We start from the raw sequence: 54470 nt of genomic DNA, 5'->3' as shown, positions 1-54470 counted from the left end.
TCGGGCCTGGTTTGGGAGGAAAATCAATGAGACGCTTGGTGACCTGCGCCTTGGCGCTGGTGGGTTCCGCATGCCTGACGACTGGCGGCGCATTTGCCGCTGACGACAATTATCCGAGCCGGCAGGTGACCATCATCACCGGCTTTGCCGCCGGCAGCGGCGCCGATATTTATTCCCGTTATTTCGCAAAGCAGCTCGAGGACTCGACCAAACAGACGGTCGTGGTGGAGAACAAGCCCGGCGGTTTCGGCAGCATTGCGGCGGTTGCCGCTGCGCGTGCCACGCCCGACGGCTATACGCTGTTCATCGGCGGCGCCGATACGTTCAGCGCCACGCCCTATGTCTTCAAGCAGTCGCCCTTCGATCCTCACAAGGATTTCATTTATGTCGCGCCGATCTTCGGCCAGGGCTTCACCATGCTCGTCAGCGCGAAATCGCCTTACAAGTCGCTTGCCGACTTGACCGCGGCTATGAAGCAGAAGGGGGCGAAGTCTTCCTACGCAACCTCAAACAACGTCTCGACCATTTTGGCCGAGGTCTACAAGCAGAGCGCCGGGCTGGAAACCGTCCAGGTCCGCTACAAGGCGACCGCCGATGTCCTGAACGACCTCGACAGCGGTTCAATTGACTTCGTCGTGTCGGACCCGGTCTTCGGACTGGCCCGCGCTCGAGACGGCAGCGGCAGGCTGCTGGCGATCAGCACGGCAAAGCCGATCTCCAGCATGGCAGATGTAAAGCCGTTCAAGGAACAAGGCGTCGATGTGGATCTGAATATCTGGTGGCTGGTCGCAGCGCCCGCAAAGACGCCGCAGCCGGTCGTCGACAAGCTGAACGCGCTTCTCACCAAAATCGCCAAGTCCGATGCGACCCGCGAGTTCGTCGGCAAGAATGGCGGCGAACCGCTGACGGCCGATTCTTCCGATGCGACCTACAAGATGGTCGAGCGCGAGATCAACGACTGGGCGCGTTACGTGAAGGTCGGCAATATCGAGCCGCAATGATGCTTTCCGACACGGGCCGGCGAATGGCCGGCCCTTGCCGTATCACGCGAATTGCCGAAGGTCGGCTTTCAAAATGTCGGCGGCCTTTTCGCCGATCATCAGCGTGGTGGCGTTGATATTGCCGCTGATATGGTCGGGAAACACCGAGGCGTCGGCCACCCACAGGCCATCGAAGCCGCGTACCTTCAAGTCCGGCGTGACGACCGCATTCTCATCCGTTCCCATGCGGCAGGTGCTGATCGGGTGCATGTAGCTGCGGGAGTTGGCGCGCACGAAATCCCTGTCCGCCTGTTCACTTGCCTCGTTCGAAGGGTAAAGCGATCGATCGACGATATGTTTGCCGAACGGTTCTTCATCGACCAGCGAACGGATGATCTTCAATCCGCGCACCAGCGTTACCAGATCGTCCTCGTTCTCGAACAGCCGGTAATGGATCTCGACCGGATCGGCGGGGTTTGCCGACCGGATCGTCACATGGCTGCGGCTCCTCGGATAGTTCATGTTGACGCCGACCGAGATCAGCGATTTCGGCTTCAGGAGGGCCCTCCCGGTCGCCGGTGCGAACTCGCTGGCATAGGGGAAGAACGTCACCTGAAGATCAGGCGTCGCGACGCTTGCTTCTGAGCGGAAGAAGCCGACCGCCTCGGCCGAAGCCGCACCGACCGGCCCGCGTCCACCCAAAAGCCATTGGGCAAGATGATAGGGCGCCCGCAGGCCGCGCGACTGATTGTTGGCGGTCGGCGTATCGACCTCCATGATCATCCGGAAGCCGGTATGGTCGAGCATGTCCTGCCCAACGCGGGGCAGGTTTTGGCGCACGCCGATACCGTAATGTTGCAGTCGTTCCGCGGGGCCAAGGCCGGATAGCATCAGAAGTTGCGGGCTGTTGAACGTCCCGAGCGAGACAACGACACCGCGCCGCGCCTTGAGCTGCAGCAACCTGTCGCCCCGCCTTGCGATCAGTCCATCCGCGCGATTGCCTTCAAAAGTCAGTTGCTCGGCCCGGCATCCGGCAAATATCTGCAGGTTCGATCGGCTCAGATTGGGCGCAACATAACCGTCATAGGCCGATACGCGAACGCCGCGGCGGATCGTGCCCTGTACATAACCGATGCCCTCCTGCGTTTCGCCATTATAATCTGGGTTGAAGGGAATGCCGTGCCGTCCGGCCGCGGCAATGAAAGGGTCCGTCAGGGGATGGCGATAGGTCGGTAACGTCACATCCTGCGGGCCTAACCCGCCGCGCAAACTGTTTTCTGCAAGATCGGACGTTTCCAGACGCCGGAACAGCGGCAGGACGCTCTGCCAGTCCCAACCTGGATTGCCCATCGCCGACCAGCGGTCGAAATCCACCGGCGCGCCGCGTGCGAAGATCAGGCCGTTGATCGCCGAGGAGCCGCCGAGCACCTTGCCGCGGGCGATTTGGTCGACGCGGCCGTTGCGGGTCGGGTCCGGCGCGGTCTTGAAGCGGTAATCGTAGCGCGGATGGCCGAGCGTCTTCAGCACCGCGGCCGGTATCTTTGTCAGGCGCAGGTTATCCCTCGTACCCGCATCGACGAGCGCGACCCTCAGCCCGCTGACCTCGCTCAGCCGCCCGGCGACTGCACAGCCGGCGCTGCCGGCTCCGACGACGACGATGTCGAACTCATGCGTCTCATCGGCCATGGTCCTCTCCCACCTCGGATGCCCAGAAGGCATAGGCCTTGGTGTGGTCGCCATAACCGCCAATCGCATCGCGCGCCTCGACCATGCGGTCATGCACGGCGTGGGTCAGCGTCGCCTTCACAGCCTTGGCATCGGCGAGATCGGCGGCGATCTTGATATCCTTGGTGAAGAGGTCGAGCGCGAAATTACGGCTCTCGTTGCCGGCGATAATTCGGCGAATGGAGGTCTCGGTCGCGAAGCTCCGGGCCGTCGAGACGTTGAAGACGTCCACCATCATGGCAGGGTCGAGGCCGTATTGCCTGCCGATGATCAGCGCTTCGCAGGCGCCGACATAGGCCGCGGCGGAGACATAGTTGTTCATCGATTTCATCACATGGCCGGAGCCGAGCTTGCCGAGCCGGAATATCTTGTTGCCGAGATGCGAGAGAACCGCCGCGGCGCGTTCGACCGCCTCCTCGCTGTCGCCGCCCATCATGAAGACCAGATTGGCATCCCGTGCGCCCATCCACCCGCCGGACACCGGCGCGTCGATCAGCAGCACGCCGTGGCGGGCGAGATCGGCGCCCAGTTCGCGGGTGCTTTCTGGTGGTGAGGATGTCGTGTCGATGACGAGACTGCCGGGCTTGAGGCCGGCGAGGAGGCTCTTTTCACCGCCCTCGTTCAGGGCTGCACGCACGACTGCACCCGTCGGCACCATGGTCAGGATGACCGACGCTGGGGCGAGATCTGCCGGCGTTTCAGGAGCCACCGTCCCGTGCTCCCGAGCGAAGACGGTCCGTTTTTCCGGGTCTATATCGTAGGCCAGAACCTCATATCCGCCCTTCACCAGATGCGCCGCCATGTGCGAGCCCATGTTGCCGAGCCCGATAAACCCTATAATGCGATCCGTCACGTTTTCCTCCCGTCGTGATGATCTTTTATCTGCCTCAAATTTTTACGATGATGGATTGTGTTTGTCCATAATGAATAATAAGGTTGCCTTATACTCGCAGAGGAGCGGTTCAAGGAGCGGCGAGAAGGAGGAAGCATGAGCGTCAACGTTTCGATGGCGGCGATCCCTGTTGCCGTGAGCGAATTCATTCGTGGCCCCCACAAGTTGCTGATTGACGGCAAGTGGGTGGCGGCAGCATCGAACAAGACCTTTTCAACCCACAATCCGGCCAACGGCAGTCTGCTCGCCGAAATCGCAGCTGCGGACGCGGCCGATGTCGATCTCGCAGTCGATGCCGCCCGCCGCGCCTTCGACGACGGCCCTTGGTCGAGGATGACGCCGGCGGCCCGCGCCAAGCTTATCTGGCGATTGGCAGATGCGCTGGAAACGCATGCCGACGAATTTGCCTTCATCGAAACGCTCGACAACGGCAAGCCGCTGAACGATGCGAAGATCGTCGACCTGCCGCATTCGATCGAAGTTCTGCGTTATTTCGCCGGCTGGTGCACCAAGCTGAACGGCGAGTCCATCTCTATCTCCAATCCCGGTACCTGGCATGCCTATACGATGCGCGAACCGGTCGGCGTCGTCGGATCGATCACTCCGTGGAACGCGCCGCTGATGATGGCGGTGTCCAAGATTGCTCCGGCGCTCGCTGCCGGATGTACCGTAGTGCTGAAACCGGCCGAACAGACGCCGCTGACGACGCTGCGGCTCGGCCAGCTCATCCTCGATGTCGGCTTTCCCGAAGGCGTAGTCAACATCCTGACCGGCTTCGGCGACACTGCGGGTGCGGCGATGACTGCGCATCCGGGGATCGACAAGGTGACGTTCACCGGCTCGACGGATGTCGGCCGCATCATCATCCGGGCTGCCGCCAACGACTTCAAGCGCGTCACGCTGGAACTCGGTGGCAAGACCCCGGTCATCGTCTTTCCGGATGCCGATATCGACCGGGCGATCGAGGGGGCGGCCCGCTCGATCTTTTCCAATGCCGGCCAGATCTGCAACGCGGGTTCAAGGCTCTATGCCCATCGCGACGTATTCGAAAAACTGGTGGACGGCGTTTCGCGGCGGGCGAGCGAGTTTAGGGTTGGCCCCGGTCTGGCGGCCTCAACCCAGATGGGGCCGGTCGTATCACAGGAGCAACTCGACCGGATTTCCGGTTTTATCGCTTCGGGCCAGAACCAGGGCGCGGAGCTTCGCGTCGGCGGCGGCCGCATCGGCAGCGAAGGCTATTTCATCCAGCCCACGGTTCTGACCGGAACGCGACCGGACATGGATGTGGTGCAGCAGGAGATATTCGGGCCGGTGCTCTGCGCCATGTCCTATGAGGAGGCCGATCTCGATCGCATCGCCCGCGAGGCCAATGCCACGAGTTACGGGCTCGGCGCGGTGCTCTGGACGCAGAACCTTTCGACGGCGCACAAGATGGCGAAGAAGCTGAAGGCCGGCACGGTTCGGGTCAATGGCGGCGGTCTCGATCCGGCTCTGCCTTTCGGGGGCTTCAAGCAGTCAGGCTGGGGCCGGGAACTCGGCCGCGAAGGTATCGAGGCCTATACCGAGCTGAAATCGGTGGCGATGGCGCTCTGAGCCTTTGGGCTCAAGTGCATCGGGGGCATGACGCCCCCGCTCTCAAGGATCGGTATGGCGGAGGAGGCCGTGCTGGTGAACTGCAATAAGACTGCAGTCAGTGTGTCATGCCGGTCTTCTTCCGGCCGGCAAAAGGGAGGAGAGGACACGATGTTTCGCAGAACTTTCATGGCGCTGGCGCTCGCCGCGGCAATGCCGCTTGGCGTCCAGGCGCAGGACTATCCGAGCAAAGACATTCGCATCATCTGCACCTTCCCGGCGGGAAGCGGCGCGGACATTCTCGTCCGTTTCATGACGGAGAAGATCAAGGCGCAGGTTCCCGGTGCCACGATCATCGTTGAAAACAAGCCGGGCGCAGCCGGCAGTATCGGTACGCAATATGTGGCGCGTTCGGCGGCAGATGGTCATACCATCCTCATGGATGCCGGCACGACGATCGCCTCGATCATGTCGCGCTTCAAGCAGCCGCCGATCGATGTCGCCAAGGACCTGCAGATGGTCGCGACCATCAACCGGCAGGCCTTCATGATCGTGGTCGATGCCAAGAGCGATATCAAGACCCTCGAACAGCTGACGGAGAGACTGAAAGCGGAAGGCGACAAAGCTTCCTATGCTGCTGCGGCCAATTCCGGCATGGTTCTGGGCGAACTCTACAAACAGGCGGCCAAGCTGGAAACCGTTCAGGTGAAATACGAGTCGGCGCCCGCGTCGCTGAATGATCTCCTGTCTGGCCGGCTTCTGTTCGGCGCGCTGGACCCGGTCTTTTCCCTGGCGCAGCAGCGCGAAGGGCGGCTCCGCGTGCTTGCCGTTGCCAGCAGCGAACGGCTCGCCTCGATACCGGACATCCCGACGCTGAAGGAAAAGGGATTTCCGATCGACGTGACCACCTGGTTCTCGGCGGCGGTTCCGGCAGCTACGCCGAAACCGGTCGTCGACAAGATCAACAGCTGGTTCACCACGGCGCTCAAACAGCCGGAGACGATCAAGTTCCTCAACGATTCCGGAGGCGATCCCTGGGCGAATTCGCCCGCAACTACCCAGCAGATGCTGATCAAGGCGATCGACGACTGGCGCGAGTTCATTCGTATCGCCAACATCCCGCCAGCCGGTTGACGGGCCGCATTCGGGCTTCCGCCATTCCGGCGGGAGTCTGTCTTCCCAGAAGGCATGAAGAAGCATGACTGCCACATACCACTATATCATTGTTGGTGCGGGCTCGGCTGGCTGCGTGCTTGCCAATCGGCTAACCGAAGACGGAACGACGCGCGTGCTGCTTCTCGAAGCGGGAAAGCGTGCCCGCCATCCGTGGCTGCAGATGCCGATCGCCTTTTACATGATGTCGTTCAACAAGCGATATACGTGGCAGTTCGATACCGAGCCGGAGCCGGGACTGAACGGCCGCCGCATTCTCCTGCGTCGGGGCCGCGCGCTGGGTGGAACATCGATGATCAACGGGATGATCTTTGCCCGCGGCAATCCTCGCGACTACGACACATGGCGGCAGCTCGGTCTTGAGGGCTGGAGCTATCAGGATGTGCTACCCTATTTCCGGAAGCTGGAAAACAGCTGGCGCGGCGAGGGCGAGTTTCACGGCGGAAGCGGTCCGATCAAGGTCTCCCAGACGCGGCATCCGCAAATGCTCTACGAAGCCTTGCAGGATGGTGCGGCCGCAGTCGGCCTTACCAATCGCGACGACTATAATGGTGCCGACACGGAAGGCGTCAGCAAGATCGAACTTGCCGTGGGCGACGGCGTGCGCCAGAGCACGGCCCGCTCTTACCTCGATCCCGCACTCTCGCGGCCCAATCTGACGGTCGAGACCGGCGCCGTTTTGCGCCGCGTGGTGATCGAGAAAGACCGCGCCCGAGGCGTCGAATACAGGCAGGATGGCCAGTTACGGACGGCATTTGCGGAAAGCGAAGTCATCCTGTCGGCGGGACCCTACAAATCGCCCCAGATGCTGATGCTGTCCGGCGTCGGGCCTGCAGATCATCTGCGCGAGTTCGGGATAAATGTCGTGCACGACCTGCCGGGTGTCGGGCAGAACCTGTCCGAACATCCCAATATGCTGGCGATCTTCAAGGCGAAGAACAAGGGCACATTTCTGGAACAGCTTCGGCTGGATCGCGCGGTCGTTTCCGGCGCCCGCTGGCACCTGTTCCGCAAAGGCCCGTTTACGAACAATGGTGCTGCGGCGGTGATCTTTGCCAGGACCGAACCGCATCTTGACCGGCCGGACGTGCAGCTCGTTTGTTCCTCGGTCGCGAACGATGCGAAGTTATGGTTCCCCGGCCAGACGCCGCCACCCATCCATTCCTTCACCGCCCGCGTCGGGACACTTTATCCCCGCTCGCGCGGATGGGTGAAGCTCGGCTCGGCGGATCCGGACGCATCCCCGCGTATCCAGTTCAATCTCTTCACCGAGCGTCCCGACATGGACGACATGATCAAGGCGATCCGGCTGACGCGGGAAATCTACAATTCCGGCCGCCAGAAAGACCTGATCGAAGACGAGATTTTTCCCGGCAAGGAGGTGCAGACCAATGCCGATCTGGAAGCGGTCATCCGCAAGACCGTGCTGGTCCGACAACATGCATTGGGCACATGCGCCATGGGCGTGACCTCAAGTGCCGTCGTCGATCCGGAACTCAAGGTTCGTGGCATCGAAGGCCTGCGTGTCGTTGATGCTTCCGTCATGCCGGAAGAGCCGGGCGGCAATACAAACATCCCGACGATCATGATTGCCGAAAAAGCGTCCGTAATGATCCGCGGGCGCGGCGCCGCCACGCCGGTTGGCTGACGGTCGGCCAGTCGCTTCTGGTGGATACGTCGAAGAGACTCAGGTTGCCGCCGCGTCCGCGGACATGCATCGTTTCGGGCTCGTCGCAAACCGTTGAGAGAGCAAAGCTGACGGGTGATTTTCAGCGTTTCCGCACTTTGTTGATCTTTTGAAGTCCGAAGAGGCGTGTGAGCAGATCGTTCTGATCGTTTAGCGGCACGTCAAATCCCTAAGGCGTGCCGGTCGGCGCTAAAGCTGGGAGCCGCCGCCTTCGACGGCGAGTTCGCTGCCGGTGGTATACGTTGCCTCAAAGCCCAGAAACGCGACAGCTTCTGCGATCTCTTCCGGTCGACCGAAGCGCTGCATCGGGTTTTACCGGAAGCACACCGCCCCTCGCCACCCACATTCGTCGTATCCGCGCGATGGCGGTGGAGGCCGTAACCGGCGCAGCTGCCTAAGTTTAACGGCAAGCCCTTCGCCCAGCTTCAGTCAAACAACGTGACATCACCGCTTTTGAGATTGATCTGCTGTCATCGGCATGGTTTGGCCTCCAGAGAGTTTTCTAGCGACCTCACTCTGCCACGGAGCAGGCCGCTACTCACCCCTGATGCGATCTCAAATAGCCGTTTGCAAAGTCAGTCGGCGGCAATGGCGCTTGAATATCTAATCATTTGAGCTATATTCATGCTCAAAGGAGCACGGCAAGCGATGTCGTGATATTCATATGGAACCTGCAACAGCACGAGTTACATCGAAGCGCGAAGTCAAGCCTGATCTCGATCAGATGACACCGGAGGAAAAGCTTCTGCGGGCGATTTTCGGCGAGCCATCGGAAACCGAGCGTGGCGGTAAGCGGAAGAAGACTGTTTCTGTTTCCGACTTCGAGGAAATCTTCCGAGCACCGCCTTGGCAGCGGATTGAGATGATTCGAGAAGGGATTAGCGCACGAGACGTGAAGCATCTGCAGGAGCGGCTTGGCATACCTCAGAGTGTGCTTCTAGAAAGCCTCAGGATGTCAATCGCCACGTTGAACCGCAAGGTGAGTAGGCACGAAAACCTATCCCCGGAAGATAGCGAGCGCGTGTTGGGCGTTTCCAAGCTCGTGGGCCAAGTTACCGAGATGGTAAAGCAATCTGGCGATACGCAAGGGTTTGACGCAGCAAGCTGGCTGGCCGGCTGGCTACAGCAATCCGTGCCGGCTCTTGGGGGTGCCCGTCCACTTGATTTCATCGATACGCTCGAAGGGCAGGCAATGGTGTCGCAATTACTTGCCCGGATGCAAAGTGGGGCCTACTCCTGATGCCCGCAGCTTGGCGGATCGCGACGGACACTCCAGATTATGAAGCGGATGACCTCACAGGAACGGGTGCGAAAGTTACGGGGGGGAGGTGGAATGCTCCGGGCTTTGCCGTGCTCTATTGCGCGGAAAACATCTCGCTCGCGGCCATGGAAACGCTCGTGCATTTTGCTGCATCTAGCTTACCTTTAAACCGCTACCTCGTCAGAATCGACATCCCTCAAGACCTCTGGGACGCAAGCGAGCGGCTGGATGCAAAAACAGCGCCGGTAGGATGGGATGCGCTACCAGCGGGGCGCGCCAGTTTGGTTTATGGCTCGACTTGGCTGGCCGAACGTCGGTCGGCCTGTCTGTTCGTTCCTTCGGTCATTGTGCCCGACGAGTCGAATATGCTTGTCAATCCGCTGCACCCAGATGCTGGTAAAATTTCAGCGACAAAGGTTCGCAGGTGGCTCTACGATTCGCGTCTGAAATCGAATACCTAAATCACTTCGGAGCCCATCTTGAGATTGCCGCTGGCGTAAATACCTCGAGTCGGAGTCCCCGACCTGGACCATCGAGATGGAAGAAGACACCCTTCGCCTCTTCGCAGACGCCGAGATTGAAATCCTGCTGCCGGAGACCTCTTCGGCTGATCCGGGGACGTCCCCATACCGCTGTTGCGGACGGCCCGCGTCATCCGACGAAGACTGTTACGGGATCTGTGAGGAATGTCTCTCGCCGTGTTAGGCTCGGCGCGAGCCTCACGCAGCCGCATGGTTTTACGCGGACGTAACCGTCTCGTTCTCTGGAACAAGAGCGTCTACCAACGCCTTGCCTCAAAGGCAGACAAGCGGCCGCTCATATGCCAATTGCGGGCAAACTGGGCCCTATTCATTTAAGGTGAGCTATCAGTCACCCAATTCAATCCAAACCGGAGCGTGGTCACTCGTGTGCTCCCATGCACGGGTGAACCTATCTACGCCGCAGGTCTGCAGTCGTGCGTACTGACGGACTGAGCAGAAAATGGTCGATGCGAAGGCATGCGTCTCTAGCGAAAGAGTTGCGGAAATACTTCCAGAACGTATAGATCCGCTGTTCGGGATGCAGCAGCCGAAGGGCGTCCGTCCAGCCCATGGCAATGAGGTCGGCATAAGCTGCGCGAACCTCGGGCCGAAACAGGGCATTGTCTCGCCAGCGCTCCGGCTTGTGGACGTCGAGGTCGGTCGGCATGATGTTGAAATCTCCGACCAATGCGCAGGGCACATCAAGCTCGAAAAATTCTGCCGCATAGGAATGCAGCCGCTCGAACCAGCAAAGTTTGTAGTCAACCTTCGGCCCAGGTGCCGGATTGCCATTCGGAAGATAAAGGCAGCCGACCATCATGCCATCAATGGCCGCCTCTATATATCGGCCGTGACTATCGTCGGGGTCGCCCGGAAGCCCACGGCGGGTCTCTCGCGGCTCCTGATCGCGGGCGAGGACGGCCACGCCGTTCCAGGATTTCTGACCATGCCAGATGGCGCCATAGCCGGCACGCTCGATCTCCCGGCGTGGAAACCTCGTCAGACGACTATAACTCCTGCAGGCAACGACGTTAGGTTCCGCTCACTCAGAGCAAATATCTGCCGCTCGGCGCCACTTGGGGATTTCACAAAAACTCCTTGCAGGCGGGTGCAAGGGAGATGTTATACGCACCGGCAGCGAAGGTCGATGGTACAATCGAGGTTCAGAGATCGCGATGGGATGGAGAAACCCCACAAAAACAGAGTTTTAAGTTAACCTTTTGATGGGCCGGCGGTTCCAATCCTTTCAAGAGCTTTGATCCGCGACCTTTATTTTCCAAATATTCCGAGGGGTTCGCCCTCCCACATAAAACCGAGCTATCCTATGGACTTCTTTATTTGCCCGATTGCGAAACATCCGGCGGCTGAACGTGGTATAGCAGCTTGTGGCACGATGAGGTGCCAATGGAGATGGTCATGACCAAATTCGCACTCTACGTTCCTCTTGAAGCAAAACCCGGCAAGGAACAGGAGGTCGCCGATTTTCTGAGATCAGCCATACCTCTCGTCAACGCGGAGCCGGGCACGATTTCCTGGTACGCAATCCAGGAAGGTCCAACTTCGTTTGCGATCTTCGATACGTTTGACGATGAGGGCGGAAGAGATGCCCACTTAAATGGCCAAGTCGCGGCGGCCTTGATGGCCAAGGCAGAGGCAGGGGACCTGTTTGCCAAGCCGCCGCAGATTCATAAGTTGGCTATCCTCGCTGACAAACGGCCATGAGCGCCAGAAATTCCAAGTCCTGACGGAAATGAGCCGCAGCGCTAAATCGACCAAAGGGCTCGGCTTCCGTGTGTGCGGATCGTCGCTTTAGGGACGGAGCCCGGCGTTTGCATGAGCTTGATGGCGAGACGCCAGACAGTATGACCTGCTTGAAACGCAGCGGCCTTGGTGCCGACGGTGCGACTGAATTGATCGTTAGTCGTGCGGGAGAGCGCGCTTGAGATAAGGTGCTGTCCGGCTATTTCCTGCAAGGGCAACCTGTTCCGGTGTTCCGCTTGCGACTATCCGGCCGCCTTCATCTCCGGCACCTGCCCGATATCGATGAGCCAGTCGGTTGCTGCAGCGACGGTCATGTCGTGATCAATCACGATCACTGTGTTGCCGGTCTCGACCAGCGCGTTGAGCTGTACGATCAGCCTTTCGAAGTCCGACCGATGCAAACCCGTCGTCGGTTCGTCCAACACGTAGAGTGCGCCACCCTTCTGGGCCCGCTGTAGCTCCGTTGCCAGCTTGATGCGCTGCGCTTCGCCTCCGGAGAACTCGGTCGCGGGCGGCCAAGCCGAAGGTAGCTTAGGCCTACCTCGCGCAGAACCTTCAGCGACGCACGAACGCTCGGGGCGTCTTCGAAGAAGTCCCAGGCGTCCGCGACAGTCAGCCCGAGAACCTGCGAGGGCGATGTCAGATTAACTTTCCTTGAAGGCGTTCGCTGTTAGCTCGCCGCCATGAACCTGAATCCTGGCAGCTACAAACGGCATCGCTTTCCGCCCTCTTTGATCGTCCATGCGGTCTGGCTCTACACCCGATTTCCGGTGAGCCTGCGACTGGTCGAAGAAATGATGCTGGAGCGCGGCATTGTAGTTTCCTATGAGACGATCCGGTGTTGGGCGAGGAAGTTCGGCCCGGATTATGCGCGCCGCTTGCGGCGGAAGGCGCCAAGCCCAGATGATGTGTGGCATCTGGACGAGGTGGTCGTGACGATCGGCGGACGCAAACACTGGCTCTGGCGCGCCGTCGATCAGGACGGCTACGTTCTCGGCGAGATCGTCCAGACCCGCCGCAACACCAAGGCTGCCAAGCGTCTGCTAACGCGGTTGATGAAGAAGCAGGGATGTCTGCCGAAGCGGATCGTCACCGACAAGCTTCGCTCGTATGGCGCAGCACGGCGGCATGTGATGCCAACCGTCGAGCATCGATCAAACAAGGGGCTGAACAACCGCGCCGAAAACTCGCATCTTCCTCTGCGGAAACGGGAGCGGATCATGCAGCGATTTCGCTCGCCGGGTTCGCTGCAACGTTTCGTCAGTGTGTTCTCCGCGATCCGAAATCTCTTCGTCCCCGCACGCTCTGACCACTCTGCCATCGCTGTTCATCTGCATCGCCTCACGGCGATGGCACATTGGAAGGCGGTCACCGCGACAGCGGCCTGATCCAAGTAGCATGCCGAATCTTACTTGATCGAGTTAACCTGACATCACCTGATGGCGAGCTCAAAAGCCGACTAGGGGACGAGCAGCAACTTGCCGGTCGTGCGTCGGCTTGCCATGTCCAAGTGCGCCGAAGCGGCGTCTTCAAGACGATAGCTTCCTCCGATGTTGATCTTCAGGGAGCCATCCCGGATCCAGTCGAAAAGCTGCGTGGCGCGGGCGCGAAGGCGTTCCGGTGCGTAAACATGATCGGAAAAGACCGCGTAGCCGATCTTGATGCTTTTCGGCAGGCTCATGATGTCGATGAGACCCGGACCGCCCAGAACGGGACCATACCAGCAAAAGGTCCCCGAACGGCGCAGGCTCTCGATCGATCCTTGAAACGTCGTAGGTCCAGAACCATCGTAGACAACGTCTACACCCCTGTCGTTCGTCAAATTCAGGACCTGCTGCGCGAAGTCTCCTTGACGATCCACAATAACATGCTCGGCGCCTGCCTGTTCGGCGATGGTGACTTTGTCCTCGGAAGAAACACGCCCGATGACGTGGCCGCCTCGCAGTCTGATTATCTGTGTCAGGAGCAGGCCGACGCCTCCGGCGGCGGCGTGGACCAGGGCGATGTCGCGCGGCTGAACCGGGTAGAAATCGGTGGCGAAGTGGCTCGCCGTCAATCCCTGCATCATGATTGCTGCCGCCGTCCGGTCATCGATGAAATTAGGCAGGCGAACCAGCGAACTGACGGGTATCGAGATCCGCTTCGCGTAGCTTCCTGGAGCGTAGACCCAGGCGACGCGGTCGCCCGCGGAGAAATCCGCTACGCCTTCACCGACAGCGAGAACGCGCCCTGCACCTTCGACACCAAGTATTTTGGGATTTGCGATGTCGGTCCAGGCCATGCCTTGCCGAACGCCAATGTCCATGAAATTCACCCCTGCCGCGGCAATCTCGACGAGAACATGTCCCGGTGCTGCAACGGGCTCAGGATGTTCGACGACTTCCATGACATCGGTGTCCCCGATGCGATTCATGACGACTGCCTTCATATCCAAGCCTTTCTTGACTGTTCGTTCCAGAATTGAGTAAATTTTTTACCTTGGCATGAGCGCGCGGAGCGCCAGCCGTTCGAGAGACTGCAGCGCTTCCTGCCCGGCACCCCCGCGTGCCGCAATCCGAATGCCGGCAATGCTGGCGATGAGAAAGTCTATCACCGCATCTGCCGATGCCGAACGGTCCAGGTCCCCGGCGTCCTGAGCCTGCCTGATGCAATCCCTTGCTGCATGTCTCAACCGATGATCGGCCGCAAGATGCACCTCTGTCAGGTCCGGGCGGCTCTGGCCGAATTCGCAGATCGAGTTGACACCGAGGCACGCCCGATCCGCTTCTGCCACGACCCGATCCATCATTGCAGAAACACCATCGATCGCGCGCTCCTTGCCGCGCAATTCGCGAATGTGCGCTTCGGTTTCCGCGCACGCATAGCGCTCCACCGCGAGGCGATAGAGGGCCCACTTGTCGCCGAACGTGTCGTACAGGCTCTGCCGGCCGATCTTCATGGCGTTAACCAGCATCTCCGTCGATGTCCCGTCGAAGCCGTGCTCCCGGAATACGCCAACTGCTGCGTCCAGCGCCTTATCCCTGTCGAATTCCTTGATCCTTGCCATAAGGGTTGAGATAACGATTCTGGAACGAACAGTCAAGAAGAGTTGTCAACAAGGCAGCGGGCCGTCTTCGTTAAAATAGCCCCCGCTGGGGCCGCTGTCGGAAAGTGTCGCCAGGTCCACGACGATTTTCGCACTCTGTTTCACCGTACGCGTGCCGGCATAGCCGTTGACATCGGTTGCGATGTGGCCCGGCGTCGCCGCATCGATCTTAATATGGGAATGCGAGGGGTGACGCCGGAAGGCATTGGCATATTGCAGGCTAATCATCGTCACGGCGGCTTTGGACGAGGCGTAGGCAACGATGGTGTCCGACTCGCCGAACGGCGTTGCCGGATCGCTGGTGAGCGTCATGGCGGCGCTGGTGCTGGTGATATTGACGATCCTTGGGTCGGCGATCTTTGTAGAAGCGGCAAGAATGCGCGGATGATGCGTACGGTGCCAAAGACATCGACGTCATAGCGTGCAAGCATGTTGGCCGCGTCCGTCTCCAACGCAGGCACACGATAGAGGACGCCTGCATTGTTGACGAGGACGTCGAGCAGTCCTTCCCGGTCCTCAATGTGTCGTGCCGCGGCCACGATGCTCGCTTCATCGGTGACGTCGAGCGCAATCGCCATCACATCCGCCCCTTCTCTCGTTAGCTCGTCCGCTGCGGCCTGTCCGCGCTCGACATCACGGCTGCCAAGATAGACCTGCATCCGAGCCCGCCGAGCTGGCGGGCAACCTCTTTGCCACGTCCCTTGTTGGCGCCGGCAATCAGCGCAATCGGCTTCTTCGTCATGGGTTCGCTCCTCAGCCAAGGATTGCGCGGGGTTCAAGAAAGGCCTCGAGTCCGAAGACGCCGAATTCCCGTCCGAAACCGGATTGCTTGAAGCCGCCAAACGGTGCCATTGGTTCGTGCGGGGCGCCATTGAGGATGACGCGGCCGGCCTCGATCCGGTCCCCCACACGCCGTGCCCGGGTGATGTCCGATGAGAAGACCTGGGCGTGCAGGCCGTAGTCGGTGTCGTTTGCGATCGTGATGGCCTCTTCCTCATCGCGGTACGGAATGAGGGAGAGGACCGGTCCGAAGATCTCTTCGCGGGCGATGCGCATGCTGTTGTTCACGCTGGTAAAGATGGTGGGACGAACAAACCAGCCGCGTGACAGCCCTTCCGGCCGGCCCTCGCCACCGGCGAGCAGGCTGGCACCGTCTTCCTGGCCCAGCCTGATATAGGACTGCACGCGCTCCCATTGTTTCTGGCTGACCAACGGGCCGACGCGGACGCTTTTGTCCTTGGGGTCTCCCACCTTGAAATCCTTGACCGCCTCCCGGAGGCGGGCTTCGATTTCCTTGAACTTGCTCTCGGGCGCAAGAATGCGGGTTCCGGCTATGCAGGCCTGCCCGCTGTTGAGGAAGCCGGCTGCCAACACTTGAGGGACTGCGACGTCAAGATCGGCATCGTCTAAAATGATGCTGGGGCTCTTGCCGCCAAGTTCCATCGTCACGCGCTTCATGGTTTCCGCGGCTGTGCGGACAATCGTCCGGCCTGTGGCCGTGGACCCCGTGAAGGTGATTTTTGACACATCGCGGTGCGCGGTCAGCGCGGACCCGACCACGGCGCCATAGCCGGTGACGATATTGAAGACCCCTTTGGGCAGACCGGCCGCATGCAGGCATTCCGTGATCACCTGGGTCTGGACGGCGCTCATCTCCGAAGGTTTGATCACCATGGTGGCGCCCGCAGCAATGGCAGCGGACAGCTTTCCGCAGATAAAGCCGTAGTTGCTGTTCCAAGGGGTAATGGCCACCGTGACACCGGAGGGCCGCATCTCAACCTCGGCAGTCCCGATACGGCGTCTGAATTCATAGCCTTCAAGTGTCTTTGCCATTTCCAGGAAGACGTTGCCCGCTCTGGGCGCTGAGAAGTCGATGAAGTCGGACGGTGCGCCATATTCCTCGCGCACGGCGTCAATGAGATCGTTTCCACGGGCGGCCACGGCGGCATGCAGCCGGTGCAGCATATCGATTCGTTCTTCCTTGGTGGTGTTGGAAAAGGCCAGAAATGCGCGCTTGGCTGCCGCAACTGCGCGATCGGCATCGTGCGCATCGGCGAGACGCACGGTGCCGATCTGTTCCTCGGTTGCCGGATTGAAGAGTGGCGCCCATTGGTCGCCATGGGGTTCGACGAACGCGCCGTCAATGTAAATGCGATCGATGATATGCATGTCGTTTCTCCTGCAATGACTTAACGGGGAAAATGGCATGCGTTATGTGTTGCGAATAGTAGGACAAAATTGGACGAGCTGATGAACTGGATCGCGCAATGAGGGCGAGTCTCATCGAACTGGAGGCGGTTGCTGCGGTGGCTCGCCATGGCGGATTCCGAGCTGCCGCGCGGGAGCTCGGCATGTCCTCATCGGCTTTGAGCCATGCGATCGCCGCATTGGAAGAGCGCATTGCCGTAAGGCTGTTCAACCGCACTACGCGTAGCGTAACCCTTTCCGTGGCAGGGGCGCAGTTCCTGTCCGAAATCGTGCCGGCCTTGCAGGCGCTGGAAAAAGCTATCGATAATGTCGGGGAACATGCGGATCGGCCCTCGGGAAGGTTGAGGCTGAACATGGCGCCGGGTGCGGCGCGCATCCTGCTCCAACCGCTTCTGCTGGAATATGCCCGCCGTTATCCGGAAGTGGAGCTTGAAGTCGTCACCGAGAATGCGTTGGTCGATGTGATCGGCAAGGGGTTCGATGCCGGCATTCGTCTCACCGAGGCGATTTCCCCCGACATGGTCGCGGTGCCCATCATATTGAAAATGCGCTCCTTCGTCGTTGGGTCGCCGCGCTACTTCGAAGGTCGCGACCAACCTGTTGTGCCCAGTGACCTGTCCCGGCATCGGTGCATTCAGATGCGCATGCCAGGCGGAAGGCTTTATCGCTGGGAATTCGAAAAGCGCGGAGAGACCTTTCTGATCGATGTCCCGGGTCACCTGATATTCGATGCGTCGGACCTGGTACTCGAGGCAACCTTAGCCGGCTTCGGCCTCGCCTATCTGGGGGAACATGCACTCGGCACACACATCGCTTCGGGCGACCTCATTCCAGTTCTCAAAGATTGGTCTCCGTCGTATCCGGGTCTCAGTCTCTACTTCTCACAGCGGCGGCACATGCCCTCCAAACTGCGGGCATTCATAGACCTGATCCGTGAGCATGCTGTGCGAGATAGCTGATAGCCACTAAGAATAGCCGTGTGGGGGACAGGGTCGCAGGTTCAGATCCCTTCAAGGCGATCAACCATCGCAATGATGGCGGTCACGTAAAGCCGTTCTGCATACGCTCATCGAATGCGTCTGACTGCCTTGCGCCGATATGGGAAAGCTGGTCACCGTCGCGACTGCACCGGTGAACCAGCTATGTTTTACCGCAAAACCTCTCTTGAACCTTGCGTTTCCGCAAGGGCTCAGAACTTTTCCCACTCGTCCGAAGACTGAGCGACTGCGGCATTGCCGCGCGAGATGGGGGCGCGGGACGGCATTGGCCGGCTCGGTGCCGATGCCAACGGTCGGCTTGGCGAGGAGGCCGGCGGCGGGCTTGGAGCGGCGGGCTGCGAGCGCGGAGCAGGTGCACGTCCTGCCGGAGCGCGCATGTGGGCGACCGTCTCGCGAAGTTGGCCGGAGGAACCGTTGCCGCCGAGCTGGAAATGCGAGAGAAGGTCGTTAAGCTTGGCGCTTTCCTGCGCCAGACCGGCGCCGGCCGGTTCATTTCCTCGACCATCGCGCGTTCTGCTGGGTCGACTGATCCATGTGGTTGACGGCGGTGTTGACCTGCGCCAGACCGACCGACTGTTCTTGGGCAGCGGTTGCGATCGCTAGGAGATGGCGCGATAGACTTCGAAACGCGGCTTGACGAAAATCAGCTGCGGACACTTGCGAGCCGCCGTTACCGAAGGCATTGCCGACCGGACACCGAATTCGCGGGCTTCGTAGCTTGCTGCAGCAACCACACCTGAGCCGCCGCTCCGCCGACAGCGAGAGGCTTGCCGCGCAGCTCCTGATTATCCCGCTGTTCCACCGACGCATAGAAGGCATCCATGTCCACATGGATAATCTTGCGAGCGGGTGTTGCAGCCGTGACGTTCAGTGGGATCGTTCAAAGCGGATGAAAACAAAGAGAGAACATAGCAGCCGGCCGGCACGAATCCAACCCGATAAGGTTGAGTTTTCCCTCAAGACCCGAAACCACATGACCCGGGCGACGTTAGGTAGTCGGCGACCAAAATCCATGGAGAAACCTATGTCTGATGATAGCACCACGACAATCCGCGCGACATTCAGGACCCGTGAGGCCGCGGACCTTGCGATAGAACATCTGGTCCAGCAGCATGGAATCTCCCGGTCAGACATTTTCGTGCAGCCGGTCGCTTCTGAAAACTCGGCGGGATCTGCGCCCTCGGGAGGGGACGTCCGGCGCGATGGCAATGTGCGGACCGATGCGCCGCTCAAGGGAGAGATCGAAGTGTCGGCCGACATTGCAGCCTCGAAGATCGCCGCCGTGCAGCGCAGTTTCGGTGATCTGGACGCAATCTGGGTATCGGGACGTTGATCAATCAGGAGCCGGTCAGACCAGCTCCGTTAGTATCGTGTCGCGGAGTTACGAGATCATGGCTGGCAGTCTTTCGACATATCGGTCGAAGCGGGATTTCAAGAAGACCAGGGAGCCTAGCGGCGAGCGGGGCGTCAAACCGTCCAACCGCCTGCGAACTATTGTGACGGCCAGCGACCATTCGAGCCGGCCATCAAGCGGCTTGCGAAATCCCGAAAGGTCGCAGCGTAAAAAGACGTTACAGCCGATCCTCGTCGAATTGCTCCGCACCCTCGATCGGCGCGAGCCAGGGTTCTCGACGTTTCACCCAAAGCTCGTAAACCGGGAGCAGATCAGTCGGGGCCTCAATCAGGCTTCCAAGTTTGATCTCGGCCTCTGTTTCATCGTAGGCGAACAGACGCGAGCCGCAGGACGGACAGAACCTGCGGCCTTCGAACACAGTCGTCTCGCCCGCGGTGGTGAACTGGTCCGCAGGCCAGATGCCGAAATAGGTGAAAGCCGATCCGCTCTCGACGCGGCAGTCCGTACAATGGCAGATGCCAATGCGTGTCGGCTCACCTTTTACTGCGAATGAGACCCGGCCGCATCGGCATGAACCCCGTCGTTCGGTCATGACCGGCATCCTCAATACCCTCCGACGATAGGCAAGATCTCGCCGGTGATGTAGCTCGAGCATTGCGGTGAGGCGAGGAAAACATAGGCGGGCGCAATCTCCTCCGGTTGGGCCGGGCGCTTCATCGGCGTGCCGGAGCCGAACTCAGCGACCTTTTCGGGCTCCTTGTCGCTTGGATTGAGCGGTGACCACACAGGCCCTGGGGCGACGCAGTTCACGCGGATGCCTTTGGGGATGAGCTGCGATGCGAGAGACTTTGTGAAGGCGTGGATGCCGCCCTTGGTCATTGAGTAATCGAGCAGTGTCTTTTCGCCGTCGAAGCCGGTGACAGAGCCGGTGTTGATGATTGCCGAGCCGTTCTTGAGGTGCGGGACGGCGGCGCGGGCCATATGGAAATAGCCGTAGAGATTGGTTTTCAACGTCTCATCGAAATGATCCTCGGTCAGATCGACGATGTCGTAGGTATGGACCTGGAATGCCGAATTGTTCACCAGGACATCAAGCTTTCCAAACTCGGAAACTGTTCGTTCGACGGCTTCGCGGCAGAAGCCGGACTCCTTCACGTCGCCCTTGATCACCAGGCAGCGGCGACCTTCCTTCTCGACGGCGGCCGCCGTCTCCTCGGCGTCGGCATCTTCGTCAAGATGGACGATCGCGATATCGGCACCCTCACGGGCAAACAGAACCGCCACGGATCGCCCGATACCGCTATCGCCACCGGTGATCAGCGCTACCTTGTCCTTCAGCTTGGCCGAACCGATGTAGAACGGCGCGTCATACATGGTCGCCGGCACAAGGGCGGCTTCGTCACCGGGCTTGTCCTGATGCTGCTCTGGAAAGGGCGGCTCGGGGTATAGACGAGCGCCGGCCTGCATCGCACGCGGTTCGGGAGGGGCCTCCTGCTGGTCCGCCTCGGCGACCTGTTCCTGGATTTCGCGTTGCTTTGCCGCGGTAAATGCTGCGGTCATCTTCCTGTCTCCATCGTTTTGAGTAACCCAAACGGTTAGGACGCGGAATTGTTCGCAAGGTTGAGGGCATTCGAACCAACGCAAACAGTCATGATACCTGAGGAGGAACTTGTCGGCGTCCACGCGCTTATATTCGCAAGTGAATGCTATGGCTTCAGGTTTCTCTGAGAGGTTAGACGATGGCTAGGGATCAATACGAGCGCATCCAGCAAAGAGCCTATGAAATCTGGGAGAACGAAGGGCGCCCCGAAGGCGCGGCCGCCCGCCACTGGGATCAAGCGCTGGATGAAATCGCTGGCGACGATGAACACGAGACCCTCCAAGACCTGATCGACCAGGATGATCGTGAGGACGAGAAACATGCGCAACGCGATTCGCTGGAGCCTAAAGACCCCGGACGCTCCCACGACGCAACTGACCCAGCTGTCGTGTGATGAAGCCACACACTGCGGCGAACTACATGCCGTTGGCAGAGCCTTTCGTGTTCGTCCCGGAATTGAGGATTTCGGTCAGGCTTACCGGCTTCAGTCCCTTCGCGTCGACACCGACATCCAACTGGCGCGGTGCGGGCTTTAGTCGACCATGCGAGTGGCCGTGTAAATTGATCGATCCTTTGCCCATCTGATTCCACGTCCGGAATGCGTAGTGGCACAAGATCAGGTGATTGCCACCCTCTCGGATTTCGGCGTAGTGCTGGACACTTTCCCACCCCTCGGATCCGGTCGTTGTCTCCGGATCGTTATTGCCGACGATAAGATGTTTCCTCCCGTTCAGCTTTCCAAGCAAGTCGGCACAATCTCCGCCTTTCACCGACATGAAATCGCCGAGATGCCAGACTTCGTCATCCTGCCCGACGACGGCATTCCAGTTCTCGATGAGTGCAGCATCATGCGATGCCATGTCCGGAAACGGACGACGGTCGATGCGCAGGACGCGAGTGTCGCCAAAATGTGTGTCGCCTGTGAAGAAGATCACGGGCCTTTACCCGAACTGGCGTGCCGCAGCGTAACCGCACGCACTCGCCGCGGCGGTCAGGACGGTGCCCCAAACCAGATCAACGATCGTCAGCGGAACCGGCCAAGCCTTCAGGGTCGACAGGTTGGTCATGTCGTAGGTGCCATATGCTGCGAGACCAAGAACCGCGCCGTAACCGAGGGTCGTCCACAACGACCCAGCTTCGAGGCCTGGACGCACCGCGAGCATTACAATGGCGATCGCAAAGAAGAGATAGAACACCGCAGCAACAGCGAAATTCGGAGACGGCAGCATCAGCTCACCGAGTTGTTCGCGATAGAAGTTCTTAGCAACGACACCGAGCCAGATCGCATCGATCAGCAGAAATGAAATCAGCGTTCCGGCGTAGGCGATACCTAGCGTCTTCATCCGTTGTGTCCTTGTACGATGAGCCTTACTGGGTGAACACGGTCGCCGCTACCTTGTTCCGCGGCCGCGTTCGCGCGGGGGCAAGGGGGCTCGAGTTCATCCTTGCTGGGCGCCTTCATCGCCCTATTTAGACAAAATGGAAAATGAAGCACTGAAGCCGAAACTCACAAAAACCGAAAAGCTCGACGCGACGACCGACGCGGCATACGAAATCATCGACAGACAGATATCGGAACGGGAAAAGAAGACAGCGGTTCTCAAACAGATGCGTCTAGCCCGAGATGCAACTGCTACGGGGCACAAATGCGTATTTTAGCGAGCTGACGTTCCGAAAGTGTCTTCATCAGTTTTTGCGCTCGATCCAGGCAGACGGACGCGCCTTCCACCACGGTCGACCGCGGTTGATTTTCCTTCAGATCGATAACCGCATTACTTCCCGCCCCTGCGATCACCGCAAAGTGGTCATTCGGACTGTAGATCGAAATCCGGTAACCGTTAAACTCACGAACCATTCTGGGCAAGCCTGCCTCCCAGACCGCTCGGCATCTTCAGGGCTTGCGGGTTCGAGGCCATGACCGCCGCCTCGGTGATCCACACCTTTCCATCGACATCCTCGCCCCTAACAATCGCGGCTGCAGCCAGGTCGCGATAGAACTCTGCGTAGCGGATTAGCCGTTGAAGAGTTTTCTCCGGAGGTGAAGCCGCAGCCTTGATCGCTTCGCATGTCACGATCACCAGCCAGACGGTCGAGCCGTCAGTGACGGCAATCTTGCCGTTCTCATGATAAAGAAACGGCGCTGGTTCGCACAGCGTGATCTCTGTTTCGTCGATCATCTCAACCTGCCTTCCGGTTCTTCAGTTCGGCAGAGACTGATTTGCGAAGTGCATCCATGATGTTGACCACGTTTGACTTCGGTTCGACCTCGTCGGCTTTTTTGCTCTTGGTCGATTTCTTCGGCTTGAGCGCCTTCGTCTTCTCGTCAATAAGCTTGAGAAGGCTCTCCTGGATCGGATCGCTGACCATGTCTGGCGACCAGCGCTTTATCTTCTGTTTTATGAGTTTCTGCACGAGCGGGACGAGGTCGGGGTCGGCCTCGTCTTCGATGTCCTCGAAATAGTTTTCTTCCGGCCGCACCTCGTCGCCGAAACGCAGGGACCATAGCACGATGCCTTCGTCGCGCGGCTCCAGAACGACTGCCTTCTCACGGCGCCCGATGACGAGCTTCGATATTCCGACGACCTTGTCTGCCTTCATCGCGTCGCGGATCACGGCAAAGGCTTCATTGCCAACCGCATCATCGGGCATCAGGTAGTGCGGCTTCTCCAGGTAGACCCACTCGATGCTGTCGGCAGGCGCGAACTTCTCGATGTCGATGGTCTTTACCGTATCGAGGGCGACGTTATCGAGGTCGTCTTCGGTCAGGATGACATAGTCGTTCTCGCCGCGCGCATAGCCCTTGGCTTCGTTGTCATCCCGCACGGGTTCGCCAGTCACGGAGTCGATGTATTGTGAGACGACGCGGTTGCCCGTCTCTTTGTTGAGGGTGTGGAAGCGAACCTTCTCAGATTCCGACGTCGCGGGGGTCATGTTCACCGGACAGGTGACGAGGGAGAGCTTGAGGTAGCCTTTCCAATAGGGACGCAGTGCCATGGTTGGTCTCCTCATGCGGACTTGCGATGCGGGGCAGTTTTCGAAGCGGCGGATTTCGATGCCGCCCCGCGCGCGGCGCGCTGCCTAAGTCCAGCATTGGCGTTGGCGGCAGTGCGTTTCGGCTTGTCGTTGGGAGCCTTCATCATGCCAGCGCTCTCTCGGAGAGCGGCGAGCAGGTCGTTTGGCTTGGACACCTCGACCTTCTTGGGCTTGGGCAGGGACTTGCCTTCGATCTTCGCCTTCACGAGCTCTTCGAGTGCGGCCTCATAACGGTCGTCGAAGGTGGCGGGATCGAAGTCGCCCTTCTTCGTCGAAATGATGTGCTTGGCGAGATCGAGCATCTCGCCCTCGATCTTGATCTTCGGCATCTCTTCGAACGCCTTCTTAGAAGAGCGGACCTCGTAGTCGTATTTGAGGGTGGTCGCGATCAGGCCCTTACCGTGCGGGCGGATCAGGACAGTCCGCATCCGCCGGAACAGAACTGTCCTGGCGATGGCTGCGACCTTCGTCTTCCGCATCCCGTCGCGCAGCGCCGCGAAGGCGTCCGACCCCATCTTGTCCGGCGTCAGGTAGTAAGGCTTGTCAAAATAGACATCGTCGACATCGGAGCAAGGGATGAATGCCTCTATCTCAAGCGTTTTGTTGCTTTCCGGAATGGTAGCAGCGACCTCGTCGGGATCGATGATGATGTACTGGCCGTTCTCGATCTCGAAGCCCTTGGTCTGCATCTCCTTCTCAACGAGCTCTTCGGTCTCGCTGTCGATGAAGACGCGGTTGACCCGGTTTCCGGTCGCCTTGTTGATCGTGTTGAACGTGATGCGGTCTGATGTTGATGCCGCGGTATGGAGCGCGACACCTGCCGATACCTCGCCGAACTTGATGAACCCCTTCCACTGGGCACGCTGACCTGCCATCGAACTCTCCATACCGAACGCAACTTTGGCGATTCAACCGAATCAGCACGCGAATCGTTCCGGCGCGAAAAGCGACTCTTTTTCAATGACTTGATTCAAACTTCCACTGCAACCAGAAGATTCGGAGCAAGGCGCTGGAATCGATGCATCTTTTCATCCGCTCGCGAGTTATTGGCGTACCGCAACCGCTGGAGAGTCCCATGACCAAACGTGAGCTCATCGATACAGGTAACGACAAACGCTACGTCCGCCGCGACGAAGAAGGCAAGTTCAAGGAGTCCGTCGATGTCGGCCGCTCCCTGTCCGCCGACAAGCGTCACGACGCGAAACATGACGCCAAGCCGGGTGAGGGCGATAGGGGCGATCACAAGCGCAAGTGAAGATCGCGACCTACAACGTTAATGGCGTCAACGGTCGCCTTGAAGTCCTGCTTCGGTGGCTGCACGAGGCTGAGCCGGATGTCGTCGTCCTCCAGGAACTGAAGGCGCCGGATGCAAAGTTCCCTGCCAAAGCCATCGAAGCCGCCGGCTACGATGCGGTTTGGCATGGCCAGAAGTCATGGAACGGCGTCGCCATCCTTTCCCGCGGTCAGGAGCCGCACCTGACGCGAAAAGGGCTTCCTGGAGAGCCGGAGGATGAGCAAAGTCGTTACATCGAAGCGATCGTCAACGGCGTGGTGATTGGCGGCCTCTATCTGCCAAACGGCAATCCTTATCCCGGGCCGAAGTTCGACTACAAGCTGCGATGGTTTCAGCGCCTGCACGACTACGCGGCCGAATTGCTGGAGCTCAAGGTGCCGGTCGTGCTGGTCGGTGACTATAACGTCATGCCGACAGAGCTGGATGTCTACAAACCCGAACGCTGGACGGACGATGCGCTCTTTCGTCTGGAAGTGCGCGAAGCGTTTCGCAATTTGGTGGGCCTTGGTTGGACGGACGCGCTACGCGCACTGCATCCCGGGGAACGCATCTACACGTTCTGGGATTATTTCAGGAACGCTTATGCGCGCGATGCCGGACTGAGGCTCGATCATTTTCTGCTTAGCCCCGACCTTGCCGCGCGACTGAAAACGGCTGAGGTCGACAAGCATGTACGCGGCTGGGAGCACACGAGCGACCATGCGCCGGTCTGGATCGAGGTATCCGACAAACCGATCAAACGGAGGAGACTGAAAAATGGATGACTGGCGAGAAGAGTTTCGAAACGGTCTTGTAAACTTGGTTGATCAGGCGGTTGTCTCCGGCGCGCGACAGGCGGATGTTTTCCAAGCTGCGGTCGAGGAGATCGAACGGCTTCGGGTTGCCGATGATCGTGACCCGGACCCGGCAGACGACGCAACGGAAGGCGCAATAGAGGAACCGGCCAATGACTGGCCGGCCGCTGCGACGTAAGGGCTTGGACGGGCCTCTCCCTCCAGAGTTGTACTCGTCTAACAGGCGGTTTCATAAGTAGGCAGAGAATCCCGGACGCGCCTCTGAGTTGACGAGATGCGGCCGGTCGCCCGAGACGATTCTTCAATCCAGCAGGCCCCTTTCGTTGAAAGCATCAAACTTCCGCAGATCCCCCCGTATGCGTCCCTGCCACTGCGCAACGAACGCTTTGGTCTCCTTCGCATCAAGATGTGCGCTCAGCGCCATCTGGTCGTTCCAGCGTTCCGCGATCAGCAGCCTGCCGTCTTGGGATCGTCTATGGCGGCATCGTAGGAGATGTTTCCAGGCCGCTGTCTCGTCACGATCGCAAGATCCTTCAGTTCGGCAAGAAATTGCGTAAGTCGGATGGATCGATGTGCATGCATCCCGTGACAATCAGCATCATGCTTGCCTTCCTGTTGAGCCCTCAGTGGCTGGCTGAGATCCTGTCGTCTGATGTCATCAAGCCGCTCTGAGGACGATCTTGCCTTGAATGCTCCCTTGCGAAGCGCGCTGATGGGCAGCAGCTGCTTCAGCCATCGGAAACGTGCTGTCGATGACGACACGAATTGTGCCGTCGTCGAGAAGGCTACCGATTTCCGCGAGTTGGGTGCCGTTTGAGCGAACCTGTGTGGATGAGACGATAACCCCGCGCTTTGTGGCCTCCTCCTGGCCGGAAAAGCCCAAAGGATTGACGAGGAAGAGAGCCCCACCCGGCTTGATGACCCTTAAGAAGCGTTCGATGTTGGGGCCTCCAACGGAATCCATGACCAGATCGAAATCCTTTCCGACTGCTTCGATGGAAGACTTGGTGTAGTCGATGAACTGGCTTGCGCCGAGTTCGCGAAGAAGCGTCTCGTGCTTCCCAGAGGCGACCGCGGTGACAATGGCACCCTTCCATTTCGCAACCTGAACTGCCAGGTGGCCGACGCCCCCTCCCGCGCCATTGATCAGGACACGTTTGCCCTCAAGCGGGATCGGGGCATGCGGAAATGGCTGAAAGGGATTTGGTGCGTCATGGCCCAACTCCACGAGAAACTGCCAGGCGGTAAGAGCCGACATCGGCGCACCGGATGCTTGGAGATGATCGATCCCTAACGGCTTCTTTGCGAGTTCTGATTCTGGCACGCTGACGTATTCTGCGTAAGCACCGCTCCCTTTCATAACGTCCTCGGGGAAGCGGACCATGGCGTAGACCTCGTCGCCCACGCTGAATTGCGTGACCAGCTCGCCCTTTGCCGCGACGACCCCAGACACGTCGGTGCCAAGGATCAGCGGAAAGGTGGCGTTGGGCCGCCATTCGGGAGGCAATGCTCGATAACCGTGACGCAAGTAGAGGTCCGGTGGATTGAGGCTTGCTGCGTGGACACGGACCAGTACTTCGCCACTCGCTGGTGCCGGTCGAGGAGCGTCCTCATAAACTAAAACATCGGGGCCACCAAATTCGTGCAGCCGGACTGCTTTCATCAGCTCAGTCATTGTAACCTCCGTCTCTGAATTTTGTTGTCTGCAAGAAAATAAGGAATGGCGTCGATATTGATAATCGGGCTGGAGTTCCGTTTAGTAGTTCCATGACGGAACAAATCGCTTTGGACAGGTTGACGGGTCTCATCGCTTTCGCGAAGGCTGGATCTCTGGGAAGCTACACAGCTGCAGCCCGATCGCTGTCCATTTCTCCGTCAGCCGTCAGCAAGAGCGTTCAGAGACTTGAACAACGCCTCGGGGTTTCCCTTTTCACTCGCACGACGCGCTCATTGACGCTGACCACCGAGGGGCGGGAACTGCATGAGCGAGCGCTTCGCCTTCTGCGCGACGCCGAAGATATCGAGCAAGTCGCAAAGGCCGCCCGCGCGGCGCCCTCCGGCAACTTAAAAATAGCCGCGTCACTTCCGATTGGTCTACATGTCATCGCTCCGACCCTTGCGGAGTTCAGGAAGCGGTACCCAAGCGTTACGATTGACTTGCGTCTCAGTGATCACATGATCGACCTTATCGCTGAGGGGATCGATTTGGCGATCCGCATCGGCGAACTCGACGACTCGCGTCTCCTGTCGCGGCGTTTATCGCCGCATCGACTGTGCTGCTACGCATCGCCGGAATATCTGGCTGAACATGGTACTCCGGGGCATCCGGACGAATTGGTGGAGCATGAGACTGTCAATCTGCGGTACAAAAGCACGGGCCAGCTTTTTCGATGGCCGTTCCGGGTTGGAGAACGCGAGGTCGAAATCGTTCCGTCATCGGGTATCATCGTCGATGCAAGCGAAGGTGTGATCACCGCAGTCGCCGCCGGCGCGGGGATTGGAATGGCCGCAAGTTTTGCCGCGACTTCCTGGGTCAAGCGCGCGCAGTTGACACAGATCCTTTCGGAGTTTGCGGTGGAGAGACACAACATCACTGCGGTCTGGCCCCAAAGCCGACGCACCAATCCGGCTGTTCGTGCCTTTCTTCAAATCTTAATTGGCGCGACCTAGGGCGCGGGCCGATCTGGGCGAAGCCGGGCGATGTCACTTTAACTTGACATCGGAATGCCGGGGGACGTTTGGCCTTGGGGATTGCTCTCAGGACGTGGTTCCGGCCGCAGCTTTCCACTCTGCGGTCGCCTGGATGCGGTGAGCGCGGTTTTGCAATGCGGAGCGGGGTGAGACGAAGAGGTTACGGACAGCGGAGAAGACGGAGATGAAGCGCCGAAGACTTCCCGGTGAACGGAGCCTTGCATCATCCGCTCGTTTTCGAAGGGGCGCATGAGAATTCTCGGCCCGGCTGTTCAAGCCTTTAGGGGATCGGTGTTCGACGTGCGGCATGACTTGCCGCCGGGCTGCTCCATAGGAGCGCAGCTTGTCAGTGATCATCCGCTTCGGTGCGATACCCTGCTTCTTCAAAAGACGGGTCAGCAATTGCCTGGCAGCCTTGGTGTGCCGGCGGTTTTGAACGATTTCGTCGAATACATACCCGTCCTGATCGACGGCCCGCCATACCCAGTTCTTCCTGCCAGCGATGGTGACGACGACCTCGTCCAAGTGCCGCACATCGTTGCCGCTGGGCCTCTTGCGGCGAAGGCGACGCGCATAATCCGCGCCGAACTTCTTTCCCCAGCGGCGGATCGTTTCATAGGAGACGGCAATGCCGCGCTCCAGCGGCAATTCCTCGACAAGGCGTAGGCTCAGCGGAAACCGAAAGTAGAGCCAAACCGCGTGGGCGATGATCTGGGGTGGGAAGCGATGGCGCTTGAACGTCGGCATACCCGCTACTCTCTGTCATTGCAGAAATAGTCTGCCGCCAATGAACTTCACCAAAATCACTATCTATGTGTACGGCGGTCCAAATCCTTTCAAGGCGAGGCCAACAAGGACGCTCTGATCTTTATGGAATCACGCTGCAATATCCGCGACGTTGCTCTCGTTCGTCCTCAGCATCGCCTCACGGATTTGCTGCCGCAACCAAGCACAGCCCAGATCGCTGTCCATGTGGAGCGGCCAAACCATTGCCACGGGTGGGAAAGAAAGTGCCAGTGGCACCGGGCTGACCTCAAGTCCCAATAGCGGCCCATAACGAAGCGCGATGCGCGAAGATACGGTTGCAATCACTGCAGATGAACGCGCGGTGGCCAATATCGACATGAAATCGGGAGCTGCCGCGACGACTTCCAGTTCTGCACCTGCATGCTCCAGCGCATCCTTGACGCAGCCATGCAGACTATCAGTCTGCGAAATCACCGCGTGTTGTGCGGCCATATAAGCATCAAGATTGACCGGATTGCAAAGCTTCAGCAATCGGGGATTGAAACAGCACAATACGCTGGACTGATATAGCGGTTCGCTATGGTGACGTGAATCTGGGAGATAGCTGCACCCCACAGACAGATCAATGACGCCTCCGTCGAGCATCGCATCGACCTCTGCCGCATCACCGCCGCGAGCCAGAATTCGGATCCCCGGTGCGATATCCCGCAACCGTGCGGTCAGATCGGGCAGCAATAGCAGTTCCACCTCGCTGGAAAGCCCCAGCCGGAATGTGCGTTGCTCGGTGGCCGGATCGAATGCATCCGCCATCAACACGGCCGCCTGCGCCTGCCGCAGAGCCTGCCGTACCGGGCCCGACAAATTGAGCGCCCGTGCGGTGGGCTTCATCACCTGACCGACACGGATGAAAAGCTCATCGTGAAACAGCGTGCGCAGGGTCGCTATGTTGTGGCTCATCGCAGGCTGCTGAATTTTCAGCCGCTGGGCCGCACGGGTGACGCTCATCTCTTCCATCATTGCATCGAACGCTACGAGAAGATTGAGGTCGAATGATCGAAGATTGAAGTGATCGATGACTTTCATGAGTTGTATCGATTTGATTGCTGACTGAAGTATCCTTAGCTGATGGGCCGGAACTTGCAAGCCGTTCCGGACCCTCACGTAAGGAGCAAACCCATGCCATCCCGTCGTTCCATTCTCAAAAGCGCTCTGGCCGGCCTCTTCTTCGCACCATCAATCGTCTTCGCCAAGGCACCTTTTGCCGATCTGCAGGCACCGGGTTTCTACCGGCTGAAGATCGGCTCCGTCGAGGTCACAGCCCTGTCGGACGGCACCATTTCCCTGCCGCTCGCCAGGCTCTACACCAACACTAGCGAGCAACACGCGCAAGGCGCTTTGAATGATGCCTTTCTGCCCGAACTGGTACCAACTTCGGTCAACGCGTTCCTGGTCAACACCGGCGAAAGATTAGTGCTGATCGACGCAGGCACCGGCACCTATCTGGGCCCGTCACTCGGAAAGCTCGCGTCGAACATTGAGGCGTCCGGTTACAAGCTGGATGACATCGACGACGTCGTTCTCACCCATATCCATACCGATCATTCCGGCGGCCTGATGAGCAATGGCAAGCGTACTTTCCCCAACGCCACATTACGGGTCAATGAACGCGAGGCGAAATTCTGGCTGAGTGCGGCAAACGCCAAGGCGGCGACTGGCATGGTCAAGCAGCATTTCGGCGAAGCGGATCAGTGCGTGACGCCATACGTTGAGGCCAGGAAATTCGAAACCTTCGCGGATAACGCAGCACCCGTTCAAGGTCTTGGTTCCATTCTGTACGGGGGACATACGCCGGGTCACAGCGCCATCACGCTGGAAAGCGAAGGCGAGAAGATCGTATTCTGGGGCGACATCACCCATGGCGATATTCTACAATTCGATGAACCGGGCGTCGCCATCGAATTCGATATCGACCAGAAAGCCGCCGTGGCTGCACGCGACACTGCGTTCATGCAGGCGGTGGAGGGCAAATATCTGGTGGCAGGCGCCCATATCGCCTTTCCTGGCATTGGTCATGTCCGCAAAGACAGCACAAATTTCGACTGGCTGCCCATCAACTACGGTTAAGGTCGGACTGTCGGCTGTCATCCGGCCAAATAGGCGGATCCGTGAAGAGGCTCCTCACCAGCCTCTTCTTCCATAGCGAACGAACGTCGTTTTCGCTGCGGGTCTCGCCACTCTGACCTTCTGGAGCCAGGTGCCCATTCTCAGCAATCTGCGCCGCCTTGGCCTGGTTCGGCCGGCCGAATCAGCGAATAGCCGGGCACTAACCGCGTCCAACCCCACGCACAAAACCCATGGTGCCCTGGCGAGACAGCTAGGAAGACGTCGGTTTGTATGCACGAACGTGGTCAATCAGCGCGCGCAGCTTCGGGGCCATATTCCGGCGATTTGGGAAGTAGAGAAAGAACCCTGGAAATGGCGGCAGATAGTCTTCCAACGCCATGACCAACTCGCCACGATCGATGTACGAACGAAACGTCTCCTCCAGCGCAAATGTGATACCGAAGCCGGCGAGCGCTGTCCGGACCATTAGATTTAGATCGTTTGTAGTGATTTGCGGCTCGACGGCGACGTCGAAAGGTATGCCATTCTCCTCGAACTCCCATCGGTAAGGCGCAGCACTTGGAGAGGGGCGCCAACCGATACAGCGATGAAGCACGAGTTCCCGAGGATGGCGAGGCATTCCGTGGACCTCAAAATATCGCGGCGTTGCGATGACCACTTCTCTCTCTTGTTTGGTCAGTGGCACGGCGACCATATCCTGCTCGATAACATCACCCAACCGGACCCCCGCATCGTATCCGGCGGCTACGATGTCGAAGACGTCGTCAGTCACGGTGACGTCTATCGTGATGCCCGGATGGGCTTCAGCGAAGGACGCGATCAGCGGGCCGGAAAGAAATTGTTCCGCAATCGATGTAACGGCGATCCGCAGTAAGCCGCTGGGTCTGGCGTCACCTGCCACGTTCTCGAAGGCGGATCTCACCTCGGCCATTGGCTGACACAAGGTTTCATGGAAGCGTCTGCCCGCCTCGGTGAGCCTCACGCTGCGCGTCGTGCGGCTGACGAGCGCGATGCCGCAAATATCCTCGAGCCGTCTTATTCCCTGGCTAACCGCCGAGCGTGTGACGCCGAGGCGGTCAGCGGCCGCCCTGAAATTTCCCTCCTCGGCGACCGCCAGAAACACCGGCAGCAAGTTTAAATCGATTGTCATTGTCGCATCTCGCTAACCAATCACGTTAGCGAAAAGGGGATACAGGCGACAATCGAATTTGTCTACCTATTGCCCGTGGCCGACCAGTCAACCTGCGGCTGGCAGGCAAGAACAACCGATCATCGAAGGAGATATCCCCATGACACACATCAAGATCAGACTCGCAGCAGCTTTGGCTCTTGGGATCTGCGCCGGACCTGTCGCTGCACAGGATAGCGCGTGCCCTCGGGAAGGCGCCGATGCTCCTCTCGCACTCCATGCCGACTGGATCATGAAGGGCTGGGAACGCCATGAAGGCGATGGCAATTTCGTCTTCGCAGAGAAGCTGAACCGGTATTACGACCTGGAAAACACCAAAGGAGTTTTCTACGATAATTTCGCGCCTGGCAGCACACAGCTCTTTGACAACTCGGCTCGCTACGGCGCCAACTGGGAGGCGTTGCAGAACGCTGCCCGATCGGTTCGCCACGGCTTGACCGGAGGTAACGACGCGATCGTCGGCGACACGGCCGCTTCGACGACGCTCGGCTTCGTTGGCCGCATCGATCGTCTTGACGGCAAGGTAATCGCTTTTGATGGCCGCTCGCAGCTGGGCTGGGAGTGCACCGCTGGCAAATGGAAAATCCGCCATGAACTGAACTACGCCTGGATCGTCGAGCCCGAGACCATTCAGTCGTTCCTGGGCAAGACGGAGGCGGCACAATGACCATCCAGCCGCTCTCGCACCCTTATGTCGGCATGTGGGAGACCGCAGATGGTCGCATCCGGCACCAATTGCTCCCGAATGGCCGCTACGACGAGGCGCGCGGGTCCCGCGGAAGTGCGTATCAAGGACGATACGAGGTGTCCGGAAACCATATCGAGTACTGGGACGATACCGGCTTTACCGCCGACGGCGATTTTGTCGATGGCGTCCTGTACCACGCGGGAATGGTTCTCTATCGCAGGCGGTAGTCAGGTCATGATGACGCCGGCAAACCCTGCCGGCGTGGTCGGTTTTCTTTCGATGGAGTAATTGCATCATCAATGGTGGTTGTCGGCGGGTGAACCGGGACATTCCATTGACGCTCCAGGGAACCTTAAGCAGCTATGCCCGGCTTCAAGAGAGGGTCCGCATTGGCAAACATCGAAGCATCCCGTCAAAACGTTTTGACCCCACCCCCGGCTGTTACCGGTAAGCCCAGTTATCCAGCGGCCCCCGTGCCTGAACTGGAAGAGGTCATTGCAACGCCCGAGCGGACGTCCCCGCTCGGGCTTGAACAGTATATAGCCGGTCGCACGCTTGTCAGTGGCGATAGTCCGGCGTGGACTGACATGTTCGTGCAGGTCTATTCTCGGCTCAACAAGCAGAAGCCTTTTCTCGTTCCCGCTGTTGCCGAACCCCTGATCGTCTGGGTGATGTCCGGAGAGGCCGTTGTCGAAGAGCGGGACCTCGACGGAGACTGGGTCGCAAACACAGTCACCGTTGGCGACTTTTTCCTGACCCGATCCTCCAGCCCCTACGAATTGCGTTGGCACGCGATCGGAGATGCGCCCTTCCAGGTTATGCATCTTTATCTCTCCGTCCCGCTGTTCGAGCGCGTTGCCTACGACGTGCTGGGCTGCGCCGCCCCACCTGCACTGCGCGACATCTCCGGGGGCAAGGACACGCAATTGTCACACCTTCTCGCATTGATCCATCAGGAGCTGACGTCTGAAGGGAAGGGGAGCCAGCTGTTCATCCACGGCCTTGCCCAGACCCTCGCCGTGCATCTGACCCGCAATTATGCCGCAAGCGAAGCCCCCGACGATCGCCAAAATGCGCTTCCCGGCTTCAAGCTGCGTCGCGCCGTCGCCTACCTCGAAGAAAATCTTGCCGAGCCGTTCAATCTCGCGCAGCTTGCCGAAACGGTGGGCATGAGTGAATTCCATTTCAGTCGTCTGTTCAAAAAGGCGACCGGGCTCTCGCCCTCGCGCTACTTTATCCGTCAGCGCACAGCCCGGGCACAGCTTCTCCTGCAGGAGACGGATACAAGCATCATCGAGATCGGCATGTCCGTCGGCTATTCAAGCCCAAGCCACTTCGCCCAGGTCTTCCGTCGCGAAACCGGCCTGCCGCCGAGCCACTATCGACGAGGATAAATTTCGACCTGTCGCGATTTCGAGCAAGATCGCGACAGGTCGAGCAAGGCCCCGAGAGAAGGGCGCCGATGAACGGCTTAGCTTCCTCCTTGTCAAAACGAAACGCCCACCGCGGTGGTGGGCTTCGAGACAAGGAGTGAAGACAATGACCAACCTTAACGGAAAGATCGCACTGGTCACCGGCGCATCGAGTGGCATTGGCGCTGCTACCGCCGTCAAGCTTGCTGAAGCCGGCGCAAAGGTCGGTATCGCTGCACGGCGCACCGACAAGCTCGAAGATCTCAAGAAACAGATCGAAGCCGAGGGCGGAGAGGCCCTTGTGATCGAGATGGACGTGGTTGACACGACCTCGGTCGATACGGGTGTTAAAAAGCTCATCGACGCATACGGTTCGATCGACATCCTCGTCAACAATGCCGGCCTGATGCCACTCTCCGATATCGACCAGTTCAAGGTCGACGAGTGGCAGCGGATGGTAGACGTGAACGTGAAGGGCCTGCTCAACACGACGGCCGCCGTTTTGCCCCAGATGATCAAGCAGCACTCCGGCCACGTCTTCAACATGTCCTCGATCGCCGGTCGCAAAGTCTTCAAGGGCCTGTCGGTCTACTGCGCCACGAAACATGCGGTGACGGCTTTCTCTGATGGCCTGCGTATGGAAGTCGGTCAGAAGCATGGCATTCGCGTAACCTGCATCCAGCCGGGCGCCGTTGCCACCGAGCTTTACGACCACATCACAGATCCGGGCTACCGCAAGCAAATGGATGAGCTGGCCGGCCAGATGACCTTCCTTCAGGGCGAGGATATCGGCGACACCATCGTCTTCGCAGCCCAGGCCCCGGCCCACGTGGACGTCGCCGAACTGTTCGTCCTGCCAGTAGAACAGGGTTGGTAACAGACCTGCCCTGAAGGGTCCTTGCATTGATGCAGGGACCTCTCAACGGAGATTGTCATGAAGGAATTACCCGTATCTCAAGCATATCGCGTCCTGGAACCTGGCCCGATCGTCATGGTCTCGACGAGCGATGACGGCGAGATGCATTCCGAACCTACGACCAGCGCCTCCGTCCGTTCGCGGAGGAGGTCCAGAAACAAGCGATCGACTTCGGCGTGGAGATGTTCGCGCCAGCACTCAGGAAGCGCTCGACAGGCGCAATGCCGAATTGGCTGGAGGGTAATGGCATTCAGTGGCTTTATCGTCAGACGCCAGCGTCAGTTGGTCGAGCGAACAGTGTAAAGACTTTCACTAAATCACCGTTTTCGGCGCGTCCGCGGAACGGCGCTTGGCTTGTTGGTTCCAACATGGGCCAGCACCAGCGTGTGTCAGCCAAGCGGTACGAGAACTCGACGTCGTTTCAATTCAGCGAGGCGGCGCGCAACGAGACGGGCGCGGCCTCCTCAGTTATTCTTGTGAACAATGCCGGCATCGCGCCAGCACTGCCGTTGAGGCAGACAAATGAGGTCGCTTTCGACGAGATCATGACGATCAATTACAAAGCCCCGTTCGTCTTGATCCAGGCGGTGGCGGATCACATTCGTGACAACGGCCGTATCGTCGGCCCCGATCCACCCCGCCTATGCTGCCTGCAAGGGCGCACTGGAGACATTGACATTGGCGCTGGCACCTGAGTTTGCTTCCCGCGGGATCACCGTTAATGCCGTGTTACCCGGAGTGACGGAAACCGACATGAATGCCGAGTGGCTGGCATCACCGGAAGCCCGCGCTGGTGCCGAAGCTCTCTCGGTCTTCTCACGTGTAGGAAAGGCAGAGGACGTTGCCGATGTCATCGCCTTCCTGCATCCAACGACGCACGTTGGACGACGGGACAGATGATCGATGCAACAGGTGGTTCCCGGATCTAGCTTTCCGAGTTCACCATGTTCACACCAAGCGGGGATGAATCCCTCATCGCGTGAGTTGGAGCTATAGGGGGTGCGTTTCGTACCCCGACGAACGAGGGTCGTGCTTGTTGAGCGCGATCTTGATTGTCAGACGGGCAACTCACTTCGAAACCAGGCGGCTCCTAAGCGCATCGATTTTGAGTAATGTCGCCAATCCTCTCACGGGTGCGTTCGCAATCCCAATCATCGCGGGATCCTTGTCCGAACATACAGGCCGGAGCACGGCGTGTGGAATACCTCCAAAATCAAGGAGAAGGTTTCCTGGCGACGCGGCTCTCGGAACTTGTATTCCGTCAAGCGCTTCAGGATCAAACCAAAGCCTAAGGGATCGAAGAGTGTTAGCAAGCGGTTGTTTGAATTGAAAAAGTGAGACGTTAATTCCATTCGTGACACACTTCGCGCTACGCGTCGCGGCTTAACGCCTGCGGATCCAATGGAACTTCCGATCAACCGGCTCGTTTCGACCGTCAGTAAAGGGAGGTCGCATATGACAGACGCCGAAGACGATAATCACAAGGTCTGGAATCTTGCCGAGAAGATCGGCTTCTGCATGCTCGCCACGCAGTCGGGTACGGATCTGAAGGCGCGTCCGATGGCTGCTTATGCGGAGCGTATCGAGAATGCCTTCTATTTCTTGACGGACGTCGCAAGCCACAAGGACGACGAGGTGTCTCGCCATCCGAATGTCTGCCTTGCCTTTGCCGATTCCAAGGGCCAGAAATACGTGTCCATCTCGGGCGTCGCCGAGGTGCAGAACGATCGCGAAAAGATCCGGGACCTCTGGGCGACGCCAGCCAAGGCTTGGTGGGACAGCCCCGACGATCCGTCCATCCGCATCCTCAAGGTCACGCCGTCCTCGGCGGAATACTGGGACAGCCCCGGAACGGTGATCAGCTACATCAAGATGGCCGCCGCCGCTGTGACCAGTTCGAAACCTGACATGGGTGAGAATGCCAAGGTCCAGATGTGAGCCCGAGGGAACAGCGGCGAGCCCGCCGTCCCCCGGGCATGGCGACTGCCGTGGCCGCGCGGCAAGGTGAGCATGGAAGCCTGAATGGAAGCGTTCGTTGAATCGATGATGCAGACGCTCGGTCCGCTCGGGATCGCGCTTCTGATGTTTCAGGAAAACGTGTTTCCACCCATTCCCTCCGAATTGATAATGCCGCTCGCCGGTTATCTCGCAACCCGCGGCGAAATGAACATCGTCGTCGTGATCGCGGCAGGAACGGCGGGTTCCCTTCTCGGCACGCTGCCCTGGATGATGGCCTTGCCCGACCTGCCGTGACCATCGCTGTCGCCGAACGACTGGGCTGCCCGCCACGCAACGAAGCCAAGAAGGCATAGCCCGATCGTCGCGACCCACAATCGTCCGAATGGCTGCTCGAGAAGCGCGGCCAACGCCGACTTCATATCGGCTTTTGCGCCCGCAATTCCCGAAAACAGCGCAAGACTAGCGACGAGAATGAACACGATGCCTCGTGCGGCGTATCCGAGCTTGGCGAGCAGTTCGAAGTGGACGTTGGTGGACATGGTAGGAGCCTGTCGAGTTCGAGGGACCGACCCTGAACGCTTGAGTCGGAAGAAAGTTTGAGACGCCGCCCTTAGAAAATAGGCCCACCGTAAATGGCTCTTAGTCCCGGTTCGCTGGGTAAACCGATTATTGGGGGACCGCGCCGAAGGTTTGATCGACTTCAGAGATTGTGGCTTACGAATTTTCCCCCACTGGTGCTCCGTACCGGCTTTGCGTGGCGGGTCACGTCGCCAGGGGATTTGGGACAGCGTCACCATCACTCGCATTCTGCCGTCCCGTCGAGGCGCCATTCGGCCCGCCTTTCCGTTTCTTCCGGAACCAATTGCTTATTCAAAGGTTCATGTGCCGCAATTAGGAGTACCGATATGAAAAAGATCATCATCACGACAGCCATGATTTTCGCCGCCTCGACCGCCGCCTTCGCGCAGTCCGCCGCGGAGAGCACCGGCGCGAACTCGCTGATCGGCAGAGCGCCGACGACAGAAGACTTCGTCATGCAGGCGTCTGCTAGCGATATGTTCGAGATCGAGTCGAGCAAGCTTGCGCTGCAAAAGGGTGACGACCAGACGAAGGCGTTCGCGCAGCAGATGGTCACCGATCACGAAAAAACGAGCACCGAGCTTAAGGCGCTGCTGTCCGGGGCCAAGGTGAAGGGAAACCCGGTCACCGCACTGACCAAGGATCACAAAGAAGAGGTAGACGAACTCGCCAAGCTTTCCGGCGCCGAGTTCAAAGAAGAGTATTTCGACGATCAGGTCGACGCGCATGAAGACGCCGTGGATCTATTCAAGCGTTACGCTGAAGGCGGAGAAAATGCAGAACTGAAGGCGTGGGCTGCAAAAACCCTGCCGGCGCTCGAGCATCACTATAAGATGGCTCAGGACCTCGATAAGTAACCCCATGAGTACCTTGTCCAGCCTAACGGTGTGAGCTTCGTTTTCCCGGCGACCACGGATGTACTGGCGTCGGTTGAAGGCGAGCGGCAGAGGCCGGTGCGAGTAGTCGCTCCGGCCTTTCTGAAGCTAAATTATTGAGTCTGATTAACCACCAGCGGGACAACAAAAAATCAGCCGTCGGCTGTCCACGAGCGAACGCGGACAACAGCATCAACGAATTCCCGTGGCCGCTCCCAGGGCAGGTTGTGGCCGCATTCCAAGACGCGGTGCTCATGCCGCGCTTTGAACATGAGCGCATGATCGGCGGTTCCACCCGGCTTCAGCGGGTCCTGCGTTCCGTCAAGGGTGATCGCGGGAACGATAATAGGCGGTTTTTCCGCCAAGCGCTCCTCAAGATGAGCCAACGCCGGGTCTCCCGACGCATTTCCAAAGTCGAAGCGATAGGAATGTATGACCACATCGACAAAATCGGGATTATCGAACGAAGCAGCTGTTCGATCGAACATGGCCTCGGTGAAAGACCAGCCTGGCGACCATTGCCGCCAAAGGGCTTTGCAGAGGTCGTGACGGTGAAGCGAGAGGCATTCGCGGCCACGCTCGTGCTGAAACAGGTGTTGATACCAGACAGCGTGCTCGAGTTCCGGGTGATAGGCGTGGCGAAGGCGCTCGACGTCGATAATGTCATAGCCTGCGTAAGACACCAAGCCTGCCGTTCGCTGGGGCCATAAAGCTGATGCGACACACGAGGCAAGGCCGCCCCAGTCATATCCAGCCAGAATTGCCTTCTCGATACCAAGAGCGTCCAAAAGTTCGATGATATCCCTTCCCAGCGCGGCCTGCTGGCCGCTACGCATTGTCGAATCCGCTAGGAAGCGCGTGGGACCAAATCCGCGCAGATACGGGACGATTACCCTTGCTCCGGCAGCTGCCAGGTCAGGGGCGACCTCGTCATATGCGTGGATGTCGTAAGGGAAACCATGACTAAGCACCACGGGCCAGCCTTCTGGCTTGCCGTGCTCGTAGTAGCCTATTTGAAGGGTGCCGGTGCTGATGGTTCGCACGAATTCTCTCCGATGACAGTTTGCTAGTTTAGTGAAGCCAGCCCTGCTTCACTGGCATGCTGAACATCGCAATGTGGAAGCCTATTGTAGCTGCTGTTCAACTACCGCGGCGAAATAGGAAGCGCCAAAGGGCAGGGCTTCGTCGTTGAAGTCGAACCAGGCACTGTGGAGGATCCGGCCATTGTCATCCGGCCCATTGCCGATCCATCCGTAACATCCCGGCCGCCCTTCCAGCATAAATGCGAAGTCCTCAACGATCATCGTTTGCGGCGGGTTCGTCTCAACCCTGTTAAATATCGACAATGCTGCCGCTTCGGCAGACTTCGCTGCTGCCTGCGAATTGACAAGGGTTGGGTATTGTTGAGCGTAGGAGACTGTCGAGCTGGCGCCTGTCGAGGATGTGATGCCGTCCACGATGCGACGTATCGCTGGCTCGGCGGCCGCGCGTGCCTGAGGGGAGAAAGCTCTCACCGTCCCGCGAATGATAACTTTATTGGGCAAGACATTGTAGGCGTCGCCGCCATGGATCTGGGTGGCGCTGACAACGATTGAATCGAGCGGATCGGTATTTCGCGCCGAAATCTGTTGAAGAGCCACTATGAGATGACCAGCTGTCAGAATAACATCCGCTCCCTTATGAGGTTGTGCCGCATGCATCCCCTTCGATAAGACTTCGATCTCAAAGCTATCGCCGGACGCCATCATGGGGCCCGCCTTGACGGCGAACGTACCGACATCCATTCCTGGCCAGTTGTGCAAGCCGTAGATCTCGTCGCACTGGAACCTGTCGAACAAGCCTTCCCGGATCATCCGCGCAGCTCCACCGTCTGCGCCCCCCATTTCCTCTGCTGGTTGGAAGATGAAAGCGACCCGGCCGGCGAAGTTACGAGTCTCAGCAAGATAGCGGGCAGCCCCGAGAAGCATCGTGGTGTGACCATCGTGTCCGCAGGCGTGCATAACGCCATCGCTGCGTGAACGGTGGTCGAACACGTTGCGTTCCAGGATTGCTAGCGCATCCATGTCGGCGCGTAGGCCGATGGCACGCTCGCCGTCGACATTCCCGCGCAAAATGCCAACCACTCCGGTTCCGCCGACACCCTCTGTTACTTCAATGCCCCAGGCGCGAAGCTTTTCAGCGACGAACTTTGCTGTCGCATACTCTTGATATGAGAGCTCGGGGTTGGCATGGAGATGATGGCGCCACTCGGTCATTTCATCTTGAAAGCCCGCGATCCTGTTGATGATCGGCATTTTTTCTTCCTTTATTGTACAGCAACATGGGCGCGCCGTAGGTGATCAGTCAGCAGAGAACTGGCGCTAGCCTGGTCGCCGGCTCTGCACGCCTCGAGCAATCGACGATGCTCGTCGGCTGAATCAGATCGGCGTGCACCGATTGAATTGGCGATGACCTCCGCAAAAGCTGAAGCAGTGTTGATCTGCTGGATGGTCCTCATCAGGGTCTCCCGGTTCGAGGGGCCATAGAGGGCGCGGTGGAAATCCCAGTTCAGTTGAGAAAGCCTTGAAGGTTCCTGTTCGGCCTCTGCGGCGTCGAGCACCATTTCCGCCTTGGCAAAGTCTACCTTCGTGAGACGAGGGAGGGCTGATTGAAGTGCAAGAGGTTCCAACAGCATTCTCATCTGGAAGAGGTCATCAACCATTCCCTGATCCAATATCGCGACCCTGGCACCTTTGAACCCAGCGACCTCCACCAAACCGTCTTCGGCAAGTGATTGAAGCGCGTGACGCAGTGGTGTCCGACTCACATTAAGCCGCTCACATAGCGCGTCCTGGCGCAGCGGCTGTCCAGGCGTAAAGACGCCGTTCAGGATCAGCGTTCTGATCTCCTGAGCAACCAATACGGCCTGCGTATTTTTCGGATCCAATTCCATAATTGGATCCAATCTGATTTTGCGGAGACTGTCAACCGGGCTACAGACAGCAATATCAGCAAACGTGGAACCTTGGCCGCGAGGTTCCGTCGGTGACGCCTGCTAGGGTACGGCGGGCACTAGGTCTTAACGAGACGAAGCGATAGACGGGGCGCGCGGCGCTTGCCGTCCTATTTCGTGCGAAAGGACCCTCGTGATTTTCCTCGCCCCTGCTTTAGCTGTGGGTGCGAATTAGAAGGAACTTGACCTGCCGCCAATGGCTGCCTCCTCGCTGGCAAGCATTAGATCTTCCGGGTATAAGCCTCCGAAGAAACCTCTAGAAAAGAACTGTCGGTAGCCGAGAGAAAAAGTGTGAGCGAGATAATCGCCAAGTGTCATTGCGGCGCCGTCCAGATTCGGGTGCCTGAGCTTCCGGCCGAGATCACCCACTGCAACTGCTCGCTATGCAGACGATATGGAGTTTATTGGGCTTACTACAGACTGTCGTCCGTGCAGGTTTTGTTGGGCTCCTCCCTCACAGACATATACGCTTGGAACGGCAGGCATGTCGATTTTCATCGATGCCGCAAATGCGGCTGCCTCACTCATTGGCGTCCCCGTGACCCTAAACGGGATCGCTTCGGCCTCAACGCGCGGCTCATTGATCCACAATTCCTTGCCTCCACTGTCATTGTTCGAAAGGATTCGGCCGGAACGGGACTGTTCTTCTAGTGAGCCGACCTGCGAAGCTGCCACATGGCCGCGCGCTCGCACAACGCCGGCCCAAGGTCGCAAGGATGAGCGAGGCATTCGGGTCAAAAGGCGTTTCGCGGCACTGACCAGTCCGAAGCTATCGCTCGCCGAGCCTCACGCATTTTATCGTTTCATAGAATATCCTTGTCTGATGGACGGCTGCTATCTCCGAAGGTCGCTTGGACGCTCTGACTGTTTCTCTTCAACCCAGCCGTGAACGGTGACGACGGCGTCGGGAAAACCACCTGGATGAAAAATCGCGGCCGTCGCATTGCTCCCACGGTGGCGGGTCCTCGCGTTGGGAGATAGCAATATCAACGCCTGCTCGAGATCCGGAGCTTCGCATCGGCAAAACAGAGCGACTTCCAACCCGGGCCAGAGCAATTGTGCGGTGCGGTGACGACACGTTGAGATCCCGCACGGCAGATCGCCCAGGTGGTAACAGGATTTGCACGCTGCCGGCAGGTTCGACCAGACTCCTGCGGATAAACCGTCATGATCTGAGATGGTGGCGCGAAAACTCCCTCGCAGCCAGCAGCACTGGCATAAGCGCCTGGCCAAGATCGGTCAGCCGGTACTCCACATGAGGAGGCTGCACACTGAAGTCGTGCCTTTCGACGAGACCGTCAGCCTCGAGGTCACGAAGCTGCTGTGTCAGGACCTTCTGGGTGAGGGCTGGCATGTCACGCAGGAATTGCGAGCTGCGCATCGATGGCTCTGCGAAGAGCCGGAACAGGATCTGCAGCTTCCATCGTCCCTTCAGTGCCTGCAGCACGCGGCCCACATGGGCGACGGAGCCGTCCGGACCCAGGCATGTGGTCCGCTCATCGTGCTCGATAGGCACTTTTAAGTGCGTAATTGCCTCATTCATGTCGCGCCTTCATATCTCGCCTCGCTCACAACATAGGGATGCCATTATGGATCTGAAACTGGAAGGAAAGATCGCGCTGGTGACGGGCAGCAGCAAGGGCATCGGCGAAGGTATCGCTCGCGGGTTGGCACGAGAGGGGGTGGTCGTCATCGTCCATGGCCGCAACAGAGCGAAAGCCGAAGAGGTCGCGCTGGACATCGTCGCGGAAGGCGGCCGTGCGTATGTGGTGACAGGCGATTTGACGCGAAAGGATGACGTGCAGCGCCTGATCGCTGACGCTCAGGCCTTTGAACGGCCCGTCGAAATCCTCGTTAACAATGCCGGCGGCTCTGGTGGGACGGAGGACTGGGCGACGACGCGTGCGGAAACCTGGGCGGCATGCTACGATCGCAACGTGCTTGCGGCCGTCAGGATCACCGCCGGCTTGTTGCCCGCAATGCGTGCCGCGAAATGGGGACGGATCGTCAGTATCTCCAGCCTCGCAGGCATGATGCCGCCTGCAACACGGCCGGATTATGCGGCGGCCAAAGCGGCGATGATTGCCATGACCGCTTCGCTCGCCAAGGCTGTTGCGAGCGATGGCATCACGGCAAACACGATATCGCCTGGAACGATCCACAGCGTCAGCCTCGACCAGGCATTTCGCAAGGCTGCAATTGCACAAGGGCTTAGCGCCGATGCGCCATGGCCGGAGATCGAGCAGAAGGTATTGCCTCTGTTCGCTCAGGTTCCGATGGGGCGGGTGGGCACGCTTAAAGAGATCGCCGACGCCGTTGCTTTCCTCGTCAGTCCACGGGCCGGTTACATCACGGGCGCCAACCTGCGGCTTGATGGCGGGCTCTGGCCGGGAGTTTGATCTACCCTGCGTTCCAACTGCCTGGTCACTCGGGAACATAGCGTGGGTAGGTCTTCTTGCTCAGGCGCGCGAACTCCAGGTCAATCTCAGTGGTCGCGAAGGGCTCACCCCGTGTCGTCTTCGCCAATATATTGCCCTCAGGATCGATGATCCATCCCAGCCCGCACAGTTCGCCGCATCTCCTGGTGGCCACCAAAGTTTCCGCGCTCCCTCAGAGGAAACCGCGGTTTCAGCTGCTAATCAGTGCGTCCGGTCCAGCGTGGTCCGCCTTCCTCCAACAGTTGCATCGGATGTTCTCGACCAAAGAATCGGCTGGGACCGGCTGCCCGGTTTGTCCATCCTAACCGATGCCATTCTAGCACCGGGGGAGCGGGAGCCTTCCATCCCATCGATCTCCGACCGCTCTTGTTCTGCCCCCAACCTGAGCAAAAATCGGTACGCCATCGGACATAAGTCTGACGGCGCATCGAACACTTGCGACGAGCACGGCAAGCTTTGTATTATCTTCGTGATTGGAGCAGCAGGGGGCTGCGGTGGCATTTTCATCGTTCGACACTTTGGAGCCAAGTGATCTTCGGTTCCTCAGGACATTGCTGGAAGAGGTTTGTGGCGAGAGATCGGTCACACTCGATCATCCCGATGCGGCCAATATCGCGCGCGAGCTCGTGAACTGGTACTTGTTCGGTGTGAGGCATCCAAGTCAGCTTAAGGTGATGCTCGAACCGCTATAAGTTAAAAATACTGCGTGGCGGGTGAACGGGCGACGCCGGGGACGTTTGATGTTTCCATAGTCTCGTTTGAGGATAGCGGAACTTGTCCCCGAGGACAGTGAAAAAGGCCCTATTTGTACGATAACGTACATTGCGTATTCCAAAGATGTTTACCTTCGAATAGAAGCCTTCCTTAATATACGAGGCACTAAACTGCCAGGAAATAGGGGTAGGTCATGCGTCTCGTCACCAAAATCAATCTGGCACTTCTCGGGGTTGTTGCCATCTCAGCGGTTCTGAATTTTGCGGCGCTGCGGATGGCAGTCCTGCCAAGCTTTGCGGCGCTCGAAGCGCAGGCGGCGGATCAGAACCAAAGCCGTGTCATCGAAGCGATTGAGCTTCAGAAGGAGCAAGTTGCTAATAGCGCTGGCGATTACGCCATTTGGGACGACACCTATGAGTTCATGAAGGGTCAAAGCGATGAGTACGAGGAGAAGAACGTTACGGCGGAATCCCTGAAGACGCTAGGGGTTAACTACTTCTTGGCACTCGACAACGACGGCAAGATCGTCATGGACAAAGGCTTCAGGTATGGGGGCGAACGACCGGAGCCACTCAAGCTGTTCCAGACGGATGCGATCAACTCGGGGAATGCTCTGGTCGCCAAACAGGATGAGATCAAGATCCAGTCGGGGCTGATGCGAACAACGGAGGGCGTGATCGTTGTGGGCTACGCGCCGATCTTGCGATCGGATCGTAGCGGCGAACGCGTAGGAATTCTGCTTCTTGGTCGCATTCTCGATACAAGCGCGATCAAGGCGGCGACGAAGGTGGACTTTGAGCTACTGCAGCCTGGCTCCATGATGGTGAATGTGAGATCATCTGACGCAGCCTCCTTGAACCGGGTTGATCAGCTTGCCGGTTTCGATGGCACCCCGGTTGCTACGCTTGTTTCCACCACCCCCCGCGATATCACCGCGGTCGGCAAGCGCACGATTTTGACGACGATGCTTTTCCTTCTGGGAGCCGCAGCGTTGCTTCTTCTCGCGCTCGGCTTCGTAATCCGCAAGATCGCGGTGAGCCGTATCGAGAAACTCCGATCTCATCTCAATGCTGTCGCTTTGACGGGAAATCTGGCGACGTTGCCAGAGGATGGCAGAGGCGATGAGCTGAGCGAGACACTGCAATCCTTCAACGGAATGGCGCGACAGCTGGCCGAGTTGCGGGACAAACTCCGTCGGCAGGACTACGAACATGGCGCTGCCGATCAGGCGGCGGGTTTGCTCCATAATGTTCGCAACGCCATGAGCCCTGTTTCTGCATTGGCCTGGCACCTTTCTAGACAGAACGAAACGACCTCGCGCCAGAACCTTGCGAAAGCAATTGATCAGTTGAAGGATCCCGACCTTGCTCCCGATCGTGCGGTCAAACTCAATCAATTTGTGGTGCTGTCTGCCGGTCGTTTGCTAGAGGACAGCACGAAGAACCAGGAAGATCTGCAGTCAATGGTAACGATGCTGCGTCACATTGAAGACATCCTGAGAGAATCAGACGCATCCGCACAGCATGAGCGCGTTGCTGAAGAGATCGATCTTCAACAAACCATTGTCGACGCTGCGCGACTGGTGGGGCACCGCGGTACGGTCAAGGTCAAACTGGACGGCATGCGTGATGCAGCTGTCGTCGGTCATAAAGTTCCGCTCGACCAGGTAATTGCCAACATTCTCATCAATGCGGCGGAGGCCATAGAACTGTCTCCCAATAAGATGGGCTATATCGAAATCGCCACGGAACACGCTGTATCGGATCAGGGAAACACGCAGGTGGTTCTCCATATCCGCGACAGCGGGATTGGCATTGAAACAGCTAATCTCGATCGCGTCTTCGAAAAAGGCTTCAGCACCAAGCGCGACGGAAAACGAGGTCTTGGGCTGCACTATTGTGCGAACGCGATCAACGCCATGGGTGGTAGGATCATGGTGGAGAGCGCGGGGATCGAGCAGGGCACGACCTTCAGCATTATTCTTCCCGCACTTCAGACGAACAAGGCTGCTGCCTGATGACCAATGCTCTATTGCGCCGACGAATTCTTGTCTGCGACGACGAAACCGGTGTCATCGAAGCGTACCGAAGAATTCTATCTGATCTTGTCGAAGGTGCCAGCGCGCAGGGCGAGGTGGCGCTCGACGCGCTTGCAGCTGATCTTTTCGGCGAAGAGGTGGCACCTATTATAAACAGGGCCGGAATTGACGATATCGTTTACTGCCGGCAGGGCGACGAGGCGGTTGCCGTATTCGGAGAGGCCGCATGCAAAGGGGAACCCTTCGCCGCGGTCTTTCTCGATGTCCGGATGCCGCCGGGTTTTGACGGGGCGGAGGCGGCACGACGGATGCGGGCGCTCGATCCTACGATCAACATCGTGATGGTGACGGGATATTCCGATCACCGGCCGGCTGAAATCGCAGAAATTATCGGGGCACAGGACCGCCTGTTCTATCTGGTGAAGCCATTTGATGCGGATGAGGTCCGGCAGATGGCGACGACGCTTGTCCACCGGTGGACGAGCGACATGCACACCGCCGCCGAACTGGCCGGGCGCCTTCGAGAACTGGAGAAGGTCAATCGAGCACTGCAGGTCAGCGAGGCGTCGGCCCACCGAGCTGCGCGGCGCGACCCATTGACAGGATTGCTGAACCGGAAAGGACTGCAGGAAGCCTTTGAAGTGGCGATGTCGGAAGCCAGTAAAGGAGACGGCGAAATCTTCTTCGCGTATATCGATCTCGACCGGTTCAAGATGGTGAACGACGTGCACGGTCACGCCGTTGGCGACCGTTTCATCTGTCAGGTGGGAGATCGCATCGTCTGCGCGACGGGACAGGATGGCTTTGTCGCACGGTTGGGCGGTGATGAATTCGCAGTCGTAATTACCAAGGGTGAGGAACTGGATAGCTTACTGAACCGGCTCTTGCGGATTGGTGATGTCCCTTTTGCCGAAGCGGGTTCCGAGTTACCGGTGAGCCTTTCGATCGGATACTGTCGATGCGACGTCGTCAGCGACAGCCTGTCGGACGCTATGCGGCGCGCAGACCTGGCGCTCTATTCCGCTAAGGCGGCCGGCAGAGGTTCCGCTGGAGGCTATGACAAGAGCCTCGACGACGAATTCCTGCGCAGCCAGGTGATCGCTCGCGACCTGAAGACCGCCATCGGGATAAACAGCCTGCAGCTGCACTATCAGCCCTTGATGAGCGCCGACGGCTGCAGGGTAACAGGACTTGAGGCCCTCCTGCGTTGGACCCACCCGGAGCGTGGAGATGTCTCGCCAGCGGTGTTCATTCCGATCGCAGAGCAAAACAACTTGATGATCGAGCTGGGCGATTGGGTATTGCGACAGGCCATGCGGGATATCTGCTCTTGGCCCGATGTTGTGACCTCCGTCAATCTTTCCGCTGTCCAATTCAGCCAGCCGCGCTTCGCCGAGCGTGTGATCGACCTTGCAAGAGCTGCGGGAATATCACCTGCGATTATAGAGTTCGAGATTACGGAAACCGCCTTGTGCGCCAACATAGTCGATTTCGCGCGCCAAGTGGAGAAACTATGTGAAGCAGGTTTCAGGCTCGCACTTGATGATTTTGGGAGTGGTTATGCTGGTATCGGCTATTTGAGCCAACTGCGTTTCAACAAGCTGAAGATCGATCGATCGTTCGTCAGTAACCTGCGCATCAAGCCCAACGCTGAACGGATGATACGGTCGATTGTCGGGCTAGGTGAAGCCATGGGGTTGACAGTGACCGCGGAAGGGGTCGAAGAGGCGTTCCAGCACGAGCTTTTACGCGCTGCGGGTTGTGATCAGATGCAAGGCTTCCTTTTCCACCGGCCGTGCAGCAGAGAGGCTGTAATGCAGCTTTTGGATCGTCAGCGCATAGCGGACCGGGCCGCTTGAGAAGATAAGGGGATCGTATGATCGGTGTACGGCCCGCAGGTGGCAGGAATGCCCGGACGAGAGGACCATTTGAGCCATTTTGCTGAAGCAAGAATTCTTGTCGTGGACGATGAACCAGACCTGTTGGCGGCGTATCGGCAGGTTTTCGGCGGGATCGTCGCGAAAGCCAACGATGAGCTCGCGGCGCTCGAAGATGAGCTGTTCGAATCGGTTTCGGAAGAGCCCGCGATAGGGACAACTATCGCAGGTATTGATCTGTGCCGGCAAGGTGACGAAGCACTCCGGTGGTTTGAAGCACGACAAGGCGAGATAAGCCAGTATCCAATTGCATTCATCGATATGCGGATGCCGCCCGGCATCAATGGCCTCGAAACGGCCAAGAGGTTGCGGCAGCTCAGCCCTGACATCAACATCGTCGTTGTCACAGGCTACTCCGATCACCCGCCGCACCAGATTGCTGCCGAAGTGGGTGGCGCCGATCGATTCTTCTACCTTGTAAAACCGTTCAATCCCGATGAACTGCTCCAGCTGGCAACCGCGCTGATCCATAGATGGAACTCGGACAAGATGGCCGTTGCCGCTTTGTCTGAAAGGGAGGCGAAAACGCTCGAGCTAGAGAGAGAAATTGCACAGCTGCGCGCACAGGTGAAGGCAAAGCCAGAACCACCCGAATCGAACGCCGTTGTTATCGATCGTCCCGACTCCGTGTTTTTATCCGCACTACCTCCGCCCGAGGCGCGGGACGTCGCTTTCCGTGAAGGTAAAGCGGCGTACGGCCGCAGGGATGGGCTCGCTTTCTGCCCCTACAGCGCATTGAAGCAGCCGGAACTATTCTTGTCTTGGGTATCAGGCTACCGCTCGCTTGATAACGACGCCTAACTCCCTTCTGAACCGCGCCGGTTGCCGGAGATCCCAACTCGTGAGAAGTAGGTCTATGACAAGCAAGACGACGACAAGTTTTCTCCTGAAGACCGCACCAGCGCCGTTCGAATGGTGACGGAGCATGAAGCCGAGCACCATTCGCGGTGGGCCGCAGTATCTTCGATAGCGTTGCCGAATGACCGGGAATTAGCGGAAATGCTGTCCTAGATTTAGTGAAATCCATGTCCGCGAATACCGAAACCCGCATCCTGAGGAACCGATGATGGCGCCGAGGGTGAGGGCGTTGCCGCCATTGCGGATCCCAAGGGCCTAACGAAGCTGCCGGTCCTGCAGAGACGGCATCACTTTGCTACCGACTTTGACAAGAAGCCGGTGATGACCATTCCAGGGCAAACTGCCGCGATGATAAACACAATGCCGGAGGGAGCTAAGTCTGACAACACGATTCAGCTTAGTTCTTTTTGAGCAAGGTACGGCGAGCTGCTAGTGGCTGCCCGAAAAGGCTCCGTGCCTGAAGAAAACCCGCTTCCAAATCCCATACAAGATGATCGCTGCGGCACCGATGAGAATGCCGAGAATAGCCTGCAAGAAAGACGTGGCGAACCAGCTTGTCATCCGCGGAAGAACGACAAGCGTATGTTCGACAAACCCCGCAATGCCCTCGATCACGTGTTCCGGCTGATGGAGCCCCATCTGCGCCAGGCTGTGGAGGATAATGCTGCCGCCCACCCACAACATCGCCGTCGTGCCCACCATCGCAAGAATTGTCAAGAGCACGGGCACGCCTTTGACGAGGCCCGTTCCGATGATTCTTCCGACCACACCTCCACTTCGCGTCAGGTGAAGACCGATATCATCAGCTTTGACGATCAAGGCGACGACACCGTAGACTGCTCCAGTGATCAGAACCCCGACAGCCGCCAGAACTGCGGCTTGAGAGTAGACGGTCGACGTCGAAACGCCGGCGAGCGTCAGCGCCATGATCTCGGCCGAGAGGATGAAGTCGGTGCGGATCGCTCCCGCGACCTTGTCGTCCTCCAGCTTGGCCGGGTCGAGCGACTCCTCTGGATCTGAAGCATGACCTGAGGCATGCGGAACGAGGGCCTCGTGAAGCTTCTCGGCACCTTCGAAGCAGAGGTAGATACCGCCGATCATCAGCAGCGGCGTGATCAGCCAAGGCGCAAAGTATCCCAGGATGAGGCAGATCGGCAGGAGAAAGATCAGCTTGTTCTTCAAAGACCCAAGCGCGATCTTGCCGATGATCGGAAGTTCGCGGGCAGGGGGCAAGCCGACGACATATGTCGGCGTGACAGCCGTGTCATCGATAACGACACCCGCCGCCTTGACGCTGGCTTTGGCCGTCTGCGCCGCGACGTCGTCAACCGATGCAGCGGCAGCCTTTGCAATTGCTGCAACATCGTCGAGCAGTGCGATCAACCCGGTCGCCAATGTCTCTCCTATTCGTCTTCAAGCAGAGGCAGCGTACATAGCGCCCATCGCTGCAGTGGGAAGGGATTTTTTGGGCGACTACAGCCATCCCGTCCTTTTGAACCGGTAATAAAGGATCGCGCAGAGCGACAGGATTACCACGAGCACGACATAATAGCCGTATTCTGTCTTCAGCTCCGGCATATGCTCAAAGTTCATTCCATAGATGCCTGCAATCGCTGTCGGTACCGCGAGGATCGCCGCCCAGGCGGCGAGCTGACGGGTGATGGTGCCCTGTCGCTGCTGTTCGAGAAGGTTTGACGCCTCGAATACGGACGTGATGACTTCCCGCAAGCCCGACATCATGAATTCCACCCGACGGACGTGATCGAGGATGTCACGGAAATAGGCTTTGGCATTGTCGTCGATACAGGGTAGCTCCAGGTTTGCCAGCTTGCCTACGACTTCACCCATGGGTCCCAAAATGCGCTGGAACTTGATGACCTGCCGCCGCATCCGGAACAGCCGCCTGATCTGCTCGCGCTCCAGGAAGGAGATCAGCATGTGCTTCTCCATCTCCAGGACTTTATCTTCCAATGTCTCGACCATCGGAAGATAGCCGTCGACGACAAAGTCGATGATCCCATGCAGGACGTAATCAGGACCATGATCGAGGAGTTTTGGCGAATGCTCCAGCTGCTTGCGTAATTCCTTGTGCGACTTGGCGGATCCTTGGCGCACCGAGACAATGTAGTGTCTCCCGACAAAGATGCAGGTTTCGCCATAGGCGATCTTGTCGCCCTCGAGGTGAGCCGTCTTGATGATGACGAAGAGCTGATCGCCGTAGACCTCGACTTTGGGCACCTGCTTGCCGTTCAAGGCATCCTCAACCGCGAGCGGATGCAAGCCGAACATCGCCTTCAGTTTCGTCATCTCCTCGACAGTCGGCTCGGCAATCCCGATCCAGGCGAATTCGCCATCGACCTGCTGGAACGGTTTGTCGCTGAGGGGGAGCTCCTCGGCCCGTTCACCGTCGCGATAAATGAAAGATGCGATTACAGTCATGGAGATCCATCACTAGAAGTCGGGTGGGGACGCACGGCAGGTTGCGGGTTTACCCTGCCGCGGGACGGGCGAAACGCGATCGCGTCATCTTCTATTAGTCGGCTGGGGGGCGGTCGCAGAGGTGTCGCGTCAGGTATAATCGGACCGGTCGATTTCCACCAATGACCGTCATTTCAGGCCCGGACTTGAGCCTTCGACTTGCCGGTCTTGCGGTCCTGCCCGAGTTCGTAGCTCACCTTCTGCCCATCCTGCAACGACCCACCGCGGGTCACAGCGGAGATGTGCACGAACCATCAGCGCCGCCGTTGTCCGGAGTAATGAAGCCGAAACCCTTATCCTGGTTGAAAAACTTGACGGATCCTGTTGCCATGTCTCTGATCGTTCTCGCCGCACTTTGCAGGCTTGATTACCTGTGCGCTAAAGAGATGGAGCAGCGGCCGCTCTAAAACAAGCTCGACTGCGACACTTGTCAACGAGTAAGCGCGGGGACTCGATTGCGAAATCTCTGCATGGAATGTTCGGTTGCTGCATTCTGAAGGTTGGCCAGCCCTTCGCAAGCGTACGGAATTTCTTCAGAAAAAAGCAAAGGCTGTGGCGGCGCCTCGCACGAGAAAGAACGTGATACCCAGAGCGAGTGCCGTCAGAGCGAGGCCAATCAATACCAAAAGACCGTCGCGTTCTATCATTCCCAAGGCAATAAAACAGATTGCCACCACGGGAGCGAGGTTGCCGAATGGGATTGGTAATGCGACCGCGACCGCAAGAACGAAGATCGGCAGAGCGAACAAGAAGCCGAGCCGCTCTTTCGCCAGAGGCTCCAGCCGCCCGGGTCGGACCAGCTGCTCAATCCGGACCACAATCGGCGTTGCGTACCGCTTCAAGTCTTCGAACGCCTTCACCGGCATCTTTCGCTGTTTGAGGAAACCAGGAAGCCAAAGGCTCCTCGCTCCCGCGCCGAACTGTAGGGCGACGATTGCCAGTGCAGATCCGAACACCATTCCAAAAGGACCGGGGATAGGTATCAAGGCCGGTAACGCCAAAAGCAGCATGACAAAACCGAAGCCGGATTTGCCCAGGTGCAGCAGCGCCTCGCCGATCGTCAGTCCGCCTTTTTCCCGGGCCAGATCGACAAGACCGGAAAGCATGGTGGATGCCGTGCTACTCGCGCCGCCACCGTTACGGTTTTCCGCTTCCGCCATCCTTAACCTTCAGCTTCTTCTCTTCTTTCAATGTGGAGCAGGCCAACGAGAGCCGAACAATCGGGATGGCGCCCGTCGAACAACTGACCTGGCGAAGTCCATCCTGTTGCGATGCCCAACGCCATACCAGTGGCCCAGCCTGGATTTTCGCCTGCTCGCTCGAGCAATTGCGGCCCGTGAACAGCAATGCATCGCTGCGATTGCTGCAAGGTCTGCAGAGGCAGGTTCGCAGCCTCAACCCGCTGGCGGATCTCGTTGTGCAGCGGATCGATCACGAACAGCGCAAACAGCCAGGCGAAGATTTCCGAGATCATGCATCAACCTCTTTCCGTTTCGGCAACGATATCGAGACGGTCCGACATCACGACAGAGCCGAAGCTGTCGTCAGAGGGGCCCGGACCAGCGGGTCGGAAAAGATGTGGTGGCCACCTCGTCGCTTTCAAGGGTGGGAATTTGCGCGGTCGAAATGGCCAGACAGGACAGACGCCGAGTTCGCTAGTGCGCATGATGCCATCCTGGCGGCCGTCGATGGCCGTGTCACACCCGATGAGGCCCGCATCAAATTCGAAGTTGCGCTGAAGAGCGCGGGGCTGAGCTGAACGCCGCATGTAGAATGCGCGTCCAAACAGCGGAACATCTAATGAGCTATCCGTGGCTGAGTGGCTGACGTCATTAGTAACTCAACCTCGATCCTATTCCGCATCTTACCGCACTGGATTTCGATTGCGGTGGCAGGC

56 protein-coding genes and 10 pseudogenes are annotated in these 54470 nt (G+C 58.6%); 32 read left to right on the top strand and 34 right to left on the bottom strand.

The window, feature by feature from the left end:
- Positions 1-26: 26 nt before the first annotated feature.
- The gene (locus GQ59_RS28735) at positions 27-1001 is read left to right on the top strand and encodes a Bug family tripartite tricarboxylate transporter substrate binding protein (protein ID WP_051904255.1); all 975 of its coding nucleotides are present in this window, start codon (positions 27-29) and stop codon (positions 999-1001) included.
- A 42-nt stretch (positions 1002-1043) separates the two neighbouring features.
- Here GQ59_RS28735 and GQ59_RS28730 read toward each other — a convergent pair whose 3' ends face one another.
- Positions 1044-2666, bottom strand: a complete 1623-nt coding sequence (locus GQ59_RS28730) for a GMC family oxidoreductase (RefSeq protein WP_037087983.1) — start codon at positions 2664-2666, stop codon at positions 1044-1046.
- Positions 2656-3570 (bottom strand): annotated as a pseudogene (locus GQ59_RS33485) (NAD(P)-dependent oxidoreductase); the annotation flags it as partial. The pseudogene GQ59_RS33485 and the gene GQ59_RS28730, both read right to left, overlap by 11 nt.
- Positions 3571-3693: 123 nt before the next feature.
- Between GQ59_RS33485 and GQ59_RS28720 the strand changes: the two are divergent.
- From GQ59_RS28720 to GQ59_RS28710, 3 genes are all read left to right on the top strand, one after another.
- Complete coding sequence (locus tag GQ59_RS28720) at positions 3694-5190, top strand: aldehyde dehydrogenase family protein (protein ID WP_037087979.1); 1497 nt, start codon at positions 3694-3696, stop codon at positions 5188-5190.
- Between the two features lie 150 nt (positions 5191-5340).
- Positions 5341-6303 carry a Bug family tripartite tricarboxylate transporter substrate binding protein gene (locus GQ59_RS28715; protein WP_037087978.1) on the top strand — a complete coding sequence of 321 codons (963 nt, stop codon included), beginning with the start codon at positions 5341-5343 and terminating at the stop codon, positions 6301-6303.
- 64 nt (positions 6304-6367) lie between these two features.
- Positions 6368-7990, top strand: coding sequence for a GMC family oxidoreductase (locus GQ59_RS28710; RefSeq protein ID WP_037087977.1), 1623 nt, complete (start codon positions 6368-6370; stop codon positions 7988-7990).
- A gap of 228 nt (positions 7991-8218) precedes the next feature.
- On the opposite strand, the gene GQ59_RS32170 is transcribed toward GQ59_RS28710, so the two are convergent.
- Entirely contained in the window at positions 8219-8335 is a 117-nt protein-coding gene (locus tag GQ59_RS32170; protein WP_152564487.1) for a hypothetical protein, read from the bottom strand.
- 358 nt (positions 8336-8693) lie between these two features.
- Between GQ59_RS32170 and GQ59_RS28705 the strand changes: the two genes are divergently transcribed.
- Positions 8694-9269, top strand: coding sequence for an Xre family toxin-antitoxin system antitoxin (locus GQ59_RS28705; RefSeq protein WP_051904254.1), 576 nt, complete (start codon positions 8694-8696; stop codon positions 9267-9269).
- On the top strand, positions 9269-9751 hold the full coding sequence (locus GQ59_RS28700) for an RES family NAD+ phosphorylase (protein WP_037087975.1): 483 nt from the start codon (positions 9269-9271) through the stop codon (positions 9749-9751). The genes GQ59_RS28705 and GQ59_RS28700 overlap by 1 nt, the downstream gene beginning before the upstream one ends.
- Before the next feature lie 405 nt (positions 9752-10156).
- Here GQ59_RS28700 and xth (GQ59_RS28695) read toward each other — a convergent pair.
- Positions 10157-10853 (bottom strand): annotated as a pseudogene (gene xth, locus GQ59_RS28695) (exodeoxyribonuclease III); the annotation flags it as partial.
- A 374-nt stretch (positions 10854-11227) separates the two neighbouring features.
- Between xth (GQ59_RS28695) and GQ59_RS28690 the strand changes: the two are divergent.
- Positions 11228-11533 (top strand): putative quinol monooxygenase, encoded by a 306-nt coding sequence (locus GQ59_RS28690; protein WP_037087999.1) that lies wholly within the window; start codon positions 11228-11230, stop codon positions 11531-11533.
- 195 nt (positions 11534-11728) lie between these two features.
- On the opposite strand, the pseudogene GQ59_RS31500 reads toward GQ59_RS28690, so the two are convergent.
- Positions 11729-12203, bottom strand: a pseudogene (locus tag GQ59_RS31500) (excinuclease ABC subunit A); the annotation flags it as partial.
- 52 nt (positions 12204-12255) lie between these two features.
- On the opposite strand from GQ59_RS31500, the gene GQ59_RS28680 reads away from it, so the two are divergent.
- Positions 12256-12960, top strand: coding sequence for an IS6 family transposase (locus GQ59_RS28680; protein ID WP_037087973.1), 705 nt, complete (start codon positions 12256-12258; stop codon positions 12958-12960).
- A gap of 71 nt (positions 12961-13031) precedes the next feature.
- Here the strand turns inward: GQ59_RS28680 and GQ59_RS28675 are convergent, their stop codons facing one another.
- The 6 genes from GQ59_RS28675 to GQ59_RS28660 are packed head-to-tail and all read right to left on the bottom strand — an operon-like array spanning position 13032 to position 16826.
- Positions 13032-14000 (bottom strand): quinone oxidoreductase family protein, encoded by a 969-nt coding sequence (locus GQ59_RS28675; protein ID WP_037087971.1) that lies wholly within the window; start codon positions 13998-14000, stop codon positions 13032-13034.
- 45 nt (positions 14001-14045) lie between these two features.
- Positions 14046-14618: a TetR/AcrR family transcriptional regulator gene (locus GQ59_RS28670; RefSeq protein ID WP_037087968.1), complete on the bottom strand. Its 573-nt coding sequence runs from the start codon at positions 14616-14618 to the stop codon at positions 14046-14048.
- A gap of 45 nt (positions 14619-14663) precedes the next feature.
- Positions 14664-14969: a Rossmann-fold NAD(P)-binding domain-containing protein gene (locus GQ59_RS32875; protein WP_201772442.1), complete on the bottom strand. Its 306-nt coding sequence runs from the start codon at positions 14967-14969 to the stop codon at positions 14664-14666.
- A complete protein-coding gene (locus tag GQ59_RS32870) occupies positions 14966-15316 on the bottom strand; it encodes an SDR family NAD(P)-dependent oxidoreductase (protein WP_201772441.1) in 351 nt (116 codons plus the stop codon). The genes GQ59_RS32875 and GQ59_RS32870 overlap by 4 nt, the downstream gene beginning before the upstream one ends.
- Positions 15256-15399 carry a hypothetical protein gene (locus GQ59_RS32905; protein WP_207642198.1) on the bottom strand — a complete coding sequence of 48 codons (144 nt, stop codon included), beginning with the start codon at positions 15397-15399 and terminating at the stop codon, positions 15256-15258. Before GQ59_RS32905 ends, GQ59_RS32870 begins: the two co-directional genes overlap by 61 nt.
- A gap of 11 nt (positions 15400-15410) precedes the next feature.
- Positions 15411-16826, bottom strand: coding sequence for an aldehyde dehydrogenase family protein (locus GQ59_RS28660; RefSeq protein ID WP_037087967.1), 1416 nt, complete (start codon positions 16824-16826; stop codon positions 15411-15413).
- Between the two features lie 98 nt (positions 16827-16924).
- On the opposite strand from GQ59_RS28660, the gene GQ59_RS28655 reads away from it, so the two are divergent.
- Complete coding sequence (locus tag GQ59_RS28655) at positions 16925-17824, top strand: LysR family transcriptional regulator (protein ID WP_037087966.1); 900 nt, start codon at positions 16925-16927, stop codon at positions 17822-17824.
- Between the two features lie 230 nt (positions 17825-18054).
- Here GQ59_RS28655 and GQ59_RS33195 read toward each other — a convergent pair.
- Together GQ59_RS33195 and GQ59_RS31490 are read right to left on the bottom strand one after the other, a co-directional pair.
- Positions 18055-18484: pseudogene (locus tag GQ59_RS33195) on the bottom strand (methyl-accepting chemotaxis protein); the annotation flags it as partial.
- A pseudogene (locus GQ59_RS31490) lies at positions 18466-18686 on the bottom strand (Y-family DNA polymerase); the annotation flags it as partial. The pseudogenes GQ59_RS31490 and GQ59_RS33195, both read right to left, overlap by 19 nt.
- A gap of 201 nt (positions 18687-18887) precedes the next feature.
- Here GQ59_RS31490 and GQ59_RS28650 point away from each other — a divergent pair.
- Positions 18888-19196, top strand: coding sequence for a hypothetical protein (locus GQ59_RS28650; RefSeq protein WP_037087965.1), 309 nt, complete (start codon positions 18888-18890; stop codon positions 19194-19196).
- Positions 19197-19254: 58 nt separating this feature from the next.
- Positions 19255-19374: pseudogene (locus GQ59_RS33665) on the top strand (DNA polymerase ligase N-terminal domain-containing protein); the annotation flags it as partial.
- A gap of 60 nt (positions 19375-19434) precedes the next feature.
- Here GQ59_RS33665 and GQ59_RS28645 read toward each other — a convergent pair.
- Both GQ59_RS28645 and GQ59_RS28640 read right to left on the bottom strand, forming a co-directional pair.
- Positions 19435-19809, bottom strand: coding sequence for a GFA family protein (locus tag GQ59_RS28645; protein ID WP_037087996.1), 375 nt, complete (start codon positions 19807-19809; stop codon positions 19435-19437).
- A gap of 11 nt (positions 19810-19820) precedes the next feature.
- Positions 19821-20777, bottom strand: a complete 957-nt coding sequence (locus tag GQ59_RS28640; RefSeq protein ID WP_037087964.1) for an SDR family oxidoreductase — start codon at positions 20775-20777, stop codon at positions 19821-19823.
- Positions 20778-20956: 179 nt separating this feature from the next.
- Between GQ59_RS28640 and GQ59_RS28635 the strand changes: the two genes are divergently transcribed.
- Positions 20957-21211, top strand: coding sequence for a DUF2934 domain-containing protein (locus tag GQ59_RS28635; RefSeq protein ID WP_037087963.1), 255 nt, complete (start codon positions 20957-20959; stop codon positions 21209-21211).
- A 22-nt stretch (positions 21212-21233) separates the two neighbouring features.
- On the opposite strand, the gene GQ59_RS28630 is transcribed toward GQ59_RS28635, so the two are convergent.
- The 5 genes from GQ59_RS28630 to ku (GQ59_RS28605) all read right to left on the bottom strand — a co-directional run bounded on the left by GQ59_RS28630 (position 21234) and on the right by ku (GQ59_RS28605) (position 24725).
- Complete coding sequence (locus GQ59_RS28630; RefSeq protein ID WP_037087961.1) at positions 21234-21752, bottom strand: hydrolase; 519 nt, start codon at positions 21750-21752, stop codon at positions 21234-21236.
- Positions 21753-21758: 6 nt separating this feature from the next.
- Positions 21759-22160, bottom strand: a complete 402-nt coding sequence (locus GQ59_RS28625) for a DUF2177 family protein (protein ID WP_037087959.1) — start codon at positions 22158-22160, stop codon at positions 21759-21761.
- A gap of 501 nt (positions 22161-22661) precedes the next feature.
- The gene (locus GQ59_RS28615; RefSeq protein WP_037087956.1) at positions 22662-22994 is read right to left on the bottom strand and encodes a hypothetical protein; all 333 of its coding nucleotides are present in this window, start codon (positions 22992-22994) and stop codon (positions 22662-22664) included.
- A gap of 1 nt (position 22995) precedes the next feature.
- Positions 22996-23811 (bottom strand): non-homologous end joining protein Ku, encoded by an 816-nt coding sequence (gene ku, locus GQ59_RS28610; protein WP_037087955.1) that lies wholly within the window; start codon positions 23809-23811, stop codon positions 22996-22998.
- An 11-nt stretch (positions 23812-23822) separates the two neighbouring features.
- Positions 23823-24725, bottom strand: coding sequence for a non-homologous end joining protein Ku (gene ku, locus GQ59_RS28605; protein WP_037087953.1), 903 nt, complete (start codon positions 24723-24725; stop codon positions 23823-23825).
- A 200-nt stretch (positions 24726-24925) separates the two neighbouring features.
- On the opposite strand from ku (GQ59_RS28605), the gene GQ59_RS28600 reads away from it, so the two are divergent.
- The 3 genes from GQ59_RS28600 to GQ59_RS28590 are packed head-to-tail and all read left to right on the top strand — an operon-like array spanning position 24926 to position 26116.
- Positions 24926-25105 (top strand): hypothetical protein, encoded by a 180-nt coding sequence (locus GQ59_RS28600; protein ID WP_037087951.1) that lies wholly within the window; start codon positions 24926-24928, stop codon positions 25103-25105.
- On the top strand, positions 25102-25908 hold the full coding sequence (xth, locus tag GQ59_RS28595) for an exodeoxyribonuclease III (protein WP_037087950.1): 807 nt from the start codon (positions 25102-25104) through the stop codon (positions 25906-25908). The genes GQ59_RS28600 and xth (GQ59_RS28595) overlap by 4 nt, the downstream gene beginning before the upstream one ends.
- Positions 25901-26116, top strand: coding sequence for a hypothetical protein (locus GQ59_RS28590; RefSeq protein WP_037087947.1), 216 nt, complete (start codon positions 25901-25903; stop codon positions 26114-26116). Before xth (GQ59_RS28595) ends, GQ59_RS28590 begins: the two co-directional genes overlap by 8 nt.
- A gap of 480 nt (positions 26117-26596) precedes the next feature.
- Here GQ59_RS28590 and GQ59_RS28580 read toward each other — a convergent pair whose 3' ends face one another.
- Positions 26597-27613 (bottom strand): NADP-dependent oxidoreductase, encoded by a 1017-nt coding sequence (locus GQ59_RS28580; protein WP_037087945.1) that lies wholly within the window; start codon positions 27611-27613, stop codon positions 26597-26599.
- Between the two features lie 92 nt (positions 27614-27705).
- On the opposite strand from GQ59_RS28580, the gene GQ59_RS28575 reads away from it, so the two are divergent.
- Positions 27706-28608, top strand: a complete 903-nt coding sequence (locus tag GQ59_RS28575; protein ID WP_152564486.1) for a LysR family transcriptional regulator — start codon at positions 27706-27708, stop codon at positions 28606-28608.
- An 87-nt stretch (positions 28609-28695) separates the two neighbouring features.
- Here GQ59_RS28575 and GQ59_RS28570 read toward each other — a convergent pair whose 3' ends face one another.
- Both GQ59_RS28570 and GQ59_RS28565 read right to left on the bottom strand, forming a co-directional pair.
- On the bottom strand, positions 28696-29376 hold the full coding sequence (locus GQ59_RS28570) for an IS6 family transposase (RefSeq protein ID WP_037087942.1): 681 nt from the start codon (positions 29374-29376) through the stop codon (positions 28696-28698).
- Between the two features lie 129 nt (positions 29377-29505).
- The gene (locus GQ59_RS28565; RefSeq protein ID WP_037087939.1) at positions 29506-30459 is read right to left on the bottom strand and encodes a LysR family transcriptional regulator; all 954 of its coding nucleotides are present in this window, start codon (positions 30457-30459) and stop codon (positions 29506-29508) included.
- 93 nt (positions 30460-30552) lie between these two features.
- Between GQ59_RS28565 and GQ59_RS28560 the strand changes: the two genes are divergently transcribed.
- On the top strand, positions 30553-31500 hold the full coding sequence (locus tag GQ59_RS28560) for an MBL fold metallo-hydrolase (protein ID WP_037087938.1): 948 nt from the start codon (positions 30553-30555) through the stop codon (positions 31498-31500).
- A 250-nt stretch (positions 31501-31750) separates the two neighbouring features.
- Here the strand turns inward: GQ59_RS28560 and GQ59_RS28555 are convergent, their stop codons facing one another.
- A complete protein-coding gene (locus tag GQ59_RS28555) occupies positions 31751-32650 on the bottom strand; it encodes a LysR family transcriptional regulator (protein WP_037087936.1) in 900 nt (299 codons plus the stop codon).
- Between the two features lie 139 nt (positions 32651-32789).
- Between GQ59_RS28555 and GQ59_RS28550 the strand changes: the two genes are divergently transcribed.
- The 8 genes and pseudogenes from GQ59_RS28550 (at position 32790) to GQ59_RS28520 (ending at position 37958) form a co-directional block, all read left to right on the top strand.
- Positions 32790-33356 (top strand): invasion associated locus B family protein, encoded by a 567-nt coding sequence (locus GQ59_RS28550; protein ID WP_037087935.1) that lies wholly within the window; start codon positions 32790-32792, stop codon positions 33354-33356.
- Positions 33353-33604, top strand: a complete 252-nt coding sequence (locus GQ59_RS28545; protein WP_037087932.1) for an Atu4866 domain-containing protein — start codon at positions 33353-33355, stop codon at positions 33602-33604. Before GQ59_RS28550 ends, GQ59_RS28545 begins: the two co-directional genes overlap by 4 nt.
- 162 nt (positions 33605-33766) lie before the next feature.
- Positions 33767-34771, top strand: coding sequence for an AraC family transcriptional regulator (locus GQ59_RS28540; protein WP_037087929.1), 1005 nt, complete (start codon positions 33767-33769; stop codon positions 34769-34771).
- Positions 34772-34916: 145 nt separating this feature from the next.
- The gene (locus GQ59_RS28535; protein WP_037087926.1) at positions 34917-35666 is read left to right on the top strand and encodes an SDR family oxidoreductase; all 750 of its coding nucleotides are present in this window, start codon (positions 34917-34919) and stop codon (positions 35664-35666) included.
- Positions 35667-35723: 57 nt separating this feature from the next.
- Positions 35724-35807 (top strand): annotated as a pseudogene (locus GQ59_RS33190) (flavin reductase family protein); the annotation flags it as partial.
- A 320-nt stretch (positions 35808-36127) separates the two neighbouring features.
- Positions 36128-36634: pseudogene (locus tag GQ59_RS28530) on the top strand (SDR family oxidoreductase); the annotation flags it as partial.
- A 526-nt stretch (positions 36635-37160) separates the two neighbouring features.
- The gene (locus GQ59_RS28525; RefSeq protein ID WP_037087923.1) at positions 37161-37643 is read left to right on the top strand and encodes a pyridoxamine 5'-phosphate oxidase family protein; all 483 of its coding nucleotides are present in this window, start codon (positions 37161-37163) and stop codon (positions 37641-37643) included.
- A gap of 84 nt (positions 37644-37727) precedes the next feature.
- Positions 37728-37958: a DedA family protein gene (locus tag GQ59_RS28520; RefSeq protein ID WP_051904253.1), complete on the top strand. Its 231-nt coding sequence runs from the start codon at positions 37728-37730 to the stop codon at positions 37956-37958.
- On the opposite strand, the pseudogene GQ59_RS31475 reads toward GQ59_RS28520, so the two are convergent.
- Positions 37934-38203: pseudogene (locus GQ59_RS31475) on the bottom strand (DUF1206 domain-containing protein); the annotation flags it as partial. The gene GQ59_RS28520 and the pseudogene GQ59_RS31475 overlap by 25 nt on opposite strands.
- A gap of 366 nt (positions 38204-38569) precedes the next feature.
- Here GQ59_RS31475 and GQ59_RS28515 point away from each other — a divergent pair.
- Positions 38570-39100 (top strand): DUF4142 domain-containing protein, encoded by a 531-nt coding sequence (locus GQ59_RS28515; RefSeq protein WP_037087921.1) that lies wholly within the window; start codon positions 38570-38572, stop codon positions 39098-39100.
- 170 nt (positions 39101-39270) lie between these two features.
- Here GQ59_RS28515 and GQ59_RS28510 read toward each other — a convergent pair whose 3' ends face one another.
- From GQ59_RS28510 to GQ59_RS28500, 3 genes are all read right to left on the bottom strand, one after another.
- On the bottom strand, positions 39271-40161 hold the full coding sequence (locus tag GQ59_RS28510) for an alpha/beta fold hydrolase (RefSeq protein ID WP_037087919.1): 891 nt from the start codon (positions 40159-40161) through the stop codon (positions 39271-39273).
- An 81-nt stretch (positions 40162-40242) separates the two neighbouring features.
- The gene (locus GQ59_RS28505; protein ID WP_037087916.1) at positions 40243-41412 is read right to left on the bottom strand and encodes a M20 aminoacylase family protein; all 1170 of its coding nucleotides are present in this window, start codon (positions 41410-41412) and stop codon (positions 40243-40245) included.
- 11 nt (positions 41413-41423) lie between these two features.
- Complete coding sequence (locus GQ59_RS28500; RefSeq protein WP_051904252.1) at positions 41424-42050, bottom strand: GntR family transcriptional regulator; 627 nt, start codon at positions 42048-42050, stop codon at positions 41424-41426.
- A 351-nt stretch (positions 42051-42401) separates the two neighbouring features.
- Here GQ59_RS28500 and GQ59_RS33725 point away from each other — a divergent pair, with 351 nt between their 5' ends.
- A complete protein-coding gene (locus tag GQ59_RS33725; protein WP_490396650.1) occupies positions 42402-42761 on the top strand; it encodes a GFA family protein in 360 nt (119 codons plus the stop codon).
- A gap of 514 nt (positions 42762-43275) precedes the next feature.
- Here GQ59_RS33725 and GQ59_RS28495 read toward each other — a convergent pair.
- Entirely contained in the window at positions 43276-43653 is a 378-nt protein-coding gene (locus GQ59_RS28495) for a winged helix-turn-helix transcriptional regulator (RefSeq protein WP_037087909.1), read from the bottom strand.
- Between the two features lie 46 nt (positions 43654-43699).
- On the opposite strand from GQ59_RS28495, the gene GQ59_RS28490 reads away from it, so the two are divergent.
- The 4 genes from GQ59_RS28490 to GQ59_RS28470 all read left to right on the top strand — a co-directional run bounded on the left by GQ59_RS28490 (position 43700) and on the right by GQ59_RS28470 (position 50038).
- On the top strand, positions 43700-44509 hold the full coding sequence (locus tag GQ59_RS28490) for an SDR family NAD(P)-dependent oxidoreductase (RefSeq protein ID WP_037087906.1): 810 nt from the start codon (positions 43700-43702) through the stop codon (positions 44507-44509).
- 946 nt (positions 44510-45455) lie between these two features.
- Entirely contained in the window at positions 45456-47279 is a 1824-nt protein-coding gene (locus tag GQ59_RS28480) for a CHASE4 domain-containing protein (protein ID WP_037087902.1), read from the top strand.
- Positions 47279-49159, top strand: a complete 1881-nt coding sequence (locus tag GQ59_RS28475; protein ID WP_037087900.1) for a putative bifunctional diguanylate cyclase/phosphodiesterase — start codon at positions 47279-47281, stop codon at positions 49157-49159. Before GQ59_RS28480 ends, GQ59_RS28475 begins: the two co-directional genes overlap by 1 nt.
- 69 nt (positions 49160-49228) lie before the next feature.
- Positions 49229-50038: a response regulator transcription factor gene (locus tag GQ59_RS28470; protein ID WP_037087898.1), complete on the top strand. Its 810-nt coding sequence runs from the start codon at positions 49229-49231 to the stop codon at positions 50036-50038.
- Positions 50039-50524: 486 nt separating this feature from the next.
- Here GQ59_RS28470 and GQ59_RS28465 read toward each other — a convergent pair whose 3' ends face one another.
- The 5 genes and pseudogenes from GQ59_RS28465 to GQ59_RS28450 all read right to left on the bottom strand — a co-directional run bounded on the left by GQ59_RS28465 (position 50525) and on the right by GQ59_RS28450 (position 54047).
- Positions 50525-51490 (bottom strand): DUF808 domain-containing protein, encoded by a 966-nt coding sequence (locus GQ59_RS28465; RefSeq protein ID WP_051904251.1) that lies wholly within the window; start codon positions 51488-51490, stop codon positions 50525-50527.
- A 78-nt stretch (positions 51491-51568) separates the two neighbouring features.
- Positions 51569-52534: a magnesium/cobalt transporter CorA gene (corA, locus tag GQ59_RS28460; RefSeq protein WP_037087896.1), complete on the bottom strand. Its 966-nt coding sequence runs from the start codon at positions 52532-52534 to the stop codon at positions 51569-51571.
- 173 nt (positions 52535-52707) lie between these two features.
- A pseudogene (locus GQ59_RS31470) lies at positions 52708-52904 on the bottom strand (cold-shock protein).
- A 202-nt stretch (positions 52905-53106) separates the two neighbouring features.
- Positions 53107-53733, bottom strand: coding sequence for an exopolysaccharide biosynthesis protein (locus GQ59_RS28455; RefSeq protein WP_037087894.1), 627 nt, complete (start codon positions 53731-53733; stop codon positions 53107-53109).
- A gap of 2 nt (positions 53734-53735) precedes the next feature.
- Entirely contained in the window at positions 53736-54047 is a 312-nt protein-coding gene (locus GQ59_RS28450; RefSeq protein ID WP_037087892.1) for a CAP domain-containing protein, read from the bottom strand.
- A gap of 102 nt (positions 54048-54149) precedes the next feature.
- On the opposite strand from GQ59_RS28450, the gene GQ59_RS33660 reads away from it, so the two are divergent.
- Entirely contained in the window at positions 54150-54332 is a 183-nt protein-coding gene (locus GQ59_RS33660; RefSeq protein WP_037087889.1) for a DUF982 domain-containing protein, read from the top strand.
- The last annotated feature ends 138 nt before the right edge of the window (positions 54333-54470 follow it).

This window comes from Neorhizobium vignae, from assembly GCF_000732195.1.
Taxonomy (GTDB): Bacteria; Pseudomonadota; Alphaproteobacteria; order Rhizobiales; family Rhizobiaceae; genus Neorhizobium; species Neorhizobium vignae.
Note: the sequence above shows the minus strand (reverse complement) of the source record. Positions and strands in the feature narration are given on the sequence as shown.

What these genes read in the sequence shown, in the direction of transcription:
- GQ59_RS28735 (WP_051904255.1), top strand. Translation starts at nt 27, where the DNA reads ATGAGACGCTTGGTGACCTGCGCCTTGGCGCTGGTGGGTTCCGCATGC.
- GQ59_RS28730 (WP_037087983.1), bottom strand. Translation starts at nt 2,666, where the DNA reads ATGGCCGATGAGACGCATGAGTTCGACATCGTCGTCGTCGGAGCCGGC.
- GQ59_RS28720 (WP_037087979.1), top strand. Translation starts at nt 3,694, where the DNA reads ATGAGCGTCAACGTTTCGATGGCGGCGATCCCTGTTGCCGTGAGCGAA.
- GQ59_RS28715 (WP_037087978.1), top strand. Translation starts at nt 5,341, where the DNA reads ATGTTTCGCAGAACTTTCATGGCGCTGGCGCTCGCCGCGGCAATGCCG.
- GQ59_RS28710 (WP_037087977.1), top strand. Translation starts at nt 6,368, where the DNA reads ATGACTGCCACATACCACTATATCATTGTTGGTGCGGGCTCGGCTGGC.
- GQ59_RS32170 (WP_152564487.1), bottom strand. Translation starts at nt 8,335, where the DNA reads ATGCAGCGCTTCGGTCGACCGGAAGAGATCGCAGAAGCTGTCGCGTTT.
- GQ59_RS28705 (WP_051904254.1), top strand. Translation starts at nt 8,694, where the DNA reads ATGGAACCTGCAACAGCACGAGTTACATCGAAGCGCGAAGTCAAGCCT.
- GQ59_RS28700 (WP_037087975.1), top strand. Translation starts at nt 9,269, where the DNA reads ATGCCCGCAGCTTGGCGGATCGCGACGGACACTCCAGATTATGAAGCG.
- GQ59_RS28690 (WP_037087999.1), top strand. Translation starts at nt 11,228, where the DNA reads ATGACCAAATTCGCACTCTACGTTCCTCTTGAAGCAAAACCCGGCAAG.
- GQ59_RS28680 (WP_037087973.1), top strand. Translation starts at nt 12,256, where the DNA reads ATGAACCTGAATCCTGGCAGCTACAAACGGCATCGCTTTCCGCCCTCT.
- GQ59_RS28675 (WP_037087971.1), bottom strand. Translation starts at nt 14,000, where the DNA reads ATGAAGGCAGTCGTCATGAATCGCATCGGGGACACCGATGTCATGGAA.
- GQ59_RS28670 (WP_037087968.1), bottom strand. Translation starts at nt 14,618, where the DNA reads ATGGCAAGGATCAAGGAATTCGACAGGGATAAGGCGCTGGACGCAGCA.
- GQ59_RS32875 (WP_201772442.1), bottom strand. Translation starts at nt 14,969, where the DNA reads ATGACGCTCACCAGCGATCCGGCAACGCCGTTCGGCGAGTCGGACACC.
- GQ59_RS32870 (WP_201772441.1), bottom strand. Translation starts at nt 15,316, where the DNA reads ATGCAGGTCTATCTTGGCAGCCGTGATGTCGAGCGCGGACAGGCCGCA.
- GQ59_RS32905 (WP_207642198.1), bottom strand. Translation starts at nt 15,399, where the DNA reads ATGACGAAGAAGCCGATTGCGCTGATTGCCGGCGCCAACAAGGGACGT.
- GQ59_RS28660 (WP_037087967.1), bottom strand. Translation starts at nt 16,826, where the DNA reads ATGCATATCATCGATCGCATTTACATTGACGGCGCGTTCGTCGAACCC.
- GQ59_RS28655 (WP_037087966.1), top strand. Translation starts at nt 16,925, where the DNA reads ATGAGGGCGAGTCTCATCGAACTGGAGGCGGTTGCTGCGGTGGCTCGC.
- GQ59_RS28650 (WP_037087965.1), top strand. Translation starts at nt 18,888, where the DNA reads ATGTCTGATGATAGCACCACGACAATCCGCGCGACATTCAGGACCCGT.
- GQ59_RS28645 (WP_037087996.1), bottom strand. Translation starts at nt 19,809, where the DNA reads ATGACCGAACGACGGGGTTCATGCCGATGCGGCCGGGTCTCATTCGCA.
- GQ59_RS28640 (WP_037087964.1), bottom strand. Translation starts at nt 20,777, where the DNA reads ATGACCGCAGCATTTACCGCGGCAAAGCAACGCGAAATCCAGGAACAG.
- GQ59_RS28635 (WP_037087963.1), top strand. Translation starts at nt 20,957, where the DNA reads ATGGCTAGGGATCAATACGAGCGCATCCAGCAAAGAGCCTATGAAATC.
- GQ59_RS28625 (WP_037087959.1), bottom strand. Translation starts at nt 22,160, where the DNA reads ATGAAGACGCTAGGTATCGCCTACGCCGGAACGCTGATTTCATTTCTG.
- GQ59_RS28615 (WP_037087956.1), bottom strand. Translation starts at nt 22,994, where the DNA reads ATGATCGACGAAACAGAGATCACGCTGTGCGAACCAGCGCCGTTTCTT.
- ku (WP_037087955.1), bottom strand. Translation starts at nt 23,811, where the DNA reads ATGGCACTGCGTCCCTATTGGAAAGGCTACCTCAAGCTCTCCCTCGTC.
- ku (WP_037087953.1), bottom strand. Translation starts at nt 24,725, where the DNA reads ATGGCAGGTCAGCGTGCCCAGTGGAAGGGGTTCATCAAGTTCGGCGAG.
- GQ59_RS28600 (WP_037087951.1), top strand. Translation starts at nt 24,926, where the DNA reads ATGACCAAACGTGAGCTCATCGATACAGGTAACGACAAACGCTACGTC.
- GQ59_RS28590 (WP_037087947.1), top strand. Translation starts at nt 25,901, where the DNA reads ATGGATGACTGGCGAGAAGAGTTTCGAAACGGTCTTGTAAACTTGGTT.
- GQ59_RS28580 (WP_037087945.1), bottom strand. Translation starts at nt 27,613, where the DNA reads ATGACTGAGCTGATGAAAGCAGTCCGGCTGCACGAATTTGGTGGCCCC.
- GQ59_RS28575 (WP_152564486.1), top strand. Translation starts at nt 27,706, where the DNA reads ATGACGGAACAAATCGCTTTGGACAGGTTGACGGGTCTCATCGCTTTC.
- GQ59_RS28570 (WP_037087942.1), bottom strand. Translation starts at nt 29,376, where the DNA reads ATGCCGACGTTCAAGCGCCATCGCTTCCCACCCCAGATCATCGCCCAC.
- GQ59_RS28565 (WP_037087939.1), bottom strand. Translation starts at nt 30,459, where the DNA reads ATGAAAGTCATCGATCACTTCAATCTTCGATCATTCGACCTCAATCTT.
- GQ59_RS28560 (WP_037087938.1), top strand. Translation starts at nt 30,553, where the DNA reads ATGCCATCCCGTCGTTCCATTCTCAAAAGCGCTCTGGCCGGCCTCTTC.
- GQ59_RS28555 (WP_037087936.1), bottom strand. Translation starts at nt 32,650, where the DNA reads ATGACAATCGATTTAAACTTGCTGCCGGTGTTTCTGGCGGTCGCCGAG.
- GQ59_RS28550 (WP_037087935.1), top strand. Translation starts at nt 32,790, where the DNA reads ATGACACACATCAAGATCAGACTCGCAGCAGCTTTGGCTCTTGGGATC.
- GQ59_RS28545 (WP_037087932.1), top strand. Translation starts at nt 33,353, where the DNA reads ATGACCATCCAGCCGCTCTCGCACCCTTATGTCGGCATGTGGGAGACC.
- GQ59_RS28535 (WP_037087926.1), top strand. Translation starts at nt 34,917, where the DNA reads ATGACCAACCTTAACGGAAAGATCGCACTGGTCACCGGCGCATCGAGT.
- GQ59_RS28525 (WP_037087923.1), top strand. Translation starts at nt 37,161, where the DNA reads ATGACAGACGCCGAAGACGATAATCACAAGGTCTGGAATCTTGCCGAG.
- GQ59_RS28520 (WP_051904253.1), top strand. Translation starts at nt 37,728, where the DNA reads ATGGAAGCGTTCGTTGAATCGATGATGCAGACGCTCGGTCCGCTCGGG.
- GQ59_RS28515 (WP_037087921.1), top strand. Translation starts at nt 38,570, where the DNA reads ATGAAAAAGATCATCATCACGACAGCCATGATTTTCGCCGCCTCGACC.
- GQ59_RS28505 (WP_037087916.1), bottom strand. Translation starts at nt 41,412, where the DNA reads ATGCCGATCATCAACAGGATCGCGGGCTTTCAAGATGAAATGACCGAG.
- GQ59_RS28500 (WP_051904252.1), bottom strand. Translation starts at nt 42,050, where the DNA reads ATGGAATTGGATCCGAAAAATACGCAGGCCGTATTGGTTGCTCAGGAG.
- GQ59_RS28495 (WP_037087909.1), bottom strand. Translation starts at nt 43,653, where the DNA reads ATGAATGAGGCAATTACGCACTTAAAAGTGCCTATCGAGCACGATGAG.
- GQ59_RS28490 (WP_037087906.1), top strand. Translation starts at nt 43,700, where the DNA reads ATGGATCTGAAACTGGAAGGAAAGATCGCGCTGGTGACGGGCAGCAGC.
- GQ59_RS28480 (WP_037087902.1), top strand. Translation starts at nt 45,456, where the DNA reads ATGCGTCTCGTCACCAAAATCAATCTGGCACTTCTCGGGGTTGTTGCC.
- GQ59_RS28475 (WP_037087900.1), top strand. Translation starts at nt 47,279, where the DNA reads ATGACCAATGCTCTATTGCGCCGACGAATTCTTGTCTGCGACGACGAA.
- corA (WP_037087896.1), bottom strand. Translation starts at nt 52,534, where the DNA reads ATGACTGTAATCGCATCTTTCATTTATCGCGACGGTGAACGGGCCGAG.
- GQ59_RS28455 (WP_037087894.1), bottom strand. Translation starts at nt 53,733, where the DNA reads ATGGCGGAAGCGGAAAACCGTAACGGTGGCGGCGCGAGTAGCACGGCA.
- GQ59_RS28450 (WP_037087892.1), bottom strand. Translation starts at nt 54,047, where the DNA reads ATGATCTCGGAAATCTTCGCCTGGCTGTTTGCGCTGTTCGTGATCGAT.
- GQ59_RS33660 (WP_037087889.1), top strand. Translation starts at nt 54,150, where the DNA reads ATGTGGTGGCCACCTCGTCGCTTTCAAGGGTGGGAATTTGCGCGGTCG.